The organism is Frigoribacterium sp. 2355 (assembly GCF_054060695.1).
The window spans coordinates 1-57,671 of sequence record NZ_JBSSDL010000005.1 but is presented as its reverse complement, the minus strand read 5'-3'; the positions used below and the strand labels follow the sequence as shown (position 1 = coordinate 57,671).

The following is a 57,671-nucleotide window of genomic DNA, read 5'->3' as shown; positions in this document are numbered from 1 at the left end:
CGACGAGGTGTTCGAGCACCCGCTGCACCCGTACACGCAGGCGCTGCTGTCGGCCGTGCCGGTGCCCGACCCCGTCAAGGAGCGGGCACGCGAGCACATCGTGCTGCCGGGCGACCCGCCCACGCCGACCGTCAAGCAGACCGGCTGCCGGTTCCGCAGCCGCTGCCCGCTCTACGCGATGCTGCCCGAGGCCCAGCGGTCGCGCTGCGAGGACGAGGTCCCCGCGATGCTGCCGCACGGACGCGACGGGGCCGACCACACGGCCGCGTGCCACTTCGCCCGCGAGAAGCAGTTGGTCTGAGGCCCGGACGCTAGCCGACGAGCGCGGAGGCCGCGGTGACGACCGCCACGTTCACGGCGACCGTGCCCCAGAAGGCGAGCTGGAACGACCGCTTGCTCGTCTTGTGCCGCAGCAGTTGTTGCGCGGCGAGGGCCCCGGGCCAGCCCCCGAGCAGGCCGAGCAGCAGAAGCGTCCGCTCCGGCATCCGGCGCCGTCCTCTGCGGGCCGCGGACTTGTCGAGTGCGTAGACGAGGGCCGTCAGCGCGTTGACGCCGACGAGTCCGCCGACCAGCCAGGGCGCGAGTCCGTCGAGTTGCGGGGACGTCGAGTCGCGGGTCAGGGCCCAGGCGGCTGCGGCGACGCCGAGCGCGACCACCAGCCCGACGACGAGGGCGACATTGCCGGACCGCGTGGGACGGGGCGCCCGGGCACGTGGTGCCGACCAGCGCGAGCCCACGGCGGCCACCCGCACGGCCGCCGGGCCTCGGTCACCGTGGCGGTCGACCTCGTACGAGAACGTCTCGCCGAGCCGTGGTCGAGCGGTGCCGCGACCGAACGCCGTGATGTGGACGAACGCCCGGCCGCGTCCCGAGGCCGGGGTGAGGAACCCGAAGCCGCGGTCGTCGTCCCACGAGGTGAGCGTGCCCTCGACCCGGGCCGGGCTACCGGTCATGCGCCCGACCCTAGCCCGCGTCGCCCGTGACGCATTCGGCCATCCCGCCACGAGGGCGACATCCCGCCACGTTTTCGTGCGGCGGATCGTTCACTTCGTGGCGGCGTGGCCGCAGATCCGAGGAGGCGCGGCGCGGGTCAGTCGCGACGGATCGCCGCGTAGGAGCCGCCGGTGGCGCGCACGAGGTCGTCGGGTGCGATCTCGATGTCGAACCCGCGCCTCCCGCCGCTGACGAAGACCGAGGCGAAGGAGGCGGCGCTCGCGTCGACCACGGTCGTCGCGGCGGTCCGCTGCCCGAGGGGGCTGATGCCGCCCACGACGTAGCCCGTGCGGCGTTCGACCAGGGCGGGGTCGGCCAGCGAGGCCTTCTTGGCCCCGACGGCGGCCGCGAGCGCCTTGAGGTCGAGGCGACCCGAGACGGGGACGACGCCCACCACGAGGGTGCCCTCGGCGTCGACCACGAGGGTCTTGAAGACGCGTTCCGCCGAGAGGCCGAGCTCGGCGGCGGCCTCCTCGCCGAAGTTCGTCGCCGTGTCGTGGTGTTCGTAGGTGTGGGCCGTGAAGGGGATGCCGGCCGTGGTGAGCGCGACGGTGGCCGGCGTGGCGGGGCCGCGCGCCCCTCCGGACGCCTTGCTGGTCACGAGGCGGCCTCGGTCGTCGTGGCGCGGAACACCACCACGGTCGGCCCCGACACGAGCAGGTCGTCACCGGGGGCCGTCGCCTGCGGCAGGCTGCGGTCGTCGCTCGACCACAGGGCCTCGTACGCCGTCACCCCGTCGTGTCGGGGGAGCGTCACCGAGACGGCGGCCTCGGCCCCGTGCACCACGACGAGGACCGTGTTGGGCGCCTCGTGCTCGGGCGTCGAGGTCGCGAGGTACTGCATCGTGCGGACGGCGGGGTCGTTCCACTCGTCGGGACGCATCTCGTCGCCCGAGGCCGAGTGCCACGACATCTCGTTGGCGCTGAGCGTGCAGGCGCCGTCGAGGCCGAACCGCGACGGGCGCAGGGCGGGGTTCTCGGCTCGCAGCCGGGACAGCGTGGCGACGTCGTCGTGCAGGTCCCGGTGCCAGGGTTCGTCGGACCAGTCGACCCAGGTGAGCTCGCTGTCGGTGCAGTAGGCGTTGTTGTTGCCGTGCTGGGTGCGGCCGCGTTCGTCGCCGGCGGTCAGCATGGGGATGCCGGCCGACACGAAGAGGGTGGCGAGCAGGTTGCGCATCGAGCGGCGCCGGGCGTCCGAGATCCAGGGGTTGACGCTGTCGCCCTCGACGCCGTGGTTGAACGAGCGGTTGTCGTCGGTGCCGTCGCGGTTGTCCTCGCCGTTGCTGAGGTTGTGCTTGCCGTCGTACGAGACGAGGTCGAGCAGGGTGAAGCCGTCGTGCGCCGTGACGAAGTTCACGCCCGACAGCGGACCGCGCTCGTGGGCGTAGATGTTGCTCGACCCGCTGAGCTTCGACGCGAAGCTGCCGAGCCCGGACGGGGGAGCGCCCTGCGACCGGGCCGCGGCGATGTCGGTCAGCCAGAAGTCGCGGGCCCGGTTGCGGAACCGGTCGTTCCACTCGATCCAGCCGTCGGGGAAGGCGCCGGTCTGCCAGCCACCCAGGCCGACGTCCCACGGCTCGGCGATCATCTTGACGCCCTCGAGCGCCGGATCGTCCACGATCGCGCTCAGCAGCGGGTGCTCGGGCTCGAAGACGTGGTCCGCACCGCGTCCGAGCGTGGCGGCGAGGTCGAAGCGGAAACCGTCGATCTGCACCTCGTCGGCCCAGTACCGCAGGGAGTCGAGGACGAGCCGCGAGGCGGCCGGCGTGCTCGTGTCGAGCGAGTTGCCGCACCCCGTCACGTCGACCGGCCGACCCTCGGCGTCGTGTCGGTAGTAGCCGGAGCCGTCGAGACCGCGCAGGCTCGTGACCGGGCCGCCGACCTCGCCCTCTTCGGCCGTGTGGTTGTAGACCACGTCGAGGTAGACCTCGATGCCGGCCTCGTGCAGCAGGCGCACCATGCCCTTGAACTCGCGGAGGATCGCCGAGGCGCCGGCGAGCTGCGCGTCGCGGCTGGCGTAGGCGGCGTGCGGGGCGAAGTAGCCGAGGGTGTTGTAGCCCCAGTAGTTCTCGATGCCCTGCGCGACGAGGCGCTGCTCGTCGACGTGCTGGTGCACGGGCAACAGCTGCACCGCCGTCACGCCGAGGCCGGTCAGGTAGGCGATGGTCGACTCGGCCGCGAGGCCGGCGTAGCTGCCGCGCAGCTCTTCGGGCACGAAGGGGGCCAGGCGGGTGAGGCCGCGGACGTGCGCCTCGTAGACCACCACCCGGTCGAGCGGCGTGCGGGGCTTGGACACCCCGCCCCAGTCGAACGACTCGTCGACGACGGCCGACTGCCACGTGCCGCGTCCGGTGCGACCGAGCCCGCGCGCGTAGGGGTCGAGCAGCTCGAGCGAGGGGTCGAAGGCGTTGCCGCCCCCGGCGGGGCCGTCCGCCCGCAGCCAGTACCGCCGCCCGGGGGTGAGGGCGCCGTCGGTGGCGCTCCACACGTCGTGGACGTCGCGGACCATCGGGACGACACGGTCGTGCGGGGCGTCGTCGATCACGACGTCGACCCGGGACGCCGACGCCGACCAGACGCGCAGCGTCGGCCCGTCGGGGCCGGAACGGATGCCGAGATCGCGCAGGGGGTCGGGGTCGGTCACGCGTTTACAGTAGAGGAGGCGCGTGTCGGCCCCGAAATCATCGAGCGTCACCGCCCCACCCAGCCTGAGGACCCGAACATGAGCGTCTACCTCGACCACGCGGCCACCACGCCGATGCACCCGGCGGCGATCGCCGCCTACGCCGAGGCGCTCGGCACGGTCGGCAACCCGTCGTCCATCCACTCGGCCGGCCAGAACGCCAAGCGCGTCCTCGAAGAGGCCCGCGAGCGCGTGGCCGCGACCCTCGGCTGCGACCCGATCGAGATCGTCTTCACCTCGGGCGGCACCGAGGCGGTCAACCTCGCGATCAAGGGACTGTGGTGGGCGAGGCAGTCCGACCGACCGCGGCCGCGCCTCCTCGTCCCCGCCGGCGAGCACCACGCCACCGTCGACACCGTCGAGTGGCTCGAACGGTACGAGGGCGCCGTCGTCACCTGGCTGCCGCTCGACGAGCAGGGCCGGCTGCGCGTCGACGCCCTCGCCGCGGCCCTCGACGAGCACGACGACGTCGCCCTGGTCAGCCTGCTCTGGGCCAACAACGAGGTCGGCACGATGCAGCCCGTCGACGAGGTCGTGGCGCTCGCCGCCGCCCACGGGGTGCCGGTGCACTCGGACGCCGTCGCGGCCTACGGGCAGGTGCCGATCGACTTCGCGGCCTCCGGGCTCGCGGCGCTCAGCGTCAGCGCCCACAAGATCGGCGGGCCCATCGGCATCGGCGCGCTCGTGCTGTCGCGGTCGGCGACCGTCGTGCCCCTGATCCACGGGGGCGGACAGCAGCGACAGGTGCGCTCGGGTACGCAGGACGCCCCGGCCGCCGTCGCCTTCGCCGTGGCGGCCGAGCAGCCGCACGGGGCCTACGAGCCGCTGCGGGACCGGCTGATCGCCGGGGTGCTGGCGTCGGTGCCCGGGGCCGTGCTGCGGGGCGACCCCGTCGACCGGCTGCCCGGCAACGCCCACTTCACCTTCGACGGGTGCGAGGGCGACTCGTTGCTGTTCCTGCTCGACGCCGCCGGGGTCAGCGTCTCGACCGGATCGGCCTGCCAGGCGGGCATCCCCGAACCGTCGCACGTGCTGCTCGGCATGGGCCTGCCGGCGGACGCGGCCCGCGGTGCGCTCCGCATGACGATCGGCCACACGAGCACCGAGGCCGACGTCGACGCGCTGCTCGCGGCGCTCCCGACCGCCGTCGCGCGCGCCACGACGGCCGGTTACGCCGACCGCGCCCCGGTGCTCGGCGCCCGCTGATCCGCCCGCCGGGCAAGGGCACCCCGGCCACGACCCCCGAACGGGTGGGTTGTCGCCCCCGCGCGGGGGTGGTGTACTCGTCCCCAACACACGTGAGCACGCCTCACCGGCCGGGCCCCACCACCCCGCGCCGCCGCCGCATCCCGGCCCGCCGCCCGCTCACCACGGGCGTCCATCGCACCACCCCGAGCGCCGCCCCCACCAGGCGACGCGGATCAGGAGCACCACCATGTCGCAGCACCGCTCTGCCTCCGACACCCCTCGCGACGAGGTCCCGCGCGACGACGTCGCGACGCTCGACCGGTCGGCGCCGAGACCTCGTCGCCTCCGCAAGGTCGCGGCGCTCGCCGCGGGCGGTGCGCTCGTCGTCGGCGGACTCGGCTACACCGTCGCCGCCTGGACCGACAGCGAGTGGGTCTACGCCGGGGACGGCACGGGCGGCCCCGGCATCGGCACCGGCACGTTCGAGGTGCAGCAGAGCGTCACCTCGCCCTACACGGCGGGCTTCTCCGACTACGAGACCGCACCGGGTCGCGGCACGGTCTTCACGCCGGGTGCGCAGACCCTCAGCCCGGGCGAGAGCGTCTACTCGGGCGTGGCCCTGCGGACGACGGCCACGACGAGCGTCCCCGCCGACGTGCAGGTCCGGTCCGCGGTGCCCGCCACCGGCGTGACCGTGGCCGATGCCGGGGGAGCGCTCTTCAGCGCCCTGACCGTCCGCGTCGCGACCGTCGAGGTCACGGCCGGGGGTGCCGCGCCGACCTGCACCGCCGCCGCGTTCACCGCGCCGACGACCATCGCCACGGGTTCGCTCTCGACGACGGGCGCCACGGCCACCCAACGACTCGCCGCCGCGTCCGGCACCACGCAGTTCTACTGCTTCGAGGTCACCCTGCCGGCGAGTGCCGCCACGTCGGCGAGCTCGACGCTCCAGGGCCGTACCGCCGCCCCGGCGTGGGAGTTCGCCTCGACCAGCGTCGAGTGACGGGCCGACCGGTGGTCGACACCGTGACCCGGCCCCGGGCGGAACGTCGGGGCCCCGAGGTCGAGCCGCGCCGGGCGGATCGCCGTGAGCGCCGTCGCCGACGCCCTCGCCGCCGACCGGTCGACGTCGTCAGCACGCTCCTGCTGTCGGTGGTCGGCCTCGTCGGCGCGGTCTGCCTCCTCTGGCTCGCCGTCTCGACGGTCCTCGGCCTCTCGCTCGTGGTCGTCCTGACCGGCTCGATGAGTCCCACCGTGCCCGCGGGCGGCGCCGTCGTCACCCGGGCGATCGCGGCGGCCGACGTGCGGCCCGGCGACGTGGTCACGGTGCCCCGACCCGGCTTCGACGTCCCCGTGACCCACCGGGTCGTCTCGACGACCGCCGTGCCCGGCGACGCCGCCGCGCGCTCCCTCGTGCTGCGGGGCGACGCCAACGACTCGGACGACCGCGACCCCTACGTCGTGCGCGACGCCCGGATCGTCGTCGCCTCGGCCCCGGGCCTCGGCTTCGTCCTGACGACGACGTCGACCCCGCCGGCCCGCGGGCTCGCGGTCGCCGTCGTCGGTGCCGCCGTCGTGCTGGCCTTCTGGCCGACGCGACGCGGCGCCGTCCGCCGAGGGTGAGGACGACCGTGGACGGGGAGTCGAGTGGCGGCGCGCCCGGCGGGCCGGGCTGCGAGCACCACGGCCGCGGTGCGCACCACGGCCGCGGTGCGCACCGCGGCCGGACGACCCGCGGGCACCGCGCCGCGACGACGCTCCTGGCCGTCGTGGGGACGGCCGCGTTCGTGCTCGGCGGTGCCCTCACCGTCCAGGCCGGCACCGCCCGTGCCCTCGAACCCGTGCCCGAGACCGGCCTCGACGGCCACCTCGTGCTGGCCGACGAACTGACCGGCACCGAGGACATCGCGCCCGCGGCCCCGGGCCGCTGGCAGATCGCGACCGACGTCACGACCGGCGACCGGGTGGCACTCGGCCTCGAGCTCGTCAGCTCGGGGTCGCTCGTCGACGACGAGGCCGGATTCACGCTGGGGGTCGAGACCTGCGACGTCGAGTGGCAGCGGGTCGAGACGACGCCGCTCTGCGCGACCGGGGCGCGGACCGTGACCGCCCCGACCCGCGCCTCCTCGTTCGTCGACGGCAGTCCCTCGTGGCCGGTGCGCTCGGTCGGGGGCTCGGGCCGGGTCTTCGTGCTCGTCAGCCTCGGTCTCGCCGGTGGGCGCGGCGACGACGCCTCGTCCATGGGACGGAGCGCCCGGGTCGGCGTCGGCATCACGGCGACGGCGCTGGACCCCGTCGCGACCCTCCCGGCCGAGCCCGAGCCGACCGTCACGACCGCCGTGCCCGGCGACCCGGCCGGTCCCGGCCCGGGCGGGGCGGACCCGGCGGCGCCCGGCACCGGCGGCACCGGCACCGGCCCCGGCGGCGTCGCCCCCGTCATCGACTCCGCCGGCGACGGACGCCCCGTCGACGTGACCCTCAGCGGCGTGGACGCCCCGCGCGCGCTCGCCTTCACCGGCGGCCTCTCGTCCGGCCCGGCCATCGCGGGTGCCGGTGCCCTGGTCGTCGGCCTCTCGCTGCACCTCCGCGGACGACGCCGGGCGGTGACGTCGTGACCGGCACGCACGGCCGCCGTCGTCGTCGCCCCACGGGTGTCGCCCGCCTCGTCGCGGCGCTCACCGCGCGACGGGCCGTCGTCGCCGTCGCGGCCGTCGTCGCCGTCGTGGGTGCCGTCATCGTGCCCCCGCCGCCCGTGACGACCGCCGCCTGGACCGACTCCGAGCGCACGTACGGGCTCGTCGGCACCACGAAGTTCACCTGCGGCACCGACACCGGGTACGCCGCCGCCGCGTCCAGCCGTTTCGTGCGCGGCAGCCTGGCCGGCACCGACCTCGACACCGTCGCGGCCGTGCGTGGGGCGGACCTGACGCGCACCCGCTCCGGCGTCGTCACCGCGGTGCCGGCATCGCCCGCCCCGACCACGGACGCGGGAGGCACGACGACGTTCCGCAATCCCCTGTCGGCGAGTGCGGGGTCGGGTCTCGTCGGCCTCGACCTGACCGGGCTCGGCACGAACCTGCCGGCGGGGTCGGCCGGAGCCCTGAACCAGTTCACGCGGGTCGCCCCGACCGGCACGGCGGCGGCCGCCGCGGGTCTGGTGAGCGACTCGGGCGGGCTCGGCGTGACGCCGACGACCCCCGCCTCGTCACTGCCCGGTCCCGCCCGCATCGGCCTCACCTCGGTGCTGCCCGCCTCGACCGCCCTCGACCGGGCCGACCTGACCGTCGGCGCGGTGGCATCGACGGCGACCCTCGACGGCTGCCGAGCCCTCGAGAGCCGCATCTGGGGCGACGGCAGCGTGACGGGGGTGACCCGCGACTACGGCATCGCCGGTCTCGCCCTCGAGCTGCACAGCCCGGCGGTGGCGGGACTGTCGGGTCAGGTGTCGAGCACGGTCACGGGCCTGAACACGGCCGCCGCCGGCTTGACGGGCGTCAACGGCACGATCTCGAGGACCGTCCGGGACGGCGTGCTCGCCACCGTGAACGGCCTCACGAACCTGCTGAGCCTGGGCGGGGTCACGGGTTCGGTCACCCTCTCCGGCCTGGCCCTGCAGTCGGCGGTGGACCCGGTGCTCGCGGGGTCGGTCACCAGCACGGACGGCACGGTCACCATCACCCCCTCGACCGGTGTGGTGTCGGTCGACCTGGCCACGCTGGTCGGCCAGCCCGGCGGGCTGAACGGGCTCGCCCCGAACACCGAGCTCGTGCTGAGCGCGGCGGCGATGGCGTCGATCACGACCACGGTCGGGTCGATGCTCGACGGCCTGACCCAACGGGTCGTGGCGGCGCTGCAGTCCGCGGTGTCGGCGGCGCAGCTGTCGGTGGCGTTGACGGTGACGTTGCGGGCGACGGTGCTCGGCGTCCCCGTCGACGTGCTCGCCGTCGACGTCGCGATGGGGGGAACGCTGGGGCAGCTGCTCGCGTCCCCGTCGACGGCGACGGCGGTGGTCACCACGCGGGTGCTGAGCGGGGCGCTCTCCACCGTGCTCGGCAGCGTGCTGAACCCGCTGCTCGCCGCGTTGACGGGCTCGGCCGGGTCGCTGCTCGCGTCGGTGGCCACGCTCGTCCGCTCCGCGCTCGTCGCGCCGGTCACCACCCTCGGCAGCACCCTCTCGACCACGCTCGCCCCGGTGCTCACGGCGCTCGGCACCCTGACCACCCGCCTGCCGTCCGTCCTGTCGCTGAGGGTGAACCTGCGCCCCGACCAGGCCGGCTACCCGGGCGGCGTCGTGACCGGCGTCCCGCCCGACAAGTGGACGACCGTCCCCTACCAGGTGGGGGCGTTGCGGGTGGCCCTGTCGGCCGGAGCGACGACGGTCACCTCGCTCGACCTCGCGACCTCGCGGGTGGGGCCCGTCAGCACCGTGCCCCGGTAGTCGTCGTCACCGACCCGAGGAGGCGCGGGTCGCGCCTCACGGGCCGCCTCGCGTCAGACTGGGGCCATGCAGCTCTACTCGGCCTCGCCCCTCGTCCGGACCCGCCAGGTGACCGGAGACGTCGTGGCCGTCGGCCTCGTCGTCCTCTTCGTCGTGCTCGGGGTGAGCATCGCGAGCTTCATCGGCACGTTCGCCGACCTCGGGAGGCAACTCGAGGAGGCGGGGGCCGGCTTCCAGGGCACCATGCAGGACGCGTCGCGCGCGCTGGAAGGGCTGCCGCTGGTGGGCGGTGCGGCCAGCGCCCCGTTCGACGGGGCCAGCGGGGCCGGAGAATCCCTCGCCGACGCCGGACGGCAGCAGCAGGACGGCGTGGCCCGGGCCGCGTTGGTCGCCGGACTCGTCGTCGCCGGGGTGCCGAGCCTCGTGGTGCTGTGGGTCTGGCTGCGCGGGCGGATCGCGTTCGTGCGCCGCGCCTCCTCGGTCCGTGCGCTGCTCGCCCTGCCGGGCGGCGAGGACCTGCTCGCGCTGCGGGCACTCACCGGCCGCGACGCGAAGGCCGCCCTCGCCGTGTCTCCCGACCCGGTGGCCGCCTGGCGCGCGGGGGATGCCGCGGTCGTCCGCCGCCTCGCCGACGTGGCCCTGCGGGAAGCGGGCGTGGCCCGGCGCTGACGCGGGCCGACCGGTGCCGACCTCGGGGAGAGGAGACGAGGGAACCTTTCCGGGCGATCGGACATGTACGGGAGGCAGCAACGGATCAGAGGGGACGTCGACATGACGACGAGAAGCGAGCACGACCGGTGACGGGGGACGCCGACGTCTGGGCCCGGGCGGTCGCGGGGGACCCGGCCGCGTTCGGGACCGTCTTCGACCGCCACCAGGCACGGGTGCACGGCCACGCCCTGCGGCTGTGCCGGCACCGGCACGACGCCGAGGACGTCACGGCCATGGTCTTCCTCGAGGCATGGCGCCGTCGGGACGCGGTCCGCATCGTCGACGGGTCGGTCCTCGCGTGGTTGCTCGTGACCACGGGCCACGTCGCCCAGAACCTCGCGAGGTCGACCCGTCGACACCGCATCGCCCTGGCCTCCCTGCCGCCGCACGCCGACGTGGACGATCCCGCCGACGACGTCGCGGCGCGACTCGACGTCGTCGATCGGGACCGGCGGTTGAGAGTCGCCCTGGACGGCCTGGGCAAGGCCGATCGCGACGTCCTCGGGCTCTGCGTGCTCGAGGAGTTCCCGATGGCGACCGCGGCCGAGGCTCTCGGCGTGCCCGTCGGGACCGTCAAGTCCCGACTGTCGCGGGCCAAGTCGCGACTCGCCCGAGCGATGTCGGCTTCCGAGTCGGCCTCCGGACGACCCGCCACCCTGACCGGAGAGAACCGATGAGCGACGCACCGAACGGCCCACACGACGGGCAATACCCCCACGACGCGCGGAACCCGCACGACGCGCACGGCCTCGATCGCGACCGGGCCGCGGCCGTCCGCAGCCTCCTGATCGAGACCGTCGCGCGCGAACCCGACCGCGCCCGCTCGGTCCGTCGCCGGCGGGTCGTCCTGCTGTCGGTGGCCGGCGCGGCCGCCGTGGCGCTGGCCGTCGGGGGCGTCGCGCTCGCCGGGGGCGGCACCCTGCCGTCGGGCAGCGGCGAGGCGGCGCCCACCGCGCTCCCGTCCGACCGACCCGAGGACGACCCCGGCACGTCGCCGGGCGTGGTCGAGCCGGCGGGGACGCCGTCGGCGACACCGGTCCCACCCGCGGCCCCGACGCCGGCGGTCGACGATCCGGCGGCCCCCTCGACCTGGGTCGTGTCCACCGACCGCATCGGACCGCTCGTCCTCGGCGGCCGGCTCGAGGACCAGGCCGCTCTGCTGACGACGTTCGAGCGGGGGCCGGACGACGGCTCCGGCTGTCCGGCGTCGTTCTTCTCGGACGGACGGGGGCTGACCCTCGCCCTCTCGCGGGCATCGTCGCAGGACACGACCGAGATCGCGACCGTCTCCTCCGCCCTGGCGGTCGATCCGGCCGCCCTCGCGAGCGCCACCCCCCGCACCGCGTCCGGCATCGGCCTCGGCGACGACGAGGGACGACTCCTCGCCGCGTACCCGGACGCCGAGCTCACGCTCGACCACGACGAGAACTACGGGACGCAGTACGCCGTCGCGGGCGACGACGGGCGCTACCTCGTGTTCGTGGTGGGGTCCTCCGACCGGATCACCCAGATGAGCGTGGGCACGACGCGGATCGCCCCGCCCGAGTACTGCGGATGAGACGTGACCCCGCGCCTCGGCCGGGAGGCGCGGGGCACGGGCAGGCCCGGCCCACGCGGGCCGGGTAAGCTCGGGGACCATGATCGCACTGGATTTCTCTGAGCAGATTGCCGCCCTCCGGGCCACGTTCGAAGACATCCGTGCGGTGATCGGGCAAGACCGTCTCGTCGCCGAGATCGCCGAACTCAGCGAACAGGCCTCGGCCCCCGACCTGTGGGACGACACCGACAACGCCCAGAAGGTCACCAGCGCCCTCAGCCACCGGCAGTCCGAGCTCGAGAAGCTCGAGACCACCGAGGCGCGGCTCGACGACCTCGAGGTGCTCGTCGAGATGGCCAACGACGGCGACGACCAAGAGAGCGCCGACGAGGCCCATGCCGAGCTCAGGGCCCTGCAGAAGATGATGGACGTCCTCGAGGTGCAGACGCTGCTCGACGGCGAGTACGACCCGCGCCCGGCCGTCATCACGATCCGCGCCGGGGCCGGCGGGGTCGACGCCGCCGACTTCGCCGAGATGCTGCTGCGCATGTACCTGCGCTACGCCGAGAAGCACGGCATGTCCGCCACCGTCATGGACACCAGCTACGCCGAAGAAGCCGGCATCAAGAGCGCCACCTTCGAGATCGACGCCCCCTACGCGTTCGGCACGCTCAGCGTCGAGGCCGGCACGCACCGGCTCGTGCGCATGAGCCCCTTCGGCGCCGCCGGCAAGCGCCAGACCAGCTTCGCCGCGGTCGAGGTCATCCCGCTGATGGAAGAGACCGAGTCGATCGACATCCCCGAGAACGACATCCGCGTCGACGTCTTCCGGTCCTCGGGCCCCGGCGGTCAGAGCGTCAACACGACCGACTCGGCCGTGCGGCTGACGCACATCCCGACCGGCACCGTCGTCTCGATGCAGAACGAGAAGAGCCAGATCCAGAACCGCGCCGCCGCCATGCGCGTGCTGCAGTCGCGCCTCCTGCTGCTGCAGAAAGAGGCCGAGAACGCCAAGAAGAAAGAGCTGGCGGGCAACATCACCGCCAGCTGGGGCGACCAGATCCGCAGCTACGTGCTGGCGCCCTACCAGATGGTCAAAGACCTGCGCAGCGAGCACGAGGTCAACAACCCCTCGAACGTCTTCGACGGCGATCTCGACGGCTTCATCTCGGCGGGCATCCGCTGGCGCAAGCGCGACGACCAGGACTGACCGGGCGTCGCCCGCCCGGCGGCTCCCAGCACATCCATAGCCGCCCCGCCGCAGCGAGTCGCTGCAGCGATCGTCGCCGGCCGCACTTAGGGTGATCCCCGTCATGATTCGGTTTGATGAAGTCACCAAGGTCTACGTCGGCAACCCCCGGCCCGCGCTGAACGCCGTCACCCTCGAGATCCTCAAGGGCGAGTTCGTGTTCCTCGTCGGGGCGAGCGGCTCCGGCAAGTCGAGCTTCCTGCGGCTCGTGCTGAAGGAAGAGAAGCCGTCCCAGGGCCAGATCCACGTCCTCGGGCAGCGTCTGGGGACGCTCTCGAGCCGCAAGGTGCCCTACTTCCGGCGCAACCTCGGCGTCGTGTTCCAGGACTTCCGGCTGCTGCCGCAGAAGAACGTGTTCGACAACGTCGCGTTCAGCCTCCAGGTCATCGGCAAGAGCAAGGGCTTCATCCAGGAGGCCGTGCCCGACGTCCTCAAGATGGTCGGCCTGGTCGGCAAGCAGCACCGTCTGCCGCACGAGCTCTCGGGCGGCGAGCAGCAGCGCGTCGCCATCGCCCGTGCGATCGTCAACAAGCCGGCGATCCTGCTGGCCGACGAGCCCACCGGCAACCTCGACCCGTCGACCAGCGCCGGCATCATGACCCTGCTCGAGCGCATCAACGCCGGCGGCACGACGGTCATCATGGCGACCCACGACGCGGGCATCGTCGACCAGATGCAACGACGGGTGATCGAGCTCAGCGCGGGCAACATCCTCCGCGACGAGCGTCACGGCGGCTACCAGACCCAGGCGGTGCCCATCCAGGCCATCGGGGTCGAGGACCTCAGCACGAGAGGGGCCGACGCATGAGACTCGGACTCGTCATGAGCGAGGTCGGCAGCGGCCTCCGTCGCAACGCCTCGATGGTCATCTCCGTCGTGCTCGTCACGTTCATCTCGCTGACCTTCGTCGGAACCGCGGCCCTGCTGCAGATGCAGATCACGCAGATGAAGGGCTACTGGTACGACAAGGCCCAGGTCGCCGTCTACCTCTGCACCGACACCGACACGACCGGCAACTGCACCGGGGCGATGGCGACCGAGGACCAGATCGACGGCGTCCGCGCCCAGCTCGACAGCGACGTCCTGACTCCCTACGTCGACAAGTTCTACTTCGAGGACCAGACCCAGGCCTACGACCGCTTCAAGCAGCAGTTCGCCGACAGCCCGGCCACCGAGTTCGTGCAGCCGGCGTACCTCAACGAGACCTTCTGGGTGAACCTCAAGGACCCGACGCAGTCCGACGTCCTGACCGAGAGCCTGTCGAGCCTGGCCGGCGTCCAGAGCGTCGTCGACCAGCGCGGGTACCTCGACCCGATCTTCTCGGTGCTGAACGCGGCGAGCTACACGGCCATCGGCATCGCCTCCCTCATGTTGATCGCTGCCGTGCTGCTGATTGCCACGACCATCCGGTTGAGCGCGTTCAGCCGGCGTCGAGAACTCGGCATCATGCGCCTGGTCGGGGCGTCCAACCGGTTCATCCAGACGCCGTTCATCCTCGAGGGGGTGATCGCGGCCCTCGTGGGCTCGTTGCTGGCCGGTGGGGCGATCGTCGCGATCGTGAACTTCTTCGTGAAGGGCTACCTGGCGGTGACCTTCCAGGGCACGCCGTTCATCGGCCTGCGGGACGCCGCCCTGGTCGTGCCGATCGTCATCGTCGTCGGCATCCTGCTCGCAGCCCTCAGCGCGAACGTCGCCATCAGGCGCTACCTCAAGGTCTAGAAGCCGGCCCCGTGAAGGAGGCGCGGTGTCCGTCAGACGGGCACCGCGCCTCCTTCGCTGTATACTGAACGGCTGCCTGTCGGCAGCACCCCCACCCGAACGACCAGGAGGCCAGCGTGGCGAAAGAACGCGGTGAGAAGGTCGTGGCCACGAACCGCCGCGCGCGCCACGACTACACGATCGAGACGACGTACGAGGCGGGCATCGTCCTGAGCGGCACCGAGGTCAAGTCGCTGCGACAGGGCCGCGCGTCGCTGGTCGACGGGTACGCGTTCGTCGACGCCGGCGAGGCCTGGCTCGACGCGGTGCACATCCCCGAGTACACCGAGGGCACCTGGAACAACCACGCACCCCGGCGCAAGCGCAAACTGCTGCTGCACCGCCACGAGATCGACAAGATCGGGCAGAAGACCAAAGAGGGCGGCTTCACGGTCGTCCCGCTCAAGATCTACTTCAGCGACGGTCGGGCCAAGGTCGAGATCGCCCTCGCGAAGGGAAAGCGCGAGTACGACAAGCGCCAGACCCTGCGCGAGCGCACCGCGACGCGCGAGGCGCAGTCGGCGATGTCGGCGCGCAAGCACCTGGGGGAGTGACCGGTCGGTCATCGGGCACGGGCGGGCGGGTCGCCGACGGTGGCGCGAACGCGTCGGACGACGTAGACTGATGGGCCGCACGGAAACGTGCGTTGGTAATTCAAGAGCGTGTGACGACGGCCCCCTCATGGGGATGATCGGTTTCGACATCGCCTGTGTGCGAACGAGAAGCGGGCCGAGGATCCAGGGTTATCTCGTAAACGATCTCTGGAAAACAATAAGTGCCAATAACAAGCGCACTGACTTCGCTCTCGCTGCGTAAGCAGTAGAGCCACATGGAGTCCGTCAGTCTGGTGACCGCCTTCTAACCAGATCCTGACGTCATTTAGATGGCTTGCTGTGTGACTACGCCTGGGGGTCACACGGGACTTGCACTCGGGCTGGGCTCGTCGACCTAGAAGCCAGTAACAAAGGTCGGAGCCGAGCAGAACGCCTCATCTGGCTACGCCCGTAGAATGCGTGCAATCTCAGCGATGGACGGGGGTTCAATTCCCCCCATCTCCACCACCGGCCGTCGTCACACCTCTCGAACACCGAACGCCCCCGCCTCTCGAGGCGGGGGCGCTCGTGCGTCCCGGGCCTGAGCGGTCCGCGCCGTGTCGCACCGCCGGATGAGCATCGCACCGCCGAAGTGGAAGGTGCGACGTTCATCCGGCGGTGCGACACCTGCGAAGGGGACCGGGGGAACCGGGGGCCGGGTGTGGCCGCCGCCGGACGCGGAACGGCCCCCGCCGCTGCCGAGGCAGCGACGGGGGCCGTCGTCGTGGTGCGGGTGTTACTCGCCGGCCACGTCGGTGGTCGCGAGCTTCGCGCGGCGGCGAGCGAGGACCATCAGCGTCGAGCCGAGCAGCAGCACGGCGGCGCCGATGCCGATGGCGGCCTCGGTGCCCTCGCTACCCGTGTACGCCAGGCCCGTGGTGCCGGTGGCGATCGGGGTGGCGGGCAGGGCTGCGGGCGCCACGGCGGCGACGAGGCTGAACGCGACGTCGGCCGAGGGGTCCGAGACGATCGGCTGACCGGCGGCGTCGAGCACCGGCGCGCCGTCGGCGTCGAGGAGGAACGACACGGCGGCGGCCGTGTAGTCGTTCGGCGTCAGGGCGAGGGTGACGGTCCAGTTGCCGGCGGCGTCGACGACGATCGGGTCGGCGGGGTCGGCGGGGACCGCGGCGGCACGGCTGTTGTCGGTGGCCTCGAGCTCGTCCAGCTGGTCCGTCGGGACGACGGCCAGCAGGATGTTCGAGCCGGGGGTGCCGGTGCCCTCGAAGGTGACCTGGTCACCGACGACGACCTGACCCTGGGTGGGCGAGGTGATGACCGGGGCGTCGAGGACGACGTCGGTCGGCGGGACGACCACGGCGGGCAGGTTGAACGAGCGGGGGACGTCACCCGAGCCCGCGCCGCCCGTGACCTGGGTCACGCGGACGGACTGCGCCACCGTGGCGTCGTCCGGGTAGGTGTAGTCGAGCGTCCAGCGGCCGTCGACGACGACGATCGCACCGGTGCCGGGGAGGCGGTTGCCGTCGGCGCCGAGGACGTTGACGGTCGAGCCGGAGTTGCCGGTTCCCGAGAAGGTGACGGTACGCGTGGCGGTGGTGGTGTCCGCGGCGGGCGTCTCGACGACGAGCGTCTGGCCCTGGGGCAGGACGAACGCGACGGGGGCGTCGCCGGTCCCGGAGCCACCCGTGACCTGGGTCACGCGCACGCTCTGGTTGCGGTCGACGGTCTCGGGGTAGGTGTACTGGAGCGACCACTGGCCGCCGACGACGGCGACGGCGCCGGTGCCGGGGAGGCGGTTGCCGTCGGTGCCGAGCACGTTGACGGTCGAACCCGAGATGCCGGTGCCCGAGAAGGTGACGGTGCGCGAGGCGAGCTGCTGGCCGACCTCGGGGGTCGTGACCGCGAAGACCTCGACCGGGGCGACGGCGGGCAGGCTGAACGAGCGCGTGACGGTCGGGTCGAAGCCGCTGAAGCCCTTCTCGCCGTCCACGAAGATGGTCTGCGCCACGATCGCCGTGTCGGGGTACTGGATCGTCGTCGAGAAGGCGCCGCTGGCGTCGGTGGTCGTGCGGGCGAGCACGGCTCCGTCGGTGTCGGTGTCCTTGATGATCACGTTGGCGTCGGCGATCGCCGTACCCGCCACGGTGACCAGACGCGAGTCCGTGGTCGAGGCGGCGGTCGGCGAGGTGACGATCAGGTCACTGTCGACGGCCTGGGCCGCCGTGGTGGAGAGGAGGGCCCCTCCGAGGGCGAGCGTGAGGACGGCCGGGACGGCCACCGCACGGCGCCAGGAGAACTTGGTGATCACGTGGTGAGTGCTTTCTTGATCGGTGGTGCAAGCGTCATCGCTTGTCCGCCCCCGGCCCAGCGCCGGGTGAGACACGCAGCACGAAGGGAGCCCCCCGTGCCCATCGAACCTATCCGTAAGCTGAGAGAAACCCACCGAACTGTCCGGAATGCGCAGGGTGGTTGTCGCGTCACCCCTGTTTCACCTGGGTGAGAGTCGACGCCGGGGCCGGCGGCTCGGCAGGCGGGGCGTCAGACCGGCGCGGGCCCCGACGACCCCCGCCGCACGAGCGACGCGGGTGGCGCCTCGACCGACGCCACGGCCTCTCCCGCGAGCACGCCGAGCAGCATGCCCGCCGCCACCTCGCCGAGGCGTTGCACGTCGTGGCTGACCGCCGAGAGCGGGGGCGTCGACAACTGGCACTGCGACGAGTCGTCCCACGCGACGAGCGTCAGTCGCGTCGGCACCTCGACCCCGAGTCGCTGCGCCGCGGCGAGGCCGCCGAGCGCCATCTGGTCGTTGTCGAAGACGACGGCCGTCGGCGGCGTCGGCCCCGAGAGCAGACGCGAGAGGGCGGCCGCGCCGGCGTCCCACGAGTAGTCGCCCTCGATCGTCTCGACGACGGACGAGGAGGCGCGACTCGCGGCGACCAGCGCCTCCTGCCTGACCTGCGTGTGCAGCAGCGCCACCGGGCCCGACACGTGCGCGAGTCGACGGTGCCCGTCCGCGACGAGCGCGGCGACGGTGTCGCGCATGGCGACGCCGTCGCCGGTCCAGACGGCGGGCAGGTCTCCCGAGAGGGCAGGGTCGCCGAGCACGACCGCGGGCAGGCCGAGCTCGCGCAGCAGGGCCGGTCGGGGGTCGTCGTCGGTGAGGTCGACGAGCACGACCGCGCCGAAGTCGCCCGAGGCCGCCCACCGCCGGTAGGCCGACAGCTCGGCGTCGCGGTCGGCGAGGGCCTGCAGCAGCAGGGTGTGGCCGCGGGGGCGCAGCACCCGTTCGATGCCGGCGATGAGTTCGTGGTAGAACGGCTCCGCCCCCAAGATCTCGCCGGGGCGGACGAGGGCGAGACCGACACGACGGCGGTCGCCCGGCCCGGCAGGGGCCACCCGGGTGTCGACGATCGAGTCGGTCATGCGCCCGAACCTACAGCCCCCGACAGGTCGGAGCGACGCCCGTGGTGACCCGCGACCCCGACCGGACCCCGACGCACCCCCCTGCCCGGCCCGCGACGCCGTGGCGGTCGCGCACCTCGGCGCCCACCCCGGCACAGCCCACGGCGCAGCCCGCCTCGCAGCCGGCGCCCCAGCCGGCGCCGCAGACCAGCCGCGACCTCGTGGTCGACCTCGTGCGGTCGTCGGGCCCGATCAGCCGCGTCGAGCTCGCCCAGGCCAGCGGGCTGACGCAGGCGTCGATCTCGACGATCGTCCGGCGGCTGCTGGACGAGGGGCTCGTCCGGGAGACCGGCCGGGTCGCGTCGACCGGTGGCAAGCCGCGCACGATGGTCGAGATCAACCCGCGTGCCGTCTACGGCATGGGCGTGCAGATCGGCGAGGACGCGCTCACCTACGTCGTCACCGACATGCGCGGGGGAGTCGTCGGGCGCCTGCAGGTCGACGCCGGCCCCGCCGCGTCCGACGACGTCACGGCCGCCGCGGTCCGCATAGTGGACGGCTTCCACGACGTCGTCGGCAGCCTCGGCCTCGCGAGCGGGGCGGTGGCCGGCCTGGCCGTCGTCGGCCCCCGCGCCACCCTTGCCCACGGGGTGCGCACCGGGCCCCGCTCGACCGAGAGCGCCCTCCACGCCGGGCTGCACGCCGCGCTGGCCCTGCGCCTCGGCCTGCCCGTGATCGTCGACAACGACGCGGCGGCCGCCGCGCTCGGCGAGTTCTGGAGCCGCCAGGTGCCGCGCTCCGAGACCTTCGCCTGCGTCTACCTCGGCACGGGGGTGGGCTCGGGCATCGTGCTCGACGGGGCCCTGCACCGGGGCGCGAGCTCGGGCGCCGGAGAGCTCGGCCACGTGTCGATCGACCTCGACGGCGAGCCCTGCTACTGCGGCAACCGCGGCTGCCTCGAGCTCGCGGCGTCGCCCGGGGCCGTCGTCGCCCGGGCCCGTCGCGACGCCGCCGCGTTCGACGACCTCGGCCTCGCCTGGGCACCGGGCGGGGTCGCGCGCGACTTCGACCTGCTCGCCCGCGCGGCGATCGCCGGTCACGCCGCGGCCGACGGGCTCGTCACGCGCGCCGCCGAGCAGCTCGCCGCGGGGGTCGTCACGCTCGCCAACCTGCTCGACCTCGACCGCGTCGTGCTGAGCGGACCCGGAGTCGCGGTCGCCGGCTCGATCTACGCCCGGGCGGCCGTCGAGGCACTGGCCCGCACGGCGTTCTCGCGGGGCGTGCACACCACGAGGGTCGAGGTCTCGACCGACCCGCGCGACGCGGCCGCGATCGGTGCGGCCGCCCTCGTCGTGCAACGCGCCATCTCGCGCTGACCCCGCGACGGTGCCCGGACCCGGCCCGCGCCTCCTCGGCATCGCGAGTCGTGCACTGCACCGCGCCCGGTCGGCGGCCCGGGCGGGCCCGCACGTCTCCGCGCCGCGTTCCGTGCAGTGCACCGCGTCTAGTCGGGGTGCCGTGCACGAAACGCGGTGTGGTGCGTGGGGAAGGTGCGCCGCACAGCATGCACCCGCTGCCCGCGGGCCCGCACGTCTCCGCGCCGCGTTCCGTGCAGCACACCGCGTCTAGTCGGGGTGCCGTGCACGAAACGCGGTGTGGTGCGGGCCGGGCGAGCGCGGGTCGGGCCGGTGTGGTTCGTCGCGGCACCGCAGGAGGTGCGGGTCACGATCCCGACACGTCCTCACGACTTTCTTGACTCGCTTACGTAAGTCGTCTAAGAAAGACCCCGGGACCAGGCGACGGCGCCTGGCACGACGAAGGGTCGACGATGCCTCTCTCCATGACCAACCGCCGACGGGTCGGGTTCGGTGCGATCGCACTCGCGACCGCCGCGGGCCTCGCGCTCACCGGCTGCACCGCCTCGAGCGGCGGCGACGAAGGCGGCATCACCGCCAACACGGGCCCGGCGGGCGACCTCACGGCCAACTTCAACCCGTTCTCGGCCACGGCCGACAGCACCTCGCAGGGCCTGCTCTACGAGCAGCTCTTCTACTACAACGTGCTCACCGGCGCCGACCCCAAGCCCATGCTGGGCGAGGAGTACGAGTGGAACGACGACGGCACCGAGCTGACCGTCGACCTGCGCACCGGCGTGCAGTGGAGCGACGGCGAGGACTTCACGGCGGACGACGTCGCGTACACGTTCCAGACGATGCTCGACAAGCCCGAGCTGAACCGCGTCGGGTTCGAGGGCACCGTCGAGGCCACGGACGACGACACGGTGGTCTTCACCTTCGCCGACACCTCGTTCGTCAAGGGCCCGGACATCCTCGGCCAGGCCGCGATCGTGCCCGAGCACGTCTTCTCGAAGCTGTCCGACATCGCGACCGACCCGGTCGAGAAGCCGATCGGCACCGGGCCGTACATGCTCGACACCTTCACCCCGCAGAGCTACGTCTACAAGGCGAACCCGAACTACTGGCAGTCGGGCAAGCCCGAGGTCAAGAGCATCCGGTACATCGCCCTGGCGAACAACACCTCGGCCACCGACGCGATCGTCGGCGGCGACCTCGACTGGTCGAGCATCTTCATCCCCGAGGCCGACAAGGTGCTCGGCAGCAACCCCGACGTCAGCTACGTGGCCACCCCGCTGCAGCAGATCACGTTGATGACCTGCTCGAACGCCGACCTCGGCTGCACGGGCCCGCAGACCGACCCGGCCGTGCGCCAGGCGATCTACAAGGCGATGAACCGCGACCAGCTGAACGACCTGGCCTTCTCGGGCACGAACAAGCAGATCTCGCCGACCTTCATGACCCTCGGTCGTGACGACGACTACATCAGCCCCGACGTCGAGAAGGAGACGCCGATGACGGCCGACACCGAGGGCGCCGACGCGCTCCTGCAGTCGGCCGGCTACGCGAAGGGCTCGGACGGCATCTACGCCAAGGACGGCCAGAAGCTGCAGCTCGAGATCCAGGTCGTCACCGGCTACTCGGACTACATCGCGGCGATCGACGCCATGGCCGAACAGCTGCGCGCGGTCGGCATCGAGATCACGCAGAGCGCCAAGTCGTACAACGAGTGGGTCGCCGCCCGAAACAACGGGCAGTTCCAGCTGACGATGGACTCGCTCGGCCAGGGCCCGTCGACCGACCCGTACTACCTCTACAACGGCAACTTCGACTCGACGACGACCTCGCCGGTGGGCGAGCAGGCGATCAACAACTTCGCCCGCTACTCGAACCCGACCGTCGACGCCGCGATCGTCGCGGCCGAGCAGACCGACGACGTCGCGGCCAAGACCGAGCAGTACTTCACGATACAGAAGGAGATCGTGGCGGACATGCCGTACATCCCCGTGCTGCTGCAGTCCACGCTGACCGAGTTCAACAGCGCGAAGGTGACCGGCTGGCCCACGGGGGACGACGACACCGAGAACTTCCCGGCGACGTGGAAGACCTGGGACAACGCCCAGACCGTCCTGAACCTGAAGCTCAAGTGATCGTGGTCGGGACCGAGAAGGTCAGGAGGCGCGGATGAGGTACGTCGCGCAGAAGGTCGGCTTCTACGCGGTCGCGTTGTTCGCGGCCCTGACGCTGAACTTCTTCATCCCGCGGTTGCTGCCCGGTGACCCGGTGGACATCCTGCTGGCCAAGATGCAGCAGAAGGGACCGGTCAGCGAGGCGACCGTGACCAGCCTGCGCCTCCTTCTCGGTTCCGACTCGGACGAACCCCTGTTCTCGCAGTACGTGCAGTACCTCGGCAACCTGGCCCGGGGGGACCTCGGCATCTCGGTGTCGTACTTCCCGGCCGGGGTGTCGACCATCATCGGCCAGGCCATCCCGTGGACGATCGCCCTGATCGGCATCGCGACGATCCTGTCGTTCGTCTTCGGGGTGGGGCTCGGGACCCTCGCCGGCTGGAAGCGCGGTTCGGTGCTGGACAACTTCATCCCGGTGACGACGATGTTCCAGGCGGTGCCGTACTTCTGGCTCGCGCTCATCCTGTTGTACGTGTTCGGCAGCGTCCTGCGGGTGTTCCCGCTGTCGGGCGGCTACAACGTGTACGAGGCGACTCCGGGGCTCAACTGGACGTTCGTCCAGAGCGCGGTGCTCTACGGCACGCTGCCGGCGTTGACGATCATCATCTCGTCGGTCGGCGGCTGGCTGCTCGGCATGCGCAACATGATGGTGTCGACCCTCAGCGAGGACTACATCGTCACCGCCGAGGCCAAGGGCCTGTCGCCGATGCGCATCCGCCAGAGCTACGCGGCCCGCAACGCGGTGCTGCCGCAGTTCGCGGGCTTCGCGATCTCGCTCGGGTTCGTCGTGTCGGGCTCCATCGTGACCGAGCAGGTGTTCTCGTACCCGGGCATCGGCAACGCGCTCTTCACGGCGACGCAGAACAACGACTACGCGCTGATGCAGGGCATCTTCCTGGTCATCACCCTCGCCGTGCTGGGGACGAACTTCATCGTCGACCTGATGTACGGCTTCATCGACCCGCGCACGCGCGCCAAGCGTTAGGACGACGAGCATGTCCACGATCGACCTCGGCCAACTCGCCGACCCGAACTCGCCCACCGGCGACAGCGGCGCGGGCACCGGCCGGAAGGGCCTCAAGCGGGTCTTCCCGCACGTGACGCCCAAGCTCTGGGTGGGGGCGGGCATGATCGCCGCCATCGCCCTGTTCGGCCTGGTCTTCCCCTTCGTCGTCCAGAACCCGCAGGCCATCAGCGACGTCGGCCTGAGCGCCCCGAGCGGGGAGCACCTGCTCGGCACCACGCAGACCGGGCAGGACGTCTTCGCCCAGCTGGCGTACGCGACCCGCGGCTCGCTGCTGATCGGCGTGCTGGTCGGCGTCGTCGCGATGGCGTTGGCCATCGTCTTCGGCGTGATCGGCACCTACGTCGGCGGGTTCGTCGACGAGGCGTTCTCGCTGTTCTCGAACGTCGTGCTGGTCATCCCCGGCCTGCCGCTCGCCATCATCGTGTCGAGCTACGTGCCGCAGAAGGGCCTCGTGGTGATCGCCTTCGTGATCGTCATCACGAGCTGGGCGGCCAGCGCCCGCGTGCTGCGCGCCATCACGCTGAGCCTGCGCTCGCGCGACTACGTCGCCGCGTCGCGGGTGTCGGGCGAGAAGACCTGGCGCATCGTCGCCGTCGAGATCCTGCCCAACGTGCTGCCCGTGCTGGCCAGCCAGTTCTTGTTCGCGGTGATCTTCGCGATCCTCGCCGAGGCGGGACTGTCGTTCCTGGGGCTCGGCGTCTCGGGCCAGTTCACCTGGGGCTCGATGCTCTACTTCGCGCAGAACGGGCTCGCGCTGCGACTCGGCGCCTGGTGGTGGTTCGTGCCGCCGGGGCTGATGATCGCGCTGCTGGGGTGCGCGCTGTCGCTGATGAACTTCGCCATCGACGAGATCATCAACCCGAAGCTGCGCGACCAGACCCGGGCCGGCGTCAGCCGGGCCGACCGCAAGCGACTGGCGCGGGCCGAGGCCGCCGCCGGCACCACCGAGGGGGCCACCGCATGAGCACCGTCCTGACCGTCGAGGACTTCAGCGTCGACTACGCCGTCGAGCACCCCGTGCACGCCGTCAAGAACGTCAGCTTCGAGCTGGCCCGGGGCGAGATCCTCGGGCTGGCGGGCGAGTCGGGCTGCGGCAAGACGACGCTCGCCTACGGCATCAACCGGCTGCTCGGGTCGCCGGCCGTGATCACGGGCGGTCGGGTGGTCTTCCACGACGCCGAGGGCGCCGACATCCTGCTGCCCGAGCTCGACGACAAGGCGTTGCGGGCGTTCCGCTGGGACAAGCTGTCGATGGTGTTCCAGGGGGCGATGAACGCGCTCAACCCGGTGACGACGATCCAGGCCCAACTCGAGGACGTCTTCAAGACGCACCGGCCGTACTGGAAGAAGGCCGACCGCGTCGAGCGGGCGGGCAAGCTGCTCGAGACCGTCGGGGTCGACCGCAACCGGCTCCGGTCGTATCCGCACGAGCTCTCGGGCGGCATGCGCCAGCGCGTGATGATCGCGATGGCCCTAGCCCTCGGCCCGCAGATGATGATCATGGACGAGCCGACCACCGCCCTCGACGTCGTGGTGCAGCGCGAGATCCTGCGCGAGATCGGGCGGTTGCGCGACGAATTGGGCTTCGCGGTCATCTTCATCACGCACGACCTGCCGTTGCTGCTCGAGATCAGCGACCGCATCGCCGTGATGCGCGCGGGCGAGATCGTGGAGATCGGGGAGTCCACCGAGCTGTACACGAACCCGCAGCACGAGTACACGAAGAAGCTGCTCGGGTCGTTCCCGAGCCTCACGGGCGACCGCGGGGCGTTCATCCGCAGCGGGGTCGACGAGACGGCCGGGGACGGCGCGACCCGCGCCTCCTCGGGGCACGAACGGGCGACCTCCGTCGCCACGAGCACAGGAGGCGCGGCGTGAGCACGCTCGAGTTCCGGAACGTCGTCAAGGACTACCGGGTGCGCGGGGGCCGGGGTGAGAAGGGTCGCCTGCGCGCGGTGGACGACGTCAGCTTCACGCTGGAGGCCGGCAAGACGGTGGCCCTGGTCGGCGAGAGCGGCAGCGGCAAGTCGACCATCGCCAAGATGCTGCTGCAGCTCGAACGGCCGACGAGCGGCTCGATCGTGCTCGACGGTGCGGTCGCGCCCCGGCACGGCGAGGCCCTCCGTCGCTACCGGAGCGACGTGCAGATGGTCTTCCAGGACCCGTTCGCCTCGCTCAACCCGTTCCACTCGATCGGGCACCACCTGGCGCGGCCGCTGCTGCTGCACGGCAAGGCGACCCGCTCGACTGTCGACGAGAAGGTGCGCGACCTGCTCGGGCGGGTGCAGCTCGGCCCGGCCGCCGACGTCGCCGCGCGTCGACCGCACGAGCTGTCGGGTGGGCAGCGGCAGCGCGTGGCGATCGCCCGGGCCCTGGCGCCCGAGCCGCGCATCCTCATCGCGGACGAGCCGGTCTCGATGCTCGACGTGTCGATCCGGCTCGGGGTGCTCAACCTGCTGGCCGACCTGCAGCGGCAGGAGGACCTCGGCGTGCTCTACATCACGCACGACCTGGCGACGGCCCGCCACTTCTCGGACGAGATCCTCGTGATGTACAAGGGGCAGGTGGTCGAGCGCGGGACCCCCGACGAGGTCATCCTGAACCCGCAGCACCCCTACACGCAGCAGCTCGCCGAGGCCGCGCCCGACCCCGAGAAGCGCATCGCCGAGCGGCGCGCCGCCCGCGCCTGACCCTCGCCCGACTCCACGCCACACCCTCGATCGCTGGGAGCGACATGAGCACCACCGAGACCACCACCACCGAGACCACCCCAACCACCACCGGCCCCACGGCCACCGGCACCACGACCCGCGCGACGCAGCGCGCCGTCCGTCCCCTGCACACCGGCTGGAGCCTGCGCAGCACCGCGGGCCCCGTGCCTCCCGAGATCGCGGCCGTCGACGTGCCCGCGACCGTCCCGGGCACGGTGCACACCGACCTGCTGGCGGCCGGCCTGATCGTCGACCCGTACCTGGACGCGAACGAGCACCTGCTCGCCTGGATCGGCCAGGCCGACTGGTCGTACGCGACGACCTTCGACTGGCGGCCCGACGGGCACGACCGTCACGAGCTGGTCTTCGCGGGCCTCGACACCGTGGCCACCGTGCTGCTCAACGGCGAGGTCGTCGCCGAGACGCGCAACCAGCACCGCACCTACCGGGTCGGGGTCGACGGACGGCTCCGCGAGGGGTCGAACGATCTCGAGGTGCGCTTCGGGTCGCCCGTGGCCTACGCCGACGCGCAGAGCCTGGCGCTCGGCTACCGGCCGCACGTGAACCACCACCCCTACAACGCGATCCGCAAGATGGCGTGCAGCTTCGGCTGGGACTGGGGACTCGACACGGCGACCTCGGGCATCTGGAGGCCGGTGACGCTCGAGTCGTGGTCGTCGGTGCGGCTGGCGTCGGTCCGACCGGTCGTCACGGTCGACGGGTCGCGGGGCGTCGTCGACGTGCACGTCGACCTCGAGCGGGCGGGGGCCTCGGCCGGGGCGGCGGCGGAGCCGGTGACCGTCCGGGCGACCGTCGGCGCCGTCACGCAGGAGGCGCGGGTCGAGCCGGGCGCGGACTCCACCGTCGTGCAGGTGGTCGTCGACGACCCCGAGCTGTGGTGGCCGCGGGGTCACGGCGGGCAGCCGCTCTACGACGTGACGGTCTCGGTGACCGGGGGAGGGGACGGGGACGCGGGCCGCGCCTCCTCGGGGGGTGACGGCGACGGGGTCGACGGGACCCGCGCCTCCTCGGGTGACGGGGAGCGGGCGGGCGACGTGCTCGACGAGTGGTCGTCGCGGATCGGGTTCCGCACCGTCGAGGTGCGGGTCGAGCCCGACGAGGTCGGCACGAGCTTCACGGTGGTGGTGAACGGCGAGCCGCTGTGGATCAAGGGGGCGAACTGGATCCCCGACGACGCGTTCCCGCACCGCATCGGACGCGACCGGTACCGGGACCGCATCGAGCAGGCCGAGTTCGGCAACGTGAACCTGCTGCGGGTGTGGGGCGGCGGCATCTTCGAGTCCGACGACTTCTACGAGCTGTGCGACGAGCGCGGCATGCTCACCTGGCAGGACTTCCTCTTCGCCTGTGCCGCCTACGCCGAGGAGGACCCACTGCGCGGCGAGGTCGAGGCCGAGGTGCGCGACAACGTGACGCGGCTCATGACCCACCCGAGCCTGGTGCTGTGGACGGGAAACAACGAGAACATCTGGGGCCACGACGAGTGGGGCTGGGAGCGCCGGCTCGACGGGGCGACCTGGGGGCTGGGCTACTACCTCGACCTGCTGCCGGCGCTGGTGGGCGAGCTCGACCCGGGGCGTCCGTACGCGGCGGGCAGCCCCTGGTCGGGCAGCCTCGCCGTGGCGCAGAGCGACCCCGACCACGGGTCGGTCCACCTGTGGGAGCAGTGGAACCGCAAGGACTACCCGACGTACCGCGACGTCGTGCCCCGCTTCGTGGCCGAGTTCGGCTGGCAGGGGCCGCCCACCTGGTCGGCGATGACCCGGGCGATCCACGACGAGCCGCTGACGCCCGAGTCGCCCGGCATGATCGTGCACCAGAAGGCCATGCAGGGCAACGACAAGCTGACCGACGGCCTGCTGGCGCACTACCGGCTGCCCGACGAGATCGAGGCGTGGCACTGGGCGATGCAGCTGAACCAGGCGAACGCGGTGCAGGTGGCGCTCGAGCACTTCCGCTCGCACGCCCCGCGGTGCAGGGGAGCCGTGGTGTGGCAGATCAACGACTGCTGGCCGGTGACGTCGTGGGCCGCCGTCGACGGCGACGGGCAGCGCAAGCCGCTGCTCTACGCGATGCGGCACGCGTTCGCCGACCGGCTCGTGACGATCCAGCCCCGGGACGGCGGCCTCGCGGTGGTCGTGGTCAACGACTCCGAGGAGGCGCTGGCCGGCCCGGTCACGGTGCGTCGCGTCGCGTACGACGGTCGCGTCCTCGCCTCGGAGCAGGTGTCCCTCACGGTGGCGGCCCGCGACACGGTGACCGTGCCGGTGCCCCCGGCCGTGGCGGCGTTCGGTGCTCCGGAGTCGGAGCTGCTCGTGGCGTCGGTGGACGGGGTGACCCGCGGGCTGTGGTTCCCGGTCGAGCCGCGGGACTCGGCGCTCGCCGGGGCGTCGCTGTCGACGTCGGTGACCGCGCTGGGCGGGGGATCGGGTTCGGGCGCGGGCTACCGGGTCGAGGTGACGGCGGGTGCGCTCGTGCGCGACCTGGCCCTGCTCGTCGACAAGGTCGACCCTGCCGCGACGGTGGACGAGATGCTCGTGACTCTGCTGCCGGGCGAGGCGGCCGTCTTCACGGTGACGTCCGACGTGGTGGGCGTGGGGGAGGAGTTCGTCGCGCAACGGGTGTTGCGTACCGCGAACGAGTTGGTCGGGTGACGGAGGCCCTCGTCTGGGGCGGGGGAGTCCGGCGAGGAATCGTCGGCTCCTTGTTATAGTCAGGTGCGCTGTGGCCGAGATCCGTGACCGAGTGCTAGGGGAGCGAGCCGCATGAGCGACATCTTCACGCTGACGCCGGACGAGGGCGACGGTGGCGAGCCGACGCCGCAGAAGAAGCGCGGGCGGCGTCGCTCGAAGCCGGTCATCGCTCTGATCACGCTGGCGTCGGTGCTGGTGGGGGTCATCGTGATCGTCGGGGTCGTGGGCGGCGTCTACGCGTCGCGGCTGGCGAACTCGTTCAACGACAACGCGACGAAGATCGAGCAGGCCTTCCCCGAGGAGTCGACGCGTCCGGCGCCGGCACCCGACGGGGCGATGAACATCCTGCTGATGGGTTCGGACTCCCGGGCCGACGCGACGACCATCGACGACCCGTCGTCGTCGGACCAGCGGACCGACTCGATGATGCTCGTGCACGTCGACGCCGACCGCGAGAACGTCTACGTGATGTCGATCATGCGCGACCTCTACGTGCCGATCCCCGGCCACGGCTCGAACAAGATCAACGCGGCCTTCGCCTACGGCGGCTCGCCCCTGACGGTCCAGACGGTCGAGCAGCTGCTCGGCGTCCGCATCGACCACGTGGCCATCATCGACTTCGAGGGCTTCAAGGGCATGACGACGGCGCTGGGCGGGGTCGACGTGTTCTCGCCGCAGGCGTTCTCAGCCGGTGAGTACTCGTACGTAGCCGGTCTGAACAAGCTCGAAGGCGACCGGGCTCTCCGCTTCGTCCGGGAACGTCATGCTTTTGCCGACGCGGACTTCACCCGCGTCAAGAACCAACAGGCGTTCGTCAAGGGCCTCGCGAACACGGTACTGAGCCGGTCGACGCTGACTGACCCGGGCAAGGTCTCGGCCTTCGTCACGGCGATGTCGCCCTACCTCACCGTCGACAAGCAATTCGACATCGGAACAATCGCTTCGCTCGGTGTCAGCCTGCGGTCGATCGACGCGTCCAAGATGCACTTCTTCACCGTCCCGACGGCCGGCACCGGCTCGGTCGGAGGCCAGTCCATCGTGAACGTCGACCAACCCGGCCTCGACGCCGTCAAGGCCGCCCTGGCCAACGACTCGTTGAACACCCTGCCCATCAGCCAGTAGCAGCACTCATCTGGCAATCACGCCGCATCGCACGTGTTCGCGTCGTCGCGTCACGATCAAAAGAGAGTCACGAAAATGAAGACGGTCATCGTAGGTCAGGGGTACGTGGGACTGCCGGTCGCCATGAGGGCGGTCGAGGCAGGCCACGTCGTCGTAGGCATCGACCTCGACGTCAATCGAATTGAACTGCTTCAAGCCGGCACATCGTACGTCGATGACATCAGCGATGCCACGCTGACCAGCGCGCTTGACAGTGGTCGCTATCTGGCGACCACCCAATACGAAGACGTCGAGGGCTTCGATTTTGCGGTCATCACCGTACCCACCCCGTTGCGGGATTCCCTGCCCGATCTCAGTTTCATCGAGAAGTCAGCCGCATCACTGGCGCCATTCGTCAGGCCTGGGGTCACGGTCATTCTCGAGTCGACGACCTACCCGGGCACCACAGAAGAACTCCTGTCGCCCATTCTCGAAAGCGGATCAGGCCTTCGAGCAGGCGTGGATTTCTACGTTGGATACAGCCCAGAGCGCATCGACCCCGGCAACAAAGTCTGGGGATTCAAGGAGACGCCGAAGGTCGTCTCGGGCATGAATCCACTTTCGCTGAAGAGCGTTCAGGGCTTTTACGACGAACTCGTGGACACCACCGTGCCAGTGTCCGGTACGAAGGAGGCCGAGCTCACGAAGTTGCTGGAGAACACTTTTCGACACGTCAACATAGCCCTCGTGAACGAGTTGGCCATCTTCGCCGATCAACTCGGAGTCAACGTCTGGGAGAGCATCGAAGCAGCGTCGTCGAAGCCATTCGGATTCATGAAGTTCACACCGGGCCCGGGAGTGGGGGGTCATTGTCTTCCCGTCGATCCGAGCTACCTGTCGTGGCAGGTACGCAAGCAACTCGGTATGAATTTCCGCTTCGTCGAGCTTGCGAACGACGTGAACGACCACATGCCGAATTATGTGGTGCAGCGGGTGATGACCATGCTGAACGATCGATCGAAGTCGGTTCGAGGAGCCCGGATCAGTCTCGTTGGACTCGCGTACAAACCGAATACTGGTGACATCAGAGAAGCGCCGTCTATCCGAATCATCGAGCTACTCCTCGCTCTCGGTGCCGTCGTGAGCGGCCTCGACTCCCACGTCGAAGAGCACCGATGGCCGTCGGGCGTCGTCCGGGTCCCCTCAGTCGAGGCCGCGGTCGACGAAGCGGACTTGGTCATCGTCTTGACCAACCATGCCGACATCGAACTGACCGTATTGTCGACGTCGGGAGTCCCCGTCTTCGATGCGAGAAACGTGGTCACGGGGCCAGAAGTGGAAAGACTCTGATGGTCTGTTCCGTGATTCGTCTCCGAGACGTGGCCTAGGGTGCCGGTGGCTGCCGACACATCGGCCGCGAAATTGTCACAGGGCTTGCCCCGAGACAACAACTTCGATTTCCTCCGGCTGCTCGCAGCGCTGACCGTCGTGGTGCATCACGTTGTCTTCTACGTCGATGTCCGATTCCTGTGGGTCACTCGGGAGAACAATTGGTGGTTCTCGGGCGGAGTGCCCCTCTTCTTCATCCTGAGTGGCATGCTCATCTACGCCTCTGCGGAGAAAGCATCCGACACCGGCCGCCGCTGGCGCGAGTTCTACTTCAACCGCTTCCTTCGGATTGCTCCCGCTCTCTACATCTGTCTCGCGGGAACACTTCTCATCCTCGCCGCCGGGGGATTCTTGGCCGCAGCCAGCCCACGGGAGGTTCTGGCGCTCGTCGGTAGTTACCTTTTCTTCGTCCCGGTCTACAACCCGGACTTTGTCGGCGCTTTTGGCGGCGGAATCGTCAACAGCAGCCTGTGGACGATTCCGGTCGAGGTGTCCTTCTACGTCGTCGTGCCCCTGCTGGTCAAGATGCGGGCCAAGACGAATTGGCGTTCGATGATCGCCATCGTTCTGGTCGTTGGCATAGGCAGCCTCCTCCTCTACGCCGCCGTGGGTGGCAACGCGGCGGCGTCTCGCCTCTGGCTCCTGTTCGGGCTGTCCTTTGCCCCGTACCTCTTCTACTTCGCCCTCGGCATGATCATCGGCCACACGTGGCGAAGCATTCCTTGGCGTGGTGATGTCGCTCTGATCGCTGTGGTGCTCTACTTCGCCATCACGATCAACGGGTTGGGTATCTCGTCGCAGGCAGATCTACTCGTCAATGCTGCCGCGGCGATTCCGCTTGCTTACTCCGCTACTTGGCTCGGGCTGAAGGGGCCACGCGTTCTACGGCGCTTCACTTCCAGGGTCGGCGACCTGAGTTTCAGTTCATACCTCTGGCACCAGGTGTTCATCAACGTGGTTCTCCTGACCGGCTTCGCCCGCCTCCTCACCGGCGAGGCCCTCGTTGCGATGGTGCTCGCTGCAACGGTCGCAGTGGCGTTGCTGTCTTGGTGGTTCGCGGAGAAGCCCGCTCTCCGCCTGAAGCGGTATTCACTCCGGTCCTGACGGGCCGCCCTGGCCAGCAGGCTCTTGGCCTCGCCGGTGACTCGACGGTGATCACCGTCGATGATCGAACCTCACGCCCTCAGATACGACGGGAGGGAGGCCCTGCGAGGGGTTTGTTGATGGTGGTCGCGAAGGGGCTCGCTGGTCGGGACGCATCGAAGCCCGAAGGGGTCGGCGCTTCCCGCGGTGTCAGGAGGCCTTGGCCCAGCACGATGGAGAGCAACAAGACCTTCGACAAGCCGACGTAGAGGCCGTCCGGCTCGAGCAGCGAAGTCATGAGCACGATGATCGCCATGCAACGAACGACGAACACATGCCCCCCACCCGGTATCGGGCGCCTGAACAGAACGATGGACAAGGCGACGGTGAGGAGGACAGCCACCATCAGCCCGACGAAGCCTGCCTCGATCGCGAACGTCAAGAACGGAGTGTGCGGGTTGAGGGACTCGAGATCGTTGGGCGTTGCCCCGAAGACCGGGTCTGCGACGAACGCCTGCCACGCCTTCGCGTTGAGGTCACCACGGCCTGTCGTGACATCCGAGGAGTCGGACCTCAGGATCAGCGTCTCGAGCTGCGACCTGAAGCGGACCATGACAGCGAGACCGAGCCCCGCGAGGAGCGCGATGCGAATGCGGCTCCGGCGGCTCTTGTGCAGGAGCATGGCTCCGACCGCCACGGCGAGTGAGAGGACCCCACCACGACCTTGGCTCTCGTAGAGGCCACCGAGGAGAACTGCCAGTACGACAAGTCGGAAGGTCAGCACGATCAAGCGTGCCCCGCCTTGCGGTCGCGGCCACAACCACGAGGACAAGGTCAGGACTGCGGCGATGGCGAGCAACGGGGCCAGGGTCGTGCTGTTGAAGCTGAAGCCCGAGTACCTGAAACCGAATGCGCTGGGCATTCCGAAGAAGGGCAGGCCGGCGACTTGGAGGGCGATGTCGGCTGCGCTGGCGGCCATTCCGAGGATGAAACCGCGCAGGAGGTCCTTGTGGAGCCCCCGCCTCTGAGACAGCAGTACTCCTGCCAGCGCGGAGAGTATCCCGATGATTCCACGAACTAGTTGTTCCGGACTGCCATCTAGTCCTTTTGCGACGGAGGCCAGGCCGATGAAGACGAGACCGGCGAAGCACATCAAGACGAACGGGTTTCCGTCCCGCGAAGTGTCACGGCGGGTTCGAACGAACAGGATGATGAGGAGCCCGTAGCGCGAAGCATCGAGGTACGTCGGGTTGACGCCGGAGATGAAGTCGATCGGCAAGATGACTCCGAGTGCGAACGCGACGGCCCTCTTCGGGAGGAGGAAAGCGGTGGCTATCCCGAGAACGGCGAGGAATGCGAGAACCAAGGTCATGTCAAGTCCGTTCCCGTCGGAGCCTCGAGGAAGCGACGACCACAAGGCGCACCGCAGCGTCGAACACATGGGACGCCATTCGTACCCGTGTGTGCACCACCGGGCCCAAGGCTCGACGCGTGCGGGGCGACAGGTTGCCGTCGTGTAGCCGGCGATGGACGGTCACTTCGGGTGCGTGCCTCAGGCTGCGACTCACGATTCCCAAGATGGCGAGCCAATGGTCATGCGCCTGGGTCGCCGGCGGGAAGGGGAGCGCGAGGGTGATGAATTCCCTTGTGAAGACCATCGTGCAGCCGTAATAGGGTCGTCTGCCGAGGGCCAGGCCCACGAGATCGCCCACAGTGGATGACGAGGCTTTCAGTCGGCGCTCGGAAGGTTCTCCACTGGCGAGAGACACATGGTCGAAGTTCGAGGCGACCATGCCCACCCCCTCGAGTTCATGGAGCAGGTAGGCGACACGACCCTCGGCCCAGACGTCGTCTTGATCACTCAACATGAGGACGTCCCCGGATGCAGCTGCGAGAGCTCGTTCGAAGGTGCGAACGTGGCCGGCATTGTGCTCGTTGACCATGAGGCGAATGCGAGCGTCGCCGAACGAGGCGACGATCTGAGCGCTCTCGTCCGTCGAGGCATCGTCCACGACGACGAGTTCGTCCCCGGCCTGTAACTGTCTCAGAATGGACTCGATCTGCTCCGTCAGGTACAGGGCACCGTTGAACGTAGCCATGCACACGCTCACACGAACGCGTTCGATCATCATCGGTCACTTTCCGTGGTGGGGGCGGTGGATGTGTGTCGGAGTGCAAGCAGCACTATTGCGATGGCTTGTAACACGTAGGCGATCGTCAAGCCGATCGATGCGCCGACGGCGCCGTTCAGTGACGCCCCGGAGAAGACCCCTGCCAAACAGACGATGGTGAAGCCGATCGCGACGACCGCAGCCATCCTCGCCAGGCCCCAGCCCTGGAGAGCCGAGGTCAACAGCGCGGTCAGGGACGCGAAAGGCAAGCCGATCAGCACGATCTGGATGACGAGGATCGATGGAACGTAGGCGTCTCCGAGAACGAGCGGCACGACGTACGGTACGAGCAGCGCCAGCGAGACATAAGCAATGCTCGTGACGGCCAGGAAGACGAGCGAAGCGTGCACCATCCTGAGCCGGGCCGTGCTTCTCGTTGCGAACGGGAGAAGGACTGTCGCCGCCGCACTCGCAACGAGCTGAAGAGGGCCCGTCAGGCGGGTCGCTGACGCGTAGAACCCCGCTTGGGTGGTACCCGAGACCGCGGAGGTCATCAGGACGTCGAAGTTTCGGGCTTGGACGGCCATCGAATTGAGCCAGAACGGCAACCCTGCTCGGAACACGAGTCGGAAGGGAACTGAGGTCGCCGGCTGCACCCTGGAGGACGCGTAACGACGAGCCAGGACGGCAGAAACCAAAGCAGCCAGCATCTCTCCAGCCGAAAAGGCGAAAAGTGGATCAAGCCCGAGTGACGTGGCGGAGACGAACACGAGGAGAGACAGGGTGCGACGCAGGATGATGTTCGTCGTGTTCACGGACGCCTGCTGGTTGGCAAGGGCGATGCTCAAGAACGTATCCGCGTTCTTCTCCGCAGCGGCAGCGACGGCCAAGGGCAACAGATAGAGGAAGCGCGAATCGGCGGTCAAGCCGGCTCCCAGCAACATGATGATCAGGAGCAGAGCCAGCAGTGCCGAGAGGCGTGAATTCGTCCGCAGCGCCGCCGACACGAGGGCGTGATCCACCCTCGCGCTGTGTTCCCGCAAGATCAGCTTTGCCAGGCCCAGATCGGTCATGGCCTGAGCGATCACGATGGCAGCCGCCACTGACGAGAAGAATCCGAAATCGTCCGGCAGAGCAAGCCGCGCGAGAAGAACGAGTGCGACAGCACGGATGATTGCGCTTCCGACATACCCGCTAAGGACGGCTGTGAACTGTCTCGCAAATCGATTCGTCAGTAGCCCTGAGGTCTTCATTTGGCGCTGGGAGACTTCACGTCCCACTCGTCTCGGATCGCCTCGAGTATCCGGCCCGCTTGTGATCGGGCCGTCCATCGCTCCTCGACTTCGGCCAGGCATGCAGCGGCAACACCTGATCGATCTGCCGTGACTCGACTCATGACACGTGCCAGTGCGTTCACCAATGATGCGATGTCGCCGTGTTCAAAGATGCCCCCGGTCTCATTCGTGACCGCTTCCCACTCGGGCCCCTGGCCATAGACGTCATCGTCCGTCACGACGGGAACGCCATGGCCGAGGCTCTGGATGATGCTGAGACCGGCGTAGGTGGGGATGACGGTCACGTCGAGTGAGTCGTAGAAGACCTTCGTGTCCTCTGCACCGTAGACCGGGCCGGTGAGCGTGAGGTCGACTCCGAGGTCTGCGGCCAGATCGTAGAGAGGGCGGTGCTCAGGCCCCTCACCTCCTAGAGTGACGCGTACGGGAGTCCCGCTTCGGGTCAGCTCGGAGGCCGCGTGAAGCAAGAGGTCGAAGCGCTTGGCACTCTTCAGTCTCGCAATGGCTCCTACGTTGACCACGCGATGAGTCGGCACTGCGCCCTGCTCGTCAGAACGGATGGGTACCTGCCCGACGCTGTTGTAGATCACGGTGATGCGGTCCTCCGGGTAGCCGGCAGCAGCCCCGAGTCGCTTCGCGGTGTTGCCGTAGACCATCAGACGGGTGGCTAGCCGATAGAACGCCAGTCGAACGAGCGATTTCATGCCCCCCTCCGGGCGATGCCACCCGATTGTCCAGAACAGGACAGGCTTCCCGCGCAAGCGGGCGACGATTGCACCCACCCACGTGCTCAGGACCGATACGTCGCCCGTGAAGATGTACGAGTCGTACCTCTTCGACAAAGCCATGCGGGTGACGCCGGACTGCCATGTAGCTCGGCCCCAATAGCGGTTCTTGAGCACGAGGTGTTCCCGGAGTCCATCCGGAGACATCGTCTTGAGGGCGTAGTGAGATCCGTCAGGGTCTGAAGCGAACACGAAGTCCAACTCGCTGCTCTCGTCGAGTTGTTTGTGAACCGCCTCTCGATAATGAGCCATGACCTGGCAGATGACAGCCACGCGTGGTTTTCGTTCGCGTTCCGTCATCAGTTGCTTTCTGCCTCGCGGGCCGAAGTCCGGATTCCCGTCCGTGCGTGGTGAGAGGGAAGGGACGACAAGATGTTCCCCAGAACGCGGTGAGAGGTGTCGTCGATCTGATAATCGGTGGGCACCGCTCCGGTTGACGAACCCTGCAGCACGTAGTCGACGGCCCTCTGGATGCCCGAGGACGTGGTGCCGGTCAGGATGATGCTGCCCGTGTCCTCGGCCTCCGGACGCTCGATGGCGTCACGCAGGGTCACCGCTCTGAACCCCATGAGGGAAGATTCCTCGGCGATCGTTCCGCTGTCCGACAGAACGAGCCGGGCCGACGCCTGCAGGGCCAGATAATCGTGGAATCCGAACGGCTTGTGGAACACCAGCCGCTCGAAGGATTCACCCAACTCCTCGAGCCGTTTCCTCGTCCGCGGGTGGGTCGACACGAGGACGGGGAGGTCGTACCGGACACCGACGTCGTTGAGTCCTCGCAAGATGGAGGCCAGACGACCGGCATGGTCGACGTTCTCCTCACGGTGCAGGCTGACCAAGAAGTAACCGTCTGCCTCCAGATGCTCGTCGGCGAGCACCGTGCTGCCGGCGACGCCGTCGGCGTTCTGGGCCAACACCTCCTTCATCGGCGAGCCGGTGAGGCGGATGCGCGAAGGGTGCAGGCCCTCGGCGAGGAGGTTGCGGCGGGCATGCTCGGTGTAGACGAGGTTGTAGTCGGCCACGTGGTCCACGAGCCGCCGGTTGGTCTCTTCCGGGACGTTCTCGTCGAACGACCGGTTGCCGGCCTCCATGTGGAAGACGGGGACTTTCATCCGCTTGGCGATCACGGCCGAGATGCTGCTGTTCGTGTCCCCGAGGATCAGCATCGCGTCGGGCTTCTCTGCGAGAAGAACCTGCTCGGTCTTGACCAGGATCGAGCCGAGGACGGCTCCGAGGCTGCTCGTGTCGGCCTCGAGGAAGTGGTCGGGCCGGGGTAGGCCGAGGTCTTCGAAGAACACCTCGTTCAGTTCGTAGTCGTAGTTCTGACCGGTGTGAACTAGGACGTGGTCGACGTGCTGGTCGAGACGCTTGATGACGGCCGAGAGACGGATGATCTCGGGTCGCGTGCCGACGACGGTCAGGACCTTCAGTCGAGGGGCAGGGGTGTTCATACTGTCTCCGGAATGGTGTCGGGGGCGGCCGGATCGAAGATCTCGTTCGACCAGAACATCGTGAAGAGGGTGTCGTCACCGGTGTTGGTGATCGAGTGGGCCCAGAAGGTGGGCATGTCGACCGAACACGGTGCCGTGCCGTCGACGCTGACGGTGACCACCTCGTCCGAGAACAGGCGCCGCAGCCGGATGTCGGCCGTTCCGGCCATCACGGTGAAGCGCTCCATCTTCCGCCGGTGGTAGTGCTGACCTCGAGTCACGCCGGGCGCCGTCGTCGAGAACGACGTCTGTCCAGACCCGCCGTGTGACCGGATCACCTCGGTGAAGCTGCCTCGGGCGTCGGTGTTCTGGGTCAGCGGGATGACGTGTGACGCCTCGAACGCGAACGACCTGTAGGTGTTGAACAAGTCGCGTTCGAAGCCGGACGCCAGCACGGGCACGTCGCCCTTCGAATACGCCGAGGTGAATCGCGACAAGGTCGCCAACAACTCCGACACCGTCGTCGACGTCGCGCGGGCGAGGACGTCCTCGGCCCCGTCGATGCCGACGAGCGCCTCGGCGGCGTGCTGCGCATGCAGCAGGCTCAGCTCGCGGTCGACGTCGACCGAGGGGGTCTCGCCGCGGCTCAGCAGGTGGCAGAACGTCGCCGTCACGGCGTTGTAGAAAGGGCGTCCGTGCTCGCCGAACAGGTTCGGGAGGTGCACGTCGACGAAACGTGCCCCGACGTCCGCGGCAGCGTCACGGATGATGCGTGCTGCCACCTCCTTCGCAACGCCATAGGTCGAGCCGTTGCCGACCTGGGTGGAGTTGGCGAAGACGATGCAGGCCGGCGCCACCTCGGCGGCGCGGACGACCTGGGCGGCCTGCTCGGCGAACAGGACGTTTCCGGCGTGGACCTCGTCGACCGTGCCACGGTTGACGCCCGCGATCAGGACGAGTCGGTCACTGCCCGAGACGGCCTCCGCCGCCTGCTGAGCATCGAATCGATCGCCGACGGCGAACGGATGGACGACGGGTTCACCCAGCGAGTGGAGGAGGGCGCGGGTGTGCCACCCCAGAAAGCCACCGGCCCCCGTCATCGCGATCTTCACGCGGTGACCTCGGGGTGGTGGATGCCCGCAAGGGCCAGCTCCGAACGTACCTCGGGCAGGGCCAGGAGCATCGCCTCGACGTCGGTCACGGTCATGCGGTCGACCGTGTGGGAGTCGTAGTCGGAGTACTCGACCTGCTCGGGGTCGCCCTCCTCGAAGAACGCGCCGTAGTTGAGGTCGCGCTTGTCCGCCGAGATGCGGAAGTAGTCGCCCATGTCCTCGGCGCGCGAGAGTTCCTCGCGGTTGGCCAGCGCCTCCGAGACCTTCTCGGCGTGACGGGTGCCGATCACGGTGACGCGTCGCTCGCTCTGGAAGATGTTGATGACCGCCTGGGCGAGGTCGCCCATGGTGCAAGCCGCCGCCTTGCGGATGAAGAGGTCGCCCTGATGAGCGTTGCGGAAGGCGTGCTCGACGAGGTCGACGGACGACGGCAGCGACATCATGAAGCGCGTCATCGACGGGTCGGTCACCGTCAGGTCCTTGCCCGCCTTGAGCTGCGAGATGAACAGAGGGATCACCGAGCCGCGCGAGTACATGACGTTGCCGTAGCGAACGCACGACACCGTGGTCACGGCGTTCGGATTGTTCAGGCCGTGTGACTGCGCGACCTTCTCCATCATCGCCTTGCTCATCCCCATGGCGTTGACCGGATAGACGGCTTTGTCGGTGCTGAGGCAGACGAGCGACTCGACGCCGGCGGCTTCGCTGGCCCGGACGACGTTCTCGCTGCCGAGCACGTTGGTCTTGACCGCCTCGATGGGGAAGAACTCGCATGAGGGGACCTGCTTCAGGGCAGCGGCATGGAACACGTAGTCGACGTCGCGGACGGCCCGCTCGACGCTCAGGTGGTCGCGGACGTCGCCGACGTAGAAACGGACCCGGGCGTCGCCCAGGTCGTGACGCATCTGGTCCTGCTTCGCCTCGTCGCGGCTCAGGACGCGCACCTCGCCGACACCACGGCTCAACAGCTTCTGGGTGACGGTACGGCCGAACGAACCGGTGCCGCCCGTGATGAGAATCTTTTTGCCGACGTAATCGGCGGAGACATCAGTGGTCAAGATCGGTCCTTCGTGGCGTGCTGGTCGGAACTCGTGGGTGACGTTGCGTCAATGATGGCGGCCGCTGCGCGATCGGCCGAGAAATGGGCGTCGTAGTGATGGCGACCCGAGCGGCCTCGACCCCGGAGGTCGTCCGTCGTGAGGTGGGTCAGCGAGATGAGCGCGTCCTGCAGAGCGCCAGCGTCGCCCGGGGGGACGACGGTGCCGGCACCGGACTCGGTGATCAAGAGGGCACCGTCACCGGCGATGACGCCGACTACCACGGCGCCGGACGCGAGCAACGACGGGATCTTGCTGGGCGTCGTGTGCTCGAGGAACTCCGACGCCCCGAGCGAGACCAGGTGAGCGTGGGCTTGCTTCATGAGACCCGGCACGCGTTCCTTGGGCACCCGGCCGACGAACTCGATGCGCCCTCCATCGTCGACTCGTGAGGCGAGAGCTCTGAGGCGATCGAGGGCGATGCCGTCACCGACCAGGACGAGCCGCAGCTCGACGTCCGAGGGCAATGCCCCGACGGCCTCGACGACGTTCTCGAGCCCCTGCACGTCCCCGATGGCACCCGAGTACATCAGGACGAACGGTTCCCCGTCGCGACGCTCGCGCACCTCGTCGAACGTGAAGAGGCCCTCGTCGGTCGGGTTCGGCACGTAGACGACGTCGTCCGGCCCGACGTGGCGGTTCCGTCGCTGGATGAGATCCGCGACGCTGGGCGAGATGACCCCGACCCGTCGCGCCAGGCGTTCCGTCAGCGACACCGTCTTCGAGACGGCGGCCAGGGCGAGGCGTCCGGCACGACCGTCCGGGAACATGCCGCTGTGGACGAGCGAGTCGGGCCACAGGTCTTGCACGTGCAAGAAGTACGGCAGACGCCCCCATCGGGTGTGGACGAGCAGGGGCAACGCCACCGTCGCCGGCGAGTTGTAGACCCAGACCATGTCACAGCCACGCAGCGACCTCGCCCCGAGGACCGTGGCCGACACGGCGAAGCTCAGGTAGTTCAGCGCTCGTCCGACGGCGGACGAGTCATGGCTCGCGTACAGCGGGACGCGGGTCACCGTGACACCGTCGACCGTGCTCGTCCTCCGCCACGTCTGGCGGTGACCGGGGTACACACGCCCCGTCGGGTAGTTCGGGAACCCCGTCAGCACGCGGACCTCGTGCCCTGCCGCCGCGAACTCGCGGGCCAGGACACCCGGGATCGCAGCTGGCCCCGGTTCGGGGTCGTACCACTGGGTCAAGATGCCGATCCTCACGCGTCACCCCCGCGTAGCAGGTCGGCGACGGCGGGCGTCGGACGGATGCCCACGCTCTCGGCCCAACCGCTCGTCTGGCCCTGACCGAACCACATCAGCTCCACCCGTCGGATCGGCCCGGCGAGGCGTCCACCGATCAGTCGCGAGACGACGCGGGCAGAACCCACGACGAAACGGCACAGCAGGCGTGGCAGGCGTCGGGGTGACCGCCCGCCGGCCGCCTCGAGCACGGAGGAGACCGTGAGCCCCTCCCAGGGCTGCAGGACGACGGCGGGCACGATTCCGTCGAAGGTCCCGACCGCCGTCACGAACTCGGCGAGGGCCGCGACGCTGGTCACGGGCGTGGGTGCGTCGCCCGGTGACGCGACCGACGCGAGGGGTGACGCCGCGAGGCGTCGGAGACGGTCCGTCGTGGGGCGCCCGGGCCCCTGCACCGAGGTGGCACGCACGACGACGACCTCCGTCACGTCGTCCGGGGCGCCCTCGGCGCGCGCCTCGACGAGCAGTTGCTCGCCCCAGGCCTTGCTCTGCGAATACGGCGAGAAGGGCAGCGTCCGTGTCGACTCGTCGAGGACGGGCACCGGGCCCTGGACGGCGGCGGAACTCAGGTGCACGAACCTCCTCGCGCCGCTCCGACGAGCGGCGGCGAGTGCGACGAGGGGAAGGGCGGCGTTGGCGCCGACGAGGGATGCCGACATCTCGGCGTCGGGGGTCGCGAGGCCCGCCGCGTTGACGACGACTTCTACCCCGCGGAAGGCGGCGGCGAGCTCGTCCACGACGCTGACGGCACCGGCCGCTGCTGCCCGCGCCGACGCGGCCGCCGCGGGCACCGCCTCCAGCCGGGGCGCCGCGAGCTCGACGACCGTGATGCCTCGAGAGCGGGCGTCGGCGACGATCCAACTCCCGACGAAGCCACTCGCTCCGATCACGACCCAGGTCGTCGCGTCACGGGTCTCAGACATGCTCGACACGAGCCTCTCGATGGGTGAGCCGAAGGGTCCAACTCGGAAGTGACAGGTAGACGGCCGCGATCACCGCGAAGAGGACGACCGCTGCGACGGCACCGACCGGACCGACGAACGCGAGCGAACCGGCCGCGGCACAGGCCACGGTTGCCGTGGTCACGATCGACGACGCGGGCACGTGGCCGTGGCGACGCGCCAGCACTTGGTACACGTGGGTGTTGTGTGCCTCGAACCAGCGCTCGCGCCGCGCCACCCGGCGGGCGAGGGTGCTGGACGTGTCGACGAGGTAAGGCACGAGCGGTGCGACGACGGCGACCAGCGGCACACCGATGGCGATCGCGCCCACGGCTGCCACGGCGATCGTCCCACCCAGCAGGTAACTTCCGACGTCACCGAGGAACATCCGTCGACCCACGACGTTCCAGGGGACGAACGCCAAGAAGGCCAGGGCGATGCACGTGCCGAGTCCCGTGAGCCAGGGCTGTCCGGCCAACGCCCCCGACACCACGAACGAGGCTCCTACGACGGTTCCGTGCAGGCCGGACACCGTGTTGATGCCGTCCATGAAGTTCGCGACGTTGACGTAGCCGGCGACGGCGACGGGGCCCAGGACGTACAGCCACCACGGGCCCTCGGCGATCGTCACGATCGCGGCGCAGGCCACGGTGGAGATGACCATCTGGACGACGGCACGGCTGAGCGAACCGAGGCTGCGCACGTCGTCCGCGAATCCCAGGATGGCGAAGGCCGCGCTGGCGACCGCGATCACGACGAGCAGTCGACCGCTGACGCCCGGGACCGCGGCCGCCAGGACGAGGGTGCCGAGGACGATCCCCATGCCGGGGGCGATCCCACCCCCGCGAAGGGTGGGGCGGACGTGGGACGAGCGTTCGCTCGGGACGTCGACCACGGCGAAGCGGTACAGGAGCGGTCGCACCGCGAAGGGGAGCAGCGCCGAGGTGAGCAGGCACAGTACAGCTGCGGTCCAGAAACCGACGCTCACGCGGGGTCCTCGACGTGCGTGGGTGACTCCGAGGCGCCGGGTTGCGCGAGCTCCGCCGTCCACGGGCCCACGTGGGCGTGCACGCCCTCGAGCTGTGACGGGTGCAGCGCCGGCACGGTGGTGTGCGAGATCTTCGGGTGCACGGGCCGGTTGTCGCTCTCGCCGTCGCCGACGAGCTCCTCGTGCATCTTCTCGCCCTCGCGCAGACCGGTGTAGACGATGCCGATGTCCCGGCCCGACATGGCGATCATGCGTTCGGCGATGTCGAGGATGCGCACGGGCTCGCCCATGTCGAGGATGAGCACCTCGCTGGGCGAGCCGATGCCCCCCGCCTGCACCACGAGGTGGCACGCCTCGGGGATGGTCATGAAGAACCGCGTCACGTCGGGGTGCGTGATCGTCAGCGGGCCACCGGCCTCGATGAGCGAGGTGAACACCGGTAGCATCGACCCGCGGCTGCCCAGCACGTTGCCGAACCGCACCGACAGGTAGCGGGCACCGGTCTCGTCGGCGGTCCAGGCCGTGAGCCGCTCGGCCAGGCGCTTCGAGTGCCCGAGCACGCTCGTCGGGTTCGCCGCCTTGTCGGTCGAGATGTTGACGAACGTCGTCACCCCGACGGCCTTGCTCGCGTCGAGCACGTTCTGGGTGCCGAGCACGTTCGTCTTCCACGCCTCGTCGGGGTACTGCTCGAGCATCGGCAGGTGCTTCAGCGCCGCCGCATGGAAGACCACCTCGGGTCGACGGTCCTCGAAGATCGCTCGCAGCGCCTCCGGGTCCCTGATGTCGGCCAGCACGACCTCCTTGGTGTCGAGCAGGCCGTTGCCCGAGATCGACAGCTGCGACTGCTGCAGGCCGGTCTCGTCACGGTCGAGCATGATCAGCTCGGCGGGGCCGAACTTGGCGATCTGGCGGCACAACTCGCTGCCGATCGACCCGCCGGCTCCCGTGACGAGGACGCGCTTGCCCGCCAGGTAGCCCGCGATCGACTCGACCTGCGTGTCGACCGGGTGACGGCCGATGATGTCCTCGATGGCGATGTCGCGCACGTCGCCGAGCCGCGACTTGCCCTCGAGGATCTCGTCGAGCAAGGGGAGGACCATCACGCGGAGTCCGGCCTCGGCGGCCCGGTCGGTGACGTCCTGCAGCAGGGGGGCGTCGGCCTTCGCGATGCCGATGATGATCGCCTTCGCCCCGCTCCGCTCCGCGGCGGCGACGAGGTCCTGTCTCGTCCCGAGGACGCGGACGCCTTCGACGCGCAACCCGGCACGCGTTCGGTCGTCGTCGATGAGCCCGACGGGAAGGTACGGCGAGTCGGGGTCGGTGAGCATGCGGCGCACGAGGTGGTTGGCGAGACGGCCCGCTCCGAAGATGAGCGTCGGTTGGGCACTCTCGCCGGGGCGGCTCTGCGTCTCGACGTAGAGCCGGGCAACGTAGCGCAGGGCACCCATGAAGACGAAGACGACCGGCATGGCGATGAACACGGTGCTGCGCGCCAACATGATCTCGGTCCCGATGGCGAGGACGGGGATGCCGACGATCAGGCCCGTCCCGACGACGACCGCGACGATGGTGCGCACCTCGGCGAAGCTACCGGGCACGAACCGGCGACGGTACAGCCCCGTCGCGTAGCCGAGTGCCGCTCCGACGACGACCGTCACGGCGGCGACGCCGAAGACCGCCGACCAGGTGACGTCGCCGTACCAGAAGTCGTAGCGCAACGACACGGCGAAGAAGATCGCGACGACCCACGAGAGGGCGTCGAGCCCCACCTGCAGGGCGGTCCGTCGCGCCGGCGAGGCCATGAACCGGTCGATCACCAGGTCACCCCGCCGTCCGTCGACACCGACACGACGTCGTCGGCCCAGAGCCAGACCGCCGCCGCCGAGGCCGAGAGCGCGATCGCTCCGGGCGTCTCGGACGACGCCGGCGCGCAGCCCACGGTCGTCGCGGTCGCGCCCGACGCGGTCGGCGGCGTCACGACGGCCGTGCCGTCGCAGTCGGCGGCACCGGTCGAGGCGACGAGGTAGGAGCCCGAAGTGGCGGTGACGGCGACGGCGCCGTCGACGACGGTGCCCGCGTCCCAGGTGGTCGCGCCGTCACCGGTGCGGAAAAACGTCCGGTCGCTGCACAGCACCCCGGCCTCGGCGTCGCTCACGACCGCGAGGTCGACGACGGTCGGGCACGGGGCCGCACGGTCACCCGAGGGGGAGTGCACGGTGCCGGGCGCGGTCCGGGCGACGTACCACGACGCCGCCAGTCGCTCGGGGTAGTCGCGGTACTCGGCACCCCCGCTGAAGGTCTGGGCGAACGCCGGCGCGCAGTCGTCCCCGGCGGGGCCGACGACGAAGGCCGACGACGCGTCCGTCGCCTGCAGGCGGTCCAGGCCGGCGAGGGAGCCACCGGTCTCAACCGACGTGGCCGACCAGGTGGCGCCTCCCGACGTCGTCTGTTCGACGACGGGCGCCGACGCGACGGTGCCGGGGGTGCAGCTCGCGGCCTGCGCGCGCCACGCGGTGCCCGCGTCGACGACCGACAGGAGGCGCGTCGGCGTCACGGCGGCGGCGGCGGTGGTGGGGGTCGCGGTGGGCGACGGCGTGCTCTCGGTCTCGACCGGGCGAGGCGTCGACGTGGCGGCGGGCTCGGCGTCGGCAGCCAGACCAGACGGTTCGCGGTTCAGGGCCAGGGCGACGAGTCCGAGGTCGACGAGGACGAAGGCCCCGATCCCGATGATGGCCAGGCGGCGGCGGGCGCGTGCTCGCGAGCCCCTCTTGCGGCGTGCGTCAGGCATCAGCGGTCACCCCCGTCGAGGGCGGCGGCGCGGGTCAGCAGGTCGACGAGCACGTCGGCCGCCGGCACAAGCTGGCGCCCCGACTCGGTGAACGTCTCGTCCGACCGGCGGTAGGGATCGACGACGTCGTCGTCCAGCGCGTCGTCCGGTGCCTCGACCGTGCCGCGGCGCGAGGCCAGCAGGGCCACGGTCGCACGCAGTCGGTCGGCCACGGTGGACGCGTCGGCGGGCAGGGCGTCGACCAGCTCGGCGTCGGTCACGTCGCGGGCGAGGCGGGCGGCCTCGCGCAGGGTGAACGTGTACCGGCTGGCGCGGGGGTGCATCGAGACGACGGCCCGGCGGTGTTCGCGGGCGAGCGCCACGACGAGGTCGGCGTCGCGGACGTCGCGCTCGAACAAGAATCGGGCCCGGTGGTCGTCGGGCTCCAGGTCGAAGGACCGGGCGAGGGCCCGGGCCTGGTCGGGCATGACGTCGTCGTCGACGGCCATGGTGCCGGCGCTCGACACGGTGACGTCGTCCCACGACGAGAGACCGCGGCGGAGGTACAGCTCGGCCAGGGGGGACCGGCAGATGTTGCCGGTGCAGACGGTCAGCAGCGAGAAGGTGGTCGAGGTGCGGCGGGGGATCACGAAAGACACGGGGCCGCCTACTTCGCCGAGCGCGAGCTCGTCTTCGGGGCCACGGGCAGGTCGCCGACGCCCGCCTCGGGAGCGTCCTGCTCCATGCCGTAGTACGCCCCGTAGTTGCCGTAACCGTAGGCGTCGGGCCCCTTCGTCGGGAGCATGGTCAGCACGATGCCGTGCACCTTGCTGCCGATGTGCTCGAGGTTGCGCAGCGCGGACTGCAGCTCGTTGCGCGTCGTGCGGCCCGCGGCCGACACGACGATCGCCCCGCCGGTCAGCTTGCTGAGGATGGCCGCGTCGGTCACCGGCAGCAGCGGAGGCGCGTCGATCAGCACGTAGTCGAACGACGTCGTCAGCGACTCGATCAGCGACGACATCGCCTTCGAGCCGAGCAGCTCGCTCGGGTTCGGGGGAACGCGGCCGGCCGGCAGCACGTACATCGTGCCGCGGCCCCAGGGCTGCAGGACGTCCTGGAGGTCGGCCCGACCGATCAACACGTCGGTCAGGCCGACGACGCCCTCGAGCCCGAGGGTGTCGGCGAGGCGCGGCAGGCGGAGGTCGCCGTCGACGACGGCCACCGTGGCACCGGTCTCGGCGAGGGCCACCGCGAGGTTGGCCGTCGTGGTGGTCTTGCCCTCACCGGGCAGCGACGAGGTGACGACGAAGCAGCGGCTGGCCGACTCGACGTTGACGAACTGCAGGTTGGTCCGCAGGGTGCGGAACGACTCGGCGCGCGGGTTGCGCGGGTCGACGTGCACGATCAGCGGGTGCTTCTTCGCCCCGGGGTCGTAGCTGATGCCACCGACGATCGGTGCGTCGGTGACGAGCTCGACGTCGTGCGACCCGTGGATGCGGGTGTCGAGGGTGCTGCGCAGCACGGCCGCTCCGACGCCGAGGGCGAGGCCGATCAGCAGGCCGAGGCCGAGGTTCAGCGTGGTGCGCGGGGTCGAGGGGGCCGAGGCGACCGACCCGGGGACGATCGTCGCGATCTTGACCAGGCTCGCGCCTCCACCGGTCGGCGTCTCGAGCTCGTTGACGACGACGTCCGTGAGGGAGGCGCCCACCGCGTTGGCGACGTCGGCCGCGCGCTGGGCGTCGGTGTCGGTCACCGTGATGTTGATCAGCACGGTGTTCAGGGGCGACTCGGCCGTGATCTTCGAGGCGAGGCCCGCGGCCGTGGTGTCGAGGCCGAGTTGGTCGATCACCGGGTCGAGCACCGCGTCGCTCGTCACGACGTCGACGTACGACCGGACCTTCTGCTGGGCCGCGCTGCTGCCCTGCACCGCGTCGACCGTGGTCGACGAGTCCTGCGCCTGCACCGAGACGAACAGCCGGGTCGACGACACGTAGGTCGGCGTGGCCAGGATCGAGCTCAGCGCCCCGGCGGCGAGGCCGACGAGCGTGAGGGCGGCGATGAAGATCCAGCCCTTGCGGAGAATGCGGATGTAGTCACGGAGTTCCACGTGGCTGAGGTCCTGTCCTGATCGGGTGCGGGCACCGCGGCAGGCACCCCGGCAGTCGTCGCACGGACCATGCCTCCCGGCACCCTGATGGCTCCCCGCGACTCTGCGCCGTGACCAATACTCACACACGGGACGGCCAGACGGGGTACATATGTTGCCCGATCCGGCGAAGTGGCCCCCGAACGGGGGTGCGGGGGGCCGTACCGCGACACCCGTCGCTGATCGTCCGCCTGAACGCTCGCTGTGATTCGGGCGCACCGCCCGACCCGCGCAATAGCCTGCCGACGACGGGCACGTCCCGTGCTCGCTCGTGATCAAGGAGGATCACCATGGCAACGAATCACGCGGTCGCCTACAAGGGCCCCGGCCAGGTCGAGGTCATCGACGTCGACTACCCGACCTTCGAGCTCAAGGACGGCCCCGGCGTCAACCCGGCCAACGTCGGGCGCAAGGTCAACCACGGCGCGATCCTGCGCACGGTCGCCACCAACATCTGTGGTTCCGACCAGCACATGGTCCGCGGCCGCACCACCGCCCCGACGAACCTCGTGCTCGGCCACGAGATCACCGGCGAGGTCGTCGAGGTCGGCCCCGACGTCGAGTTCATCAAGGTCGGCGACATCGTCTCGGTGCCGTTCAACATCGCCTGTGGCCGGTGCCGCAACTGCAAGGAACGCAAGACCGGCATCTGCCTCAACGTCAACCCCGACCGCCCCGGCAGCGCCTACGGCTACGTCGACATGGGCGGCTGGGTCGGCGGCCAGGCCGAGTACGTGCTCGTGCCCTACGCCGACTGGAACCTGCTCAAGTTCCCCGACGCCGACCAGGCCATGGAGAAGATCCTCGACCTGGCGATGCTGTCCGACATCTTCCCGACCGGCTTCCACGGTGCCGTCACCGCGGGCGTCGAGGTCGGCTCGACCGTCTACGTCGCCGGAGCCGGCCCCGTCGGCCTCGCCGCCGCCACCGGAGCCCTGCTGCTCGGTGCCAGCGTCGTCATCGTCGGCGACATGAACGCCGACCGCCTCGCCCAGGCGCGCAGCTTCGGCTGCGAGACCGTCGACCTGACCAAGGGCGAACCGGGCGAGCAGATCGACCAGATCCTCGGCGAACCCCTCGTCGACTGCGCCGTCGACGCGGTCGGCTTCGAGGCCAAGGGCCACGGAGGCGGTTCGGGCGAGGAAGCACCGGCCACCGTGCTGAACTCGCTGATGGACATCACCGCGGCCGGTGGCGCCATGGGCATCCCGGGGCTCTACGTCACCGGCGACCCGGGCGGCATCGACGCCGCCGCGCAGAAGGGCTCGCTGTCGCTCAGCCTCGGCACCGGCTGGGCCAAGTCGCTGTCGTTCACCACGGGCCAGTGCCCGGTGATGAAGTACAACCGGCAGCTGATGATGGCGATCCTCCATGACCGCACGAGCATCGCGAAGAACGTGCACGCCCAGGCGATCAGCCTCGAGGACGCCCCGCGCGGCTACGCCGAGTTCGACCAGGGCGCGGCCACGAAGTACGTCCTCAACCCGAACGGCCTGATCAAGGCGGCCTGACCCTCGTCGCCCCCCGCGCCTCCTCGGCTCTCGGTCCCCTCGACCGCCGGAGCCCGGGAGGCGCGGGTCGCGCGAAGCCGCGCCCCCGCGTTCCGCAGGCACCCGCGTCGTTGCAGGCCGTGCACGGTGTATGACGGAACGATCCCATGACGAAGACATCCGACACCCCTGCCCCGGGAGGCGCCGACGCCGCCCGCCCCGCCTCCGGCCGCGCCGCCCGCTCCGACGAAGAACGCCAGAAGTGGCGCGCCTTCGCCGTCTGCGTCGGCGTCGCCGCCCTGACGATCCTCGACCTGTCGAAGGTCAACGTCGGTCTGCCCAGCATCGAGGCGTCGCTCGGCGCCGGCCCCACCGCCCTGCAGCTGATCGTCGCCGGCTACGCGCTCGCCTTCGGCCTCTCGCTCGTGCCGTCCGGCCGACTCGGCGACCTCAAGTCGCGCCGCATGATGTTCGTCATCGGCCTGACCTCGTTCACCGTCGCGAGCCTGCTCTGCGCCCTCGCGCCGACCATCGAGCTGCTCGTCGCCGCGCGCATCCTGCAGGGCGTCGCCGCCGGCATCCAGATGCCGCAGGTGCTCGGGCTCATCCAGCAGCTCTTCCAGGGCAAGGCGCGCGGTCGCGCGTTCGGCTTCTTCGGCGCCATCATCGGCGTCAGCACGGCGTTCGGCCCGACCCTCGGTGGCCTGCTCATCGCGATCGGCGGCCCGGAGGACGGCTGGCGCCTGCTGTTCTGGATGAACATCCCCCTCGGCCTGATCGCCATCTTCTTCGCCCTCAAGCTGCTGCCGAAGACGCGGACGGCCTCCAACGGCCACAACGAGCTCGACCTGTTCGGCATCGTGCTGCTCGGCCTGACGATCTTCACCCTCATGCTGCCGTTCGTGCTGACCACCGGACAGGGCGACGACCCGCTGCGCTGGCTCTTCCTGATCGGTTTCGTCGGCTTCGGCGCCGCGTTCGTCTGGTGGGAGCAGCGCTACAAGGCCCGGGGCAAGTCACCCGTCGTGCACTTCAGCCTGTTCTCGCTCGCGTCGTACCGCAACGGCACCCTGATCGCGACGGTCTACTTCTGCGCCCTGCCCGCGACCTTCCTGCTGACGACCCTGTACCTGCAGCAGGGGCTCGGACTCGAACCCGTCTACGCCGGCATGGTCACCATCCCGTTCGCCCTGACCAGTGCCGTCGCGGCGTTCTACGGCGGACGCCTCGTCGACCGGTTCGGCCGCAGCCTGGTCGTCCTCGGGCTGATCCTGGTCGCGGTGGGCTTCGTCGCCCTGCTGCTCGCGGCCGTGCTCACCCCGCGCGACATCACGCCCTACGCCATGGGCATCGGCATGCTGATCGCCGGCACCGGCGGCGGCTTCGTCATCTCGCCCAACCAGACGCTGACGCTGGCCGAGGTGCCCGTCGAGATGGGCGGCGTCGCCGGTTCGATGGGGCAGGTCGGTCAGCGGGCCGGCACGGCCATCGGCACGGCGGCGGCGGTCTCGACGTTCTACTCGGTCATCGCCGGCTCCGGGGGAGCGGACGGGGCGAACCTCGACGTCTACCACGAGGCCTACCGCAACGGCTTCTTCGTCACGATCGCCCTGGTGTCCGTGGCGCTCGTGCTCGGGCTGATGGACCTGCGCGCCCGCAAGAAGGGGCGCGTGGGCGAGGGGGCCGCGGCCTCGTAGCCGGCGACCGCTGTCGGGGAGGCGACCCGCGCCTCCTCGGGGGGACGCGCCTCCCGGGTCGTCGAACCGTCGGGCGGCAGACCGTCAGGCGGCGGACCGTCGGGCGGCGGACCGTCGGGCGGCGGTCGGGTCAGAGGCGGGCGAAGGCCTCGACGACGTAGCTCGTGACGTCGACCTGACGCGTGGTCGGCAGGGCGATCGAGGCGGGGTCGATCGAGCCGGCGACCGTGCTGGTGGTGGCGGAGACGGAGACGGCGGGCGTGACGAACATGATGGGCCTTTCGATCGGCTGGTGACGCGGTCGGTGACGCGGTTGGCGAGGCCCGGCCGCCCGTGCAGGGACACGGGCGGCGGAGCCCCTGACGACCCTGCCCGAGCTGCTCGGTGCCCCTGTGCGGAGCCGGTGACGTCGTGTGATCAGTCAAGCCGTCGGCACGTTGCGTGAACATAAGCGCAGGGCTGAGTCGCCCTCCGTCGCAGGGATGAACCTCGGCCGCCGGTGCCGATCAGACAGGAGGCGCGGCCACGACCCCCAGGACGCTTTCGTGCAGCAGTCCGTTCGTCGCCATCGCGGTGCCGTGCCACGGCCCCGGCTGGCCCTCGGCACTGGTGAAGCGTCCGCCGGCCTCCTCGACGACGACCGCCACGGCCGCCATGTCGTAGGGCTGCAGGTCGAACTCGCCCGCGACGTCGAGCGCGCCCTCGGCGACGAGCATGTACGACCAGAAGTCGCCGTACGCCCGCGTCCGCCAGACCCGGCTCGTCAGGTCGAGCAGCTGCGGCAGGCGCCCGGCGTCGATCCAGTACTCGAGCCCGTTGAAGCTCAGGGACGCGTCGGCCAGGTCGCGCACGCCCGACACCCGCAACGGCCCGTCGTGCTCGGTCGAGAACGCCCCGCCGCCCTGCGTCGCCCACCAGCGCCGGCCGAGCGCGGGAGCGCTGACCACGCCCACCACGGGCACCCCGTCGACGACGAGCGAGATCAACGCCGCCCAGACCGGCACCCCGCGCAGGAAGTTCGCCGTGCCGTCGATCGGGTCGACCACCCACTGGCGGTGCGAGGGAGCGTCGTGGCCGTACTCCTCGCCGTAGAAGGTGTCGTCGGGCCGCGCGGCGGCGACCCGCTCGCGGATCGCCCGCTCGACGGCCTGGTCGGCGTCGGTCACGTGCGAGCGGTCGGGCTTGAGGGACACGTGCAGGTCGGCCGACCGGTACCGCTCGGTGCTGATCGCGTCGGCCAGGTCGGCCAGCTCGAGCGCGAGCGCCAGGTCGTCCGCCCAGGGCGTCCCGGTGGATCGGTCGGACGAGGAGGCGCGGGTCGGCTCGGCAGCATCGGTCACCCCGTCAGCGTACCCAGCCCGCCCTGCTCGTCCGCGCCCTTCCCGCCGGCCCGGCCCGCGCCTCCTGCACCCACCGCACGCCGCCCCGGCCCGCTCCGCGTCACACCTCACTGCACCGCCGCCCGGCCCGGCCCGCGCCGCACGTCACTGCACCGCACGTCCCCGCACCTCATTGCACCGCGTTTCGTGCACCGCACCCCGACTAGTCCAGGTGTGCTGCACGAAACGCGGTGCGATGTCGCGCGTCGGCCCCAGTGCGGATCGGCCGACGCCGAGCGACCGAGTGCAGTGCGACGCGGCGGCGCGCTAGCCGAGTTCGTCGCTGCGGGCGTCGTCGGCCGCGGCCGCGAGGTCGCGCGCGCTCACGCCGCCCTTGGACGCGAGCAGCGACTGCAGCGACTCGAGCCGTTCGCGGCCGACGTCCCCGAGCTCGCCGGCCTCGATGCGGTCGACGATCTCCCAGTCGTGGGCCTCGGCCAGCGGGATGCCGTCGACCGGTTCGCCCTCGGCCGGGATCGCGTGCGCCGCGAACGACTTGAGGATGTTCTCGGGGTCGACGTGCCCGAGTCCGAACGACCGCACGCCGGGGGTGTCGACGATCCAGCCGCCGGTCGGGACCTTGAACGACACGGTCGACGACGAGGTGTGCCGTCCGCGACCGGTGACCGCGTTGACCACGCCCACCTCGCGACGCGACCCGGTCAGGGCGTTGACGAGGGTCGACTTGCCGACGCCCGAGTGGCCGACCGTGACGGTCACGTGGCCGTCGAGGACGCCGCGCAGCTCGTCGAGCGCGGGGGAGACCTGCCCGCCGGGTGCGACCTCGTCGAACGAGGTCGAGGTCGTCGTGACGATGCGCAGGTCGAAGCACGAGAAGTGCGCCGCGAACGGTGCCGGGTCGGCGAGGTCGGTCTTGGTGATGCAGAGGATCGGTTCGACCCCGGCGTCGAACGCCGCCACCATGTAGCGGTCCACCAGACGGGGCCGGGGCTCGGGGTCGGCGGCGGCGACGACGATCAGCATCTGGTCGGCGTTGGCGACGATGACGCGCTCGACCGCGTCGCTGTCGTCGGCGCTGCGCCGCAGCAGGGTCGAGCGGTCGTGCACCTTGACGATGCGGGCGAGCGACCCCTCGGAGCCGCTCGTGTCCCCGACGACGCCGACGCGGTCACCGGTCACGACGCTCTTCTTGCCGAGCTCGCGGGCCCGCGCCGTCGTGATCTCGCGTTCGTCGGGGGTGCCGGCGTCCATCAGCACGCCGTAGCGGCCACGGTCGACCGTCCAGACGACGCCTTCCTCGGCGTTCGCGTAGGCCGGGCGCTGCTTGGTGCGCGGCTTGTTGCCCTTGGGGTTCGGGCGCACCCGCACCGAGCTCTCGTCGTACTGGGCGTAGTCGCCCTCGTCCTCGGCGTCGTCGCCGTCGCTCCACCAGCTCATCGTGCCTCGCTCATCGTCGACCGTGCCCCGCTCGTCCTGCGCCGTGCCCCGCTCATCGTCGTCGGCCCGGCGCCTAGAGGAAGCCGAGCAGGTCGATGTCGGCGGGGCTCTGGCGGACGGACCGGCCGAGCATCTCGTCCCACAACTCGACGAACTGCGGCAGCGTCTTGCCGACGACCCGGACGTCGTCGAGCTCGACCCCCTCGACCGCGAGGCCGATGATCGCCGCCGCCGTCGCCATGCGGTGGTCCTCGTAGGTGCGCCACTGGCCCGCGTGCAGCGGGGACGGTTCGATGCGCAGGCCGTCCTCGAGTTCGGTCACCGCGCCTCCGAGGGCGTTGATCTCGGCGGCGAGGGCCGCGAGGCGGTCGGTCTCGTGGCCGCGCAGGTGGCCGATGCCGGTGATCGTGCTCGGGCCCGACGCCAGGGCGGCGAGGGCGACCAGCGCCGGGGCGAGCTCGCCACCGCGGGACAGGTCGACGTCCACGCCGGGCAGCGAGCCGCCGCCGACGAGGCCCACGCCGCCGTCGACGGTGAGGGTGTCGCCGTCGAGGGTGACGGACGCACCCCAGAGCGGCAGCAGCTCGATCAGGTCGGCCCCGACCTGGGTCGTGTCGGCGGGCCAGTGCGGGATGGACACGGTGCCGCCCGCGACCAGGGCGGCCACGAGGAACGGCGCCGCGTTCGACAGGTCGGGTTCGATGACGACCTCGCGCCCTGCGATCGGCGTCGGCGGCACGATCCAGGTGCCCACGGCGGGCGAGGCGACCTCGACCCCGCGCTGGGCGAGCGCGTCGATCGTCATCTCGATGTGCGGCAGGCTCGGCAGGCGTTCGCCGGTGTGGGTCAGGGTGAGGCCGCGCTCGAAGCGCGGGGCCGACAGCAGCAGCCCCGAGATGAACTGGCTCGAGGCCGACGCGTCGATCTCGACGTCGCCGCCCTCGACCTCGCCGGTGCCGTAGAGGCTGAAGGGCAGAGCGCCCCGGCCGTCGTCGTTCACCTCGACGCCGAGGGAGCGCAGGGCGTCGATCGTCGTGCGCATGGGGCGCTTGCGGGCTCCGGCGTCGCCGTCGAAGGTGACCGGTCCGAGGGCGAGTGCGGCGACCGGGGGAAGGAAGCGCATGACCGTGCCGGCCAGGCCGCAGTCGATCGTCGCGCCGCCCTGCAGCTCGCCGGGCGTGACGACCAGGTCGGGGCCGAAGGGGGAGTCGTTCGGGAACTCGGCCACCGTCGTGCCCAGGGCCTTCAGCGCCTCGATCATGAGCGCCGTGTCGCGGGAGTGCAGCGGCAGCCGCAGCGTCGACGGCGACGAGGCGAGCGCCGACAGCACGAGTTCGCGGTTCGTCAGGGACTTCGACCCGGGCAGGGACGAGGAGGCGCGCAACGGCCCGGAGGCGGTGGGCGCGACCCAGCGCCCCTCGTCGACCTCGGGAACCTTCCCGTCGCCGTAGGGAGAGAACTCGGGCCCGGAATACCTGTACACCTGCATCGGTTCACAACAGTAATGCAGCAAGAACCTGGAGGACCTGTGCCTGTCGCACTCGCACCGAGGGAAATCACCGTCGCCGAACTAGAATCGGCCCTGATGAGCACCCCCGAGGGCCACGAGCCCACACCGACCGCCGCCGTCGAACCGACCGAGGCCGAGGTCGACGCCGCCCTCGAGGCGGTCGACGCCGACGCCGAGAAGCGCGCCCTGTTCGAAGAACAGGCGCTGCCGTTCATGGACCAGCTCTATGCCGCGGGCATGCGCATGACGCGCAACCCGGCCGACGCGAGCGACCTCGTGCAAGAGACGTTCGTCAAGGCCTACGCGGCGTTCGCGCAGTTCCAGCAGGGCACGAACCTGAAGGCCTGGCTCTACCGCATCCAGACCAACACGTTCATCAACACGTACCGCAAGAAGCAGCGCGACCCGTACCAGGGCACGATCGACGAGTTGGAAGACTGGCAGATGGGCGGCGCCGAGTCGGCGACCCGCGCCTCCGGCTCCACCCGCTCGGCCGAGGCCGAGGCGATCGACCACCTCCCCGACAGTGCCGTGAAGGACGCCCTGCAGAAGGTCCCCGAAGACTTCCGCATGGCCGTGTACTTCGCGGACGTCGAAGGCTTCTCGTACCAAGAGATCGCCGACATCATGAAGACCCCCGTGGGCACCGTGATGAGCCGCCTGCACCGCGGCCGTCGCCTGCTCCGTGAACTCCTCGCCGACTACGCACGCGATCGTGGCATCGCCGTTCCCGTCGGCTCGTCGAAGGGCGGAAAGAAATGACCGACTGTGGTTGCACCAAGGCCAAGGCCGAGCTCGAAGATTACCTGCACAACGAGTTGTGCCGCGAGGACGCGGCCGACATCCGCGAGCACATGGCGAACTGCGGCGACTGCTCGGGCGAGCACAAGGTCGGCGTCGTGCTGACCGAGGCCGTCCAGCGTGCCTGCCGCGAGACGGCACCCGAAGACCTGCGTGCCACGGTGCTCGCGCGCCTGCGCGAGCTGCAGTCCGCCCACCGCTAGTCGTCGCGCTCGGTGCTCGGCCGGTCGTCACATGACGAACGGCTGCGCTAGCGTCGTGGCATGACCGCAACGGTGCAGCCCCTCGGCATCCCGACCACCAGCGACCTCGACGACCTCGTGTCGTTGATCGGCCTGCTCGGTTACACGCTCGACGCGGACGTCCTGTCCGCGCGCCTGACGCGGCTCACGGCCGACGCGGGGCACGAGACGTGGGTCGTCCGTGGCGACGACGGGCGCATCACCGCCGTGGCCGGTGGTCACGTGGTGTGGGCGTACAACGACGACGCGCCGACGGCCGAGCTCCTGGTGCTCGTCGTGTCGGCCGAGGCGCGCCGCGACGGCGTCGGTTCGTACCTGCTGGGGCACTTCGAGTCCTGGGCCCGCGGGCACCAGGCGCGCGTTCTCAACGCCGTCTCGGCTGCCGCGACCGACTCGGCCAACCGGTTCTACCGCAAGCGCGGCTACCACGAGGCCGGCGTCCGCTACTCGAAGCTCATCTGACCGCGGCGGTCCCGTCTCCTCCTGACGCTGACCGCCCTCCCGGTGCTGGCGGCGCCGTCCCGGTGATGGCCCAGCCAGAGGCGCGATCCCTCTCCGCGGTGCCGACTCCCTCCGTGGCCAGCGGTGTCGCGGGTGACGCGTCGTGCCTCGTGCGCCGGTAACTCCTGGCCGGTGTCGTCGTGACGCGGCTGGAGCGGGACTGCGCGCGCAGGAGTCCTGAGTTGCCGACAGGCGGCACGGGTCTGCTCCCGGGGTCGACCATCGGGGCCGATGCCGGTGCCGGTGCCGGTGCTGGTGCCGGTGCGGTTGCCGTTCGTCGCAGGCGTGTCTCGGCAATTCCGGAGAACGGTTGCACATCGGCGTGTCTGCGCCCGCTGCGGCAGCAGGAGTCCTGAGTTGCCGACAGCGGGACGCGGACTCGAACCCGGGCGGACCTGGGTCGGTGCAAGCGCCGTCCGTCGGCCCGTCCCGCGGCCCCGAATCGATCCGCGTCGGCACGTCAGGACTCTTGCCGTCGTTCAGCCCGGGGCCGTCCCCGGCGGGCACGTTTCTCCTGAGTTGCCGACACGCGAGACGACCGGGGGGGGGGGCCCGCCCGGGGGGGGGGGGGGGCGGGCGGGGGGGCCCCCCCCCCCGCCGGGGGGCCAGGCGGCGACAGGGGGGCGCGGGCCGGCGCCCCCCCCAGTGTAGAG

At 70.4% G+C, this 57,671-nt stretch carries 51 protein-coding genes and 1 other RNA gene (1 of these 52 running past the window's edge); 29 read left to right on the top strand and 23 right to left on the bottom strand.

The window, feature by feature from the left end:
- Nucleotides 1-301: the 3' end of an ABC transporter ATP-binding protein gene (locus ACVJ1F_RS07975; RefSeq protein ID WP_456885558.1), read on the top strand. It extends 1,817 nt beyond the left edge of the window; only the last 301 of its 2,118 coding nucleotides appear in the window; the start codon falls outside the window, past its left edge; its stop codon occupies nt 299-301.
- Between the two features lie 10 nt (nt 302-311).
- Here the strand turns inward: ACVJ1F_RS07975 and ACVJ1F_RS07970 are convergent, their stop codons facing one another.
- The 3 genes from ACVJ1F_RS07970 to glgX form a co-directional block, all read right to left on the bottom strand.
- Nucleotides 312-953 (bottom strand): DUF1294 domain-containing protein, encoded by a 642-nt coding sequence (locus tag ACVJ1F_RS07970; RefSeq protein ID WP_456885557.1) that lies wholly within the window; start codon nt 951-953, stop codon nt 312-314.
- A 137-nt stretch (nt 954-1,090) separates the two neighbouring features.
- The gene (gene ybaK, locus ACVJ1F_RS07965; RefSeq protein WP_056046122.1) at nt 1,091-1,594 is read right to left on the bottom strand and encodes a Cys-tRNA(Pro) deacylase; all 504 of its coding nucleotides are present in this window, start codon (nt 1,592-1,594) and stop codon (nt 1,091-1,093) included.
- Nucleotides 1,591-3,636 carry a glycogen debranching protein GlgX gene (glgX, locus tag ACVJ1F_RS07960; RefSeq protein WP_456885556.1) on the bottom strand — a complete coding sequence of 682 codons (2,046 nt, stop codon included), beginning with the start codon at nt 3,634-3,636 and terminating at the stop codon, nt 1,591-1,593. Before glgX ends, ybaK begins: the two co-directional genes overlap by 4 nt.
- 78 nt (nt 3,637-3,714) lie before the next feature.
- Between glgX and ACVJ1F_RS07955 the strand changes: the two genes are divergently transcribed.
- The 13 genes from ACVJ1F_RS07955 to ssrA all read left to right on the top strand — a co-directional run bounded on the left by ACVJ1F_RS07955 (nt 3,715) and on the right by ssrA (nt 15,617).
- Nucleotides 3,715-4,881, top strand: coding sequence for a cysteine desulfurase family protein (locus ACVJ1F_RS07955; protein ID WP_056046118.1), 1,167 nt, complete (start codon nt 3,715-3,717; stop codon nt 4,879-4,881).
- Between the two features lie 229 nt (nt 4,882-5,110).
- A complete protein-coding gene (locus ACVJ1F_RS07950) occupies nt 5,111-5,866 on the top strand; it encodes a SipW-dependent-type signal peptide-containing protein (RefSeq protein ID WP_456885555.1) in 756 nt (251 codons plus the stop codon).
- An 11-nt stretch (nt 5,867-5,877) separates the two neighbouring features.
- Nucleotides 5,878-6,486 carry a signal peptidase I gene (locus tag ACVJ1F_RS07945; RefSeq protein ID WP_402751806.1) on the top strand — a complete coding sequence of 203 codons (609 nt, stop codon included), beginning with the start codon at nt 5,878-5,880 and terminating at the stop codon, nt 6,484-6,486.
- An 8-nt stretch (nt 6,487-6,494) separates the two neighbouring features.
- Nucleotides 6,495-7,478, top strand: coding sequence for a hypothetical protein (locus tag ACVJ1F_RS07940; RefSeq protein WP_456885554.1), 984 nt, complete (start codon nt 6,495-6,497; stop codon nt 7,476-7,478).
- Entirely contained in the window at nt 7,475-9,301 is a 1,827-nt protein-coding gene (locus ACVJ1F_RS07935) for a choice-of-anchor G family protein (protein WP_456885553.1), read from the top strand. Before ACVJ1F_RS07940 ends, ACVJ1F_RS07935 begins: the two co-directional genes overlap by 4 nt.
- 66 nt (nt 9,302-9,367) lie before the next feature.
- Entirely contained in the window at nt 9,368-9,970 is a 603-nt protein-coding gene (locus ACVJ1F_RS07930) for a hypothetical protein (RefSeq protein ID WP_456885552.1), read from the top strand.
- A 128-nt stretch (nt 9,971-10,098) separates the two neighbouring features.
- A complete protein-coding gene (locus ACVJ1F_RS07925; protein WP_456885551.1) occupies nt 10,099-10,689 on the top strand; it encodes an RNA polymerase sigma factor in 591 nt (196 codons plus the stop codon).
- Complete coding sequence (locus ACVJ1F_RS07920; RefSeq protein ID WP_456885550.1) at nt 10,686-11,570, top strand: hypothetical protein; 885 nt, start codon at nt 10,686-10,688, stop codon at nt 11,568-11,570. Before ACVJ1F_RS07925 ends, ACVJ1F_RS07920 begins: the two co-directional genes overlap by 4 nt.
- Before the next feature lie 79 nt (nt 11,571-11,649).
- Complete coding sequence (gene prfB / locus ACVJ1F_RS07915) at nt 11,650-12,759, top strand: peptide chain release factor 2 (protein ID WP_456885549.1); 1,110 nt, start codon at nt 11,650-11,652, stop codon at nt 12,757-12,759.
- Nucleotides 12,760-12,862: 103 nt separating this feature from the next.
- Nucleotides 12,863-13,606, top strand: coding sequence for a cell division ATP-binding protein FtsE (gene ftsE / locus ACVJ1F_RS07910; RefSeq protein WP_043593759.1), 744 nt, complete (start codon nt 12,863-12,865; stop codon nt 13,604-13,606).
- A complete protein-coding gene (ftsX, locus tag ACVJ1F_RS07905; protein WP_456885548.1) occupies nt 13,603-14,517 on the top strand; it encodes a permease-like cell division protein FtsX in 915 nt (304 codons plus the stop codon). Before ftsE ends, ftsX begins: the two co-directional genes overlap by 4 nt.
- A gap of 116 nt (nt 14,518-14,633) precedes the next feature.
- Entirely contained in the window at nt 14,634-15,110 is a 477-nt protein-coding gene (smpB, locus tag ACVJ1F_RS07900; protein ID WP_056046102.1) for an SsrA-binding protein SmpB, read from the top strand.
- 129 nt (nt 15,111-15,239) lie between these two features.
- Nucleotides 15,240-15,617, top strand: a transfer-messenger RNA (tmRNA) gene (ssrA, locus tag ACVJ1F_RS07895).
- A 268-nt stretch (nt 15,618-15,885) separates the two neighbouring features.
- Here ssrA and ACVJ1F_RS07890 read toward each other — a convergent pair.
- On the bottom strand, nt 15,886-17,415 hold the full coding sequence (locus tag ACVJ1F_RS07890) for a hypothetical protein (protein ID WP_456885547.1): 1,530 nt from the start codon (nt 17,413-17,415) through the stop codon (nt 15,886-15,888).
- Between the two features lie 230 nt (nt 17,416-17,645).
- A complete protein-coding gene (locus ACVJ1F_RS07885; RefSeq protein WP_159826349.1) occupies nt 17,646-18,530 on the bottom strand; it encodes a LacI family DNA-binding transcriptional regulator in 885 nt (294 codons plus the stop codon).
- Nucleotides 18,531-18,571: 41 nt separating this feature from the next.
- Between ACVJ1F_RS07885 and ACVJ1F_RS07880 the strand changes: the two genes are divergently transcribed.
- From ACVJ1F_RS07880 to ACVJ1F_RS07835, 10 genes are all read left to right on the top strand, one after another.
- On the top strand, nt 18,572-19,885 hold the full coding sequence (locus ACVJ1F_RS07880; protein ID WP_456885546.1) for an ROK family protein: 1,314 nt from the start codon (nt 18,572-18,574) through the stop codon (nt 19,883-19,885).
- Nucleotides 19,886-20,337: 452 nt separating this feature from the next.
- A complete protein-coding gene (locus ACVJ1F_RS07875; RefSeq protein ID WP_199736200.1) occupies nt 20,338-22,014 on the top strand; it encodes an ABC transporter substrate-binding protein in 1,677 nt (558 codons plus the stop codon).
- A 34-nt stretch (nt 22,015-22,048) separates the two neighbouring features.
- A complete protein-coding gene (locus ACVJ1F_RS07870; protein ID WP_123570318.1) occupies nt 22,049-23,038 on the top strand; it encodes an ABC transporter permease in 990 nt (329 codons plus the stop codon).
- A gap of 10 nt (nt 23,039-23,048) precedes the next feature.
- On the top strand, nt 23,049-24,044 hold the full coding sequence (locus tag ACVJ1F_RS07865) for an ABC transporter permease (protein ID WP_082460275.1): 996 nt from the start codon (nt 23,049-23,051) through the stop codon (nt 24,042-24,044).
- The gene (locus ACVJ1F_RS07860) at nt 24,041-24,958 is read left to right on the top strand and encodes an ABC transporter ATP-binding protein (protein WP_402751799.1); all 918 of its coding nucleotides are present in this window, start codon (nt 24,041-24,043) and stop codon (nt 24,956-24,958) included. Before ACVJ1F_RS07865 ends, ACVJ1F_RS07860 begins: the two co-directional genes overlap by 4 nt.
- Nucleotides 24,955-25,770 (top strand): ABC transporter ATP-binding protein, encoded by an 816-nt coding sequence (locus tag ACVJ1F_RS07855; RefSeq protein ID WP_056046094.1) that lies wholly within the window; start codon nt 24,955-24,957, stop codon nt 25,768-25,770. Before ACVJ1F_RS07860 ends, ACVJ1F_RS07855 begins: the two co-directional genes overlap by 4 nt.
- Nucleotides 25,771-25,814: 44 nt before the next feature.
- On the top strand, nt 25,815-28,466 hold the full coding sequence (locus ACVJ1F_RS07850; RefSeq protein ID WP_456885545.1) for a glycosyl hydrolase 2 galactose-binding domain-containing protein: 2,652 nt from the start codon (nt 25,815-25,817) through the stop codon (nt 28,464-28,466).
- Between the two features lie 111 nt (nt 28,467-28,577).
- Nucleotides 28,578-29,627: an LCP family protein gene (locus ACVJ1F_RS07845; RefSeq protein WP_456885544.1), complete on the top strand. Its 1,050-nt coding sequence runs from the start codon at nt 28,578-28,580 to the stop codon at nt 29,625-29,627.
- Between the two features lie 75 nt (nt 29,628-29,702).
- Nucleotides 29,703-30,956 carry a nucleotide sugar dehydrogenase gene (locus ACVJ1F_RS07840; protein ID WP_456885543.1) on the top strand — a complete coding sequence of 418 codons (1,254 nt, stop codon included), beginning with the start codon at nt 29,703-29,705 and terminating at the stop codon, nt 30,954-30,956.
- 45 nt (nt 30,957-31,001) lie between these two features.
- A complete protein-coding gene (locus tag ACVJ1F_RS07835; RefSeq protein WP_456885542.1) occupies nt 31,002-32,099 on the top strand; it encodes an acyltransferase family protein in 1,098 nt (365 codons plus the stop codon).
- 79 nt (nt 32,100-32,178) lie between these two features.
- On the opposite strand, the gene ACVJ1F_RS07830 is transcribed toward ACVJ1F_RS07835, so the two are convergent.
- The 14 genes from ACVJ1F_RS07830 to ACVJ1F_RS07765 are packed head-to-tail and all read right to left on the bottom strand — an operon-like array spanning nt 32,179 to nt 47,961.
- The gene (locus ACVJ1F_RS07830) at nt 32,179-33,450 is read right to left on the bottom strand and encodes an O-antigen ligase family protein (protein ID WP_456885541.1); all 1,272 of its coding nucleotides are present in this window, start codon (nt 33,448-33,450) and stop codon (nt 32,179-32,181) included.
- Between the two features lies 1 nt (nt 33,451).
- Nucleotides 33,452-34,210, bottom strand: coding sequence for a glycosyltransferase (locus ACVJ1F_RS07825; RefSeq protein ID WP_056046081.1), 759 nt, complete (start codon nt 34,208-34,210; stop codon nt 33,452-33,454).
- The gene (locus tag ACVJ1F_RS07820) at nt 34,207-35,442 is read right to left on the bottom strand and encodes a lipopolysaccharide biosynthesis protein (protein WP_162234601.1); all 1,236 of its coding nucleotides are present in this window, start codon (nt 35,440-35,442) and stop codon (nt 34,207-34,209) included. Before ACVJ1F_RS07820 ends, ACVJ1F_RS07825 begins: the two co-directional genes overlap by 4 nt.
- Entirely contained in the window at nt 35,439-36,566 is a 1,128-nt protein-coding gene (locus tag ACVJ1F_RS07815; protein WP_082460399.1) for a glycosyltransferase, read from the bottom strand. The genes ACVJ1F_RS07820 and ACVJ1F_RS07815 overlap by 4 nt, the downstream gene beginning before the upstream one ends.
- Nucleotides 36,566-37,717, bottom strand: a complete 1,152-nt coding sequence (wecB, locus tag ACVJ1F_RS07810; RefSeq protein ID WP_456885540.1) for a non-hydrolyzing UDP-N-acetylglucosamine 2-epimerase — start codon at nt 37,715-37,717, stop codon at nt 36,566-36,568. Before wecB ends, ACVJ1F_RS07815 begins: the two co-directional genes overlap by 1 nt.
- Nucleotides 37,714-38,808 carry a polysaccharide biosynthesis C-terminal domain-containing protein gene (locus tag ACVJ1F_RS07805; RefSeq protein ID WP_456885539.1) on the bottom strand — a complete coding sequence of 365 codons (1,095 nt, stop codon included), beginning with the start codon at nt 38,806-38,808 and terminating at the stop codon, nt 37,714-37,716. The genes wecB and ACVJ1F_RS07805 overlap by 4 nt, the downstream gene beginning before the upstream one ends.
- Complete coding sequence (locus tag ACVJ1F_RS07800) at nt 38,805-39,866, bottom strand: SDR family NAD(P)-dependent oxidoreductase (protein ID WP_173151043.1); 1,062 nt, start codon at nt 39,864-39,866, stop codon at nt 38,805-38,807. The genes ACVJ1F_RS07805 and ACVJ1F_RS07800 overlap by 4 nt, the downstream gene beginning before the upstream one ends.
- Nucleotides 39,863-41,104 (bottom strand): glycosyltransferase family 4 protein, encoded by a 1,242-nt coding sequence (locus ACVJ1F_RS07795; protein WP_456885538.1) that lies wholly within the window; start codon nt 41,102-41,104, stop codon nt 39,863-39,865. Before ACVJ1F_RS07795 ends, ACVJ1F_RS07800 begins: the two co-directional genes overlap by 4 nt.
- Before the next feature lie 11 nt (nt 41,105-41,115).
- Nucleotides 41,116-42,081, bottom strand: coding sequence for an NAD-dependent epimerase/dehydratase family protein (locus ACVJ1F_RS07790; protein ID WP_456885537.1), 966 nt, complete (start codon nt 42,079-42,081; stop codon nt 41,116-41,118).
- The gene (locus ACVJ1F_RS07785) at nt 42,074-43,087 is read right to left on the bottom strand and encodes an MraY family glycosyltransferase (RefSeq protein ID WP_456885536.1); all 1,014 of its coding nucleotides are present in this window, start codon (nt 43,085-43,087) and stop codon (nt 42,074-42,076) included. The genes ACVJ1F_RS07790 and ACVJ1F_RS07785 overlap by 8 nt, the downstream gene beginning before the upstream one ends.
- Complete coding sequence (locus ACVJ1F_RS07780) at nt 43,084-44,904, bottom strand: polysaccharide biosynthesis protein (protein ID WP_456885535.1); 1,821 nt, start codon at nt 44,902-44,904, stop codon at nt 43,084-43,086. Before ACVJ1F_RS07780 ends, ACVJ1F_RS07785 begins: the two co-directional genes overlap by 4 nt.
- Nucleotides 44,901-45,875, bottom strand: coding sequence for a hypothetical protein (locus tag ACVJ1F_RS07775; RefSeq protein ID WP_456885534.1), 975 nt, complete (start codon nt 45,873-45,875; stop codon nt 44,901-44,903). The genes ACVJ1F_RS07780 and ACVJ1F_RS07775 overlap by 4 nt, the downstream gene beginning before the upstream one ends.
- Nucleotides 45,875-46,513, bottom strand: a complete 639-nt coding sequence (locus ACVJ1F_RS07770; RefSeq protein WP_056046059.1) for an arsenate reductase/protein-tyrosine-phosphatase family protein — start codon at nt 46,511-46,513, stop codon at nt 45,875-45,877. The genes ACVJ1F_RS07775 and ACVJ1F_RS07770 overlap by 1 nt, the downstream gene beginning before the upstream one ends.
- An 8-nt stretch (nt 46,514-46,521) precedes the next feature.
- The gene (locus ACVJ1F_RS07765) at nt 46,522-47,961 is read right to left on the bottom strand and encodes a polysaccharide biosynthesis tyrosine autokinase (RefSeq protein WP_056046057.1); all 1,440 of its coding nucleotides are present in this window, start codon (nt 47,959-47,961) and stop codon (nt 46,522-46,524) included.
- A 329-nt stretch (nt 47,962-48,290) separates the two neighbouring features.
- On the opposite strand from ACVJ1F_RS07765, the gene fdhA reads away from it, so the two are divergent.
- On the top strand, nt 48,291-49,511 hold the full coding sequence (gene fdhA, locus ACVJ1F_RS07760; protein WP_056046055.1) for a formaldehyde dehydrogenase, glutathione-independent: 1,221 nt from the start codon (nt 48,291-48,293) through the stop codon (nt 49,509-49,511).
- 146 nt (nt 49,512-49,657) lie between these two features.
- Entirely contained in the window at nt 49,658-51,187 is a 1,530-nt protein-coding gene (locus ACVJ1F_RS07755) for an MFS transporter (protein ID WP_456885533.1), read from the top strand.
- A 130-nt stretch (nt 51,188-51,317) separates the two neighbouring features.
- Here the strand turns inward: ACVJ1F_RS07755 and ACVJ1F_RS07750 are convergent, their stop codons facing one another.
- The 4 genes from ACVJ1F_RS07750 to aroA all read right to left on the bottom strand — a co-directional run bounded on the left by ACVJ1F_RS07750 (nt 51,318) and on the right by aroA (nt 55,453).
- Nucleotides 51,318-51,458 carry a hypothetical protein gene (locus ACVJ1F_RS07750; RefSeq protein ID WP_157485316.1) on the bottom strand — a complete coding sequence of 47 codons (141 nt, stop codon included), beginning with the start codon at nt 51,456-51,458 and terminating at the stop codon, nt 51,318-51,320.
- Nucleotides 51,459-51,693: 235 nt separating this feature from the next.
- Nucleotides 51,694-52,455: an inositol monophosphatase family protein gene (locus tag ACVJ1F_RS07745; RefSeq protein WP_456885655.1), complete on the bottom strand. Its 762-nt coding sequence runs from the start codon at nt 52,453-52,455 to the stop codon at nt 51,694-51,696.
- 378 nt (nt 52,456-52,833) lie between these two features.
- Entirely contained in the window at nt 52,834-53,964 is a 1,131-nt protein-coding gene (rsgA, locus tag ACVJ1F_RS07740; RefSeq protein ID WP_123570299.1) for a ribosome small subunit-dependent GTPase A, read from the bottom strand.
- Nucleotides 53,965-54,037: 73 nt separating this feature from the next.
- Complete coding sequence (aroA, locus tag ACVJ1F_RS07735) at nt 54,038-55,453, bottom strand: 3-phosphoshikimate 1-carboxyvinyltransferase (protein ID WP_456885532.1); 1,416 nt, start codon at nt 55,451-55,453, stop codon at nt 54,038-54,040.
- A gap of 96 nt (nt 55,454-55,549) precedes the next feature.
- Here aroA and ACVJ1F_RS07730 point away from each other — a divergent pair, with 96 nt between their 5' ends.
- From ACVJ1F_RS07730 to ACVJ1F_RS07720, 3 genes are read left to right on the top strand one after another with little or no spacing between them, the layout of a single operon-like run.
- A complete protein-coding gene (locus ACVJ1F_RS07730; protein ID WP_123570297.1) occupies nt 55,550-56,236 on the top strand; it encodes a sigma-70 family RNA polymerase sigma factor in 687 nt (228 codons plus the stop codon).
- Nucleotides 56,233-56,478, top strand: a complete 246-nt coding sequence (locus ACVJ1F_RS07725) for a zf-HC2 domain-containing protein (RefSeq protein ID WP_043593711.1) — start codon at nt 56,233-56,235, stop codon at nt 56,476-56,478. Before ACVJ1F_RS07730 ends, ACVJ1F_RS07725 begins: the two co-directional genes overlap by 4 nt.
- 60 nt (nt 56,479-56,538) lie before the next feature.
- Nucleotides 56,539-56,979 (top strand): GNAT family N-acetyltransferase, encoded by a 441-nt coding sequence (locus ACVJ1F_RS07720; RefSeq protein ID WP_456885531.1) that lies wholly within the window; start codon nt 56,539-56,541, stop codon nt 56,977-56,979.
- Nucleotides 56,980-57,671 lie beyond the last annotated feature (692 nt).

Bases quoted from the DNA above. Each gene is read 5' to 3' on its own strand.
- ACVJ1F_RS07875 (WP_199736200.1), top strand. From the start codon at position 20,338: ATGCCTCTCTCCATGACCAACCGCCGACGGGTCGGGTTCGGTGCGATC.
- ftsX (WP_456885548.1), top strand. From the start codon at position 13,603: ATGAGACTCGGACTCGTCATGAGCGAGGTCGGCAGCGGCCTCCGTCGC.
- ftsE (WP_043593759.1), top strand. From the start codon at position 12,863: ATGATTCGGTTTGATGAAGTCACCAAGGTCTACGTCGGCAACCCCCGG.
- fdhA (WP_056046055.1), top strand. From the start codon at position 48,291: ATGGCAACGAATCACGCGGTCGCCTACAAGGGCCCCGGCCAGGTCGAG.
- ACVJ1F_RS07730 (WP_123570297.1), top strand. From the start codon at position 55,550: ATGAGCACCCCCGAGGGCCACGAGCCCACACCGACCGCCGCCGTCGAA.
- ACVJ1F_RS07870 (WP_123570318.1), top strand. From the start codon at position 22,049: ATGAGGTACGTCGCGCAGAAGGTCGGCTTCTACGCGGTCGCGTTGTTC.
- ACVJ1F_RS07840 (WP_456885543.1), top strand. From the start codon at position 29,703: ATGAAGACGGTCATCGTAGGTCAGGGGTACGTGGGACTGCCGGTCGCC.
- wecB (WP_456885540.1), bottom strand. From the start codon at position 37,717: ATGAACACCCCTGCCCCTCGACTGAAGGTCCTGACCGTCGTCGGCACG.
- ACVJ1F_RS07970 (WP_456885557.1), bottom strand. From the start codon at position 953: ATGACCGGTAGCCCGGCCCGGGTCGAGGGCACGCTCACCTCGTGGGAC.
- ACVJ1F_RS07750 (WP_157485316.1), bottom strand. From the start codon at position 51,458: ATGTTCGTCACGCCCGCCGTCTCCGTCTCCGCCACCACCAGCACGGTC.
- ACVJ1F_RS07950 (WP_456885555.1), top strand. From the start codon at position 5,111: ATGTCGCAGCACCGCTCTGCCTCCGACACCCCTCGCGACGAGGTCCCG.
- ACVJ1F_RS07820 (WP_162234601.1), bottom strand. From the start codon at position 35,442: ATGAAGACCTCAGGGCTACTGACGAATCGATTTGCGAGACAGTTCACA.
- ACVJ1F_RS07720 (WP_456885531.1), top strand. From the start codon at position 56,539: ATGACCGCAACGGTGCAGCCCCTCGGCATCCCGACCACCAGCGACCTC.
- ACVJ1F_RS07860 (WP_402751799.1), top strand. From the start codon at position 24,041: ATGAGCACCGTCCTGACCGTCGAGGACTTCAGCGTCGACTACGCCGTC.
- ACVJ1F_RS07845 (WP_456885544.1), top strand. From the start codon at position 28,578: ATGAGCGACATCTTCACGCTGACGCCGGACGAGGGCGACGGTGGCGAG.
- ACVJ1F_RS07815 (WP_082460399.1), bottom strand. From the start codon at position 36,566: ATGACGGAACGCGAACGAAAACCACGCGTGGCTGTCATCTGCCAGGTC.
- ACVJ1F_RS07850 (WP_456885545.1), top strand. From the start codon at position 25,815: ATGAGCACCACCGAGACCACCACCACCGAGACCACCCCAACCACCACC.
- ACVJ1F_RS07775 (WP_456885534.1), bottom strand. From the start codon at position 45,875: ATGCCTGACGCACGCCGCAAGAGGGGCTCGCGAGCACGCGCCCGCCGC.
- prfB (WP_456885549.1), top strand. From the start codon at position 11,650: ATGATCGCACTGGATTTCTCTGAGCAGATTGCCGCCCTCCGGGCCACG.
- ACVJ1F_RS07955 (WP_056046118.1), top strand. From the start codon at position 3,715: ATGAGCGTCTACCTCGACCACGCGGCCACCACGCCGATGCACCCGGCG.
- ACVJ1F_RS07865 (WP_082460275.1), top strand. From the start codon at position 23,049: ATGTCCACGATCGACCTCGGCCAACTCGCCGACCCGAACTCGCCCACC.
- ACVJ1F_RS07790 (WP_456885537.1), bottom strand. From the start codon at position 42,081: ATGTCTGAGACCCGTGACGCGACGACCTGGGTCGTGATCGGAGCGAGT.
- ACVJ1F_RS07830 (WP_456885541.1), bottom strand. From the start codon at position 33,450: ATGACCTTGGTTCTCGCATTCCTCGCCGTTCTCGGGATAGCCACCGCT.
- aroA (WP_456885532.1), bottom strand. From the start codon at position 55,453: ATGCAGGTGTACAGGTATTCCGGGCCCGAGTTCTCTCCCTACGGCGAC.
- ACVJ1F_RS07755 (WP_456885533.1), top strand. From the start codon at position 49,658: ATGACGAAGACATCCGACACCCCTGCCCCGGGAGGCGCCGACGCCGCC.
- ACVJ1F_RS07920 (WP_456885550.1), top strand. From the start codon at position 10,686: ATGAGCGACGCACCGAACGGCCCACACGACGGGCAATACCCCCACGAC.
- ACVJ1F_RS07930 (WP_456885552.1), top strand. From the start codon at position 9,368: ATGCAGCTCTACTCGGCCTCGCCCCTCGTCCGGACCCGCCAGGTGACC.
- ACVJ1F_RS07825 (WP_056046081.1), bottom strand. From the start codon at position 34,210: ATGATGATCGAACGCGTTCGTGTGAGCGTGTGCATGGCTACGTTCAAC.
- ACVJ1F_RS07885 (WP_159826349.1), bottom strand. From the start codon at position 18,530: ATGACCGACTCGATCGTCGACACCCGGGTGGCCCCTGCCGGGCCGGGC.
- ACVJ1F_RS07725 (WP_043593711.1), top strand. From the start codon at position 56,233: ATGACCGACTGTGGTTGCACCAAGGCCAAGGCCGAGCTCGAAGATTAC.
- rsgA (WP_123570299.1), bottom strand. From the start codon at position 53,964: ATGAGCTGGTGGAGCGACGGCGACGACGCCGAGGACGAGGGCGACTAC.